The organism is Reichenbachiella sp., from assembly GCF_965233835.1.
Taxonomy (GTDB): Bacteria; Bacteroidota; Bacteroidia; order Cytophagales; family Cyclobacteriaceae; genus Reichenbachiella.
Map to the genome: position 1 here is coordinate 373,187 of NZ_OZ247585.1, position 57,671 is coordinate 430,857.

45 protein-coding genes and 2 tRNA genes (2 of these 47 running past the window's edge) are annotated in these 57,671 nt (G+C 40.4%); 11 read left to right on the top strand and 36 right to left on the bottom strand.

Annotated elements, in window-relative coordinates; genetic code table 11:
* From ACO6S2_RS01580 to ACO6S2_RS01620, 9 genes are all read right to left on the bottom strand, one after another.
* A protein-coding gene (locus ACO6S2_RS01580; RefSeq protein WP_422360763.1) for a SusC/RagA family TonB-linked outer membrane protein crosses the window boundary here: on the bottom strand, positions 1–1,636 show its 5' portion. The gene continues 1,334 nt to the left of window position 1, outside the view; 1,636 of the gene's 2,970 nt are visible here — the first part of the coding sequence; the start codon lies at positions 1,634–1,636; the stop codon falls past the left edge of the window.
* Positions 1,637–1,785: 149 nt separating this feature from the next.
* Positions 1,786–4,701 (bottom strand): TonB-dependent receptor, encoded by a 2,916-nt coding sequence (locus ACO6S2_RS01585; RefSeq protein WP_422360764.1) that lies wholly within the window; start codon positions 4,699–4,701, stop codon positions 1,786–1,788.
* Between the two features lie 10 nt (positions 4,702–4,711).
* The gene (locus ACO6S2_RS01590) at positions 4,712–5,692 is read right to left on the bottom strand and encodes a FecR family protein (RefSeq protein WP_422360765.1); all 981 of its coding nucleotides are present in this window, start codon (positions 5,690–5,692) and stop codon (positions 4,712–4,714) included.
* Between the two features lie 68 nt (positions 5,693–5,760).
* Positions 5,761–6,303: an RNA polymerase sigma factor gene (locus ACO6S2_RS01595; RefSeq protein WP_422360766.1), complete on the bottom strand. Its 543-nt coding sequence runs from the start codon at positions 6,301–6,303 to the stop codon at positions 5,761–5,763.
* 128 nt (positions 6,304–6,431) lie between these two features.
* Positions 6,432–7,316: a peptidylprolyl isomerase gene (locus ACO6S2_RS01600; protein ID WP_422360767.1), complete on the bottom strand. Its 885-nt coding sequence runs from the start codon at positions 7,314–7,316 to the stop codon at positions 6,432–6,434.
* A gap of 1 nt (position 7,317) precedes the next feature.
* A complete protein-coding gene (gene hemC / locus ACO6S2_RS01605; protein WP_422360768.1) occupies positions 7,318–8,241 on the bottom strand; it encodes a hydroxymethylbilane synthase in 924 nt (307 codons plus the stop codon).
* Positions 8,238–9,365: an ATP-binding protein gene (locus tag ACO6S2_RS01610; protein WP_422360769.1), complete on the bottom strand. Its 1,128-nt coding sequence runs from the start codon at positions 9,363–9,365 to the stop codon at positions 8,238–8,240. The genes hemC and ACO6S2_RS01610 overlap by 4 nt, the downstream gene beginning before the upstream one ends.
* Positions 9,337–10,542 (bottom strand): putative sugar nucleotidyl transferase, encoded by a 1,206-nt coding sequence (locus ACO6S2_RS01615; protein WP_422360770.1) that lies wholly within the window; start codon positions 10,540–10,542, stop codon positions 9,337–9,339. The genes ACO6S2_RS01610 and ACO6S2_RS01615 overlap by 29 nt, the downstream gene beginning before the upstream one ends.
* A 71-nt stretch (positions 10,543–10,613) precedes the next feature.
* Positions 10,614–10,859: a type B 50S ribosomal protein L31 gene (locus tag ACO6S2_RS01620; protein WP_422360771.1), complete on the bottom strand. Its 246-nt coding sequence runs from the start codon at positions 10,857–10,859 to the stop codon at positions 10,614–10,616.
* A gap of 222 nt (positions 10,860–11,081) precedes the next feature.
* Here ACO6S2_RS01620 and ACO6S2_RS01625 point away from each other — a divergent pair, with 222 nt between their 5' ends.
* Positions 11,082–12,494 carry a hypothetical protein gene (locus ACO6S2_RS01625; RefSeq protein WP_422360772.1) on the top strand — a complete coding sequence of 471 codons (1,413 nt, stop codon included), beginning with the start codon at positions 11,082–11,084 and terminating at the stop codon, positions 12,492–12,494.
* A 276-nt stretch (positions 12,495–12,770) separates the two neighbouring features.
* Here the strand turns inward: ACO6S2_RS01625 and ACO6S2_RS01630 are convergent, their stop codons facing one another.
* Complete coding sequence (locus tag ACO6S2_RS01630; RefSeq protein WP_422360773.1) at positions 12,771–13,136, bottom strand: response regulator; 366 nt, start codon at positions 13,134–13,136, stop codon at positions 12,771–12,773.
* 138 nt (positions 13,137–13,274) lie between these two features.
* Between ACO6S2_RS01630 and ACO6S2_RS01635 the strand changes: the two genes are divergently transcribed.
* Entirely contained in the window at positions 13,275–14,402 is a 1,128-nt protein-coding gene (locus ACO6S2_RS01635; RefSeq protein WP_422360774.1) for a cysteine desulfurase family protein, read from the top strand.
* Here the strand turns inward: ACO6S2_RS01635 and hemH are convergent.
* The 3 genes from hemH to ACO6S2_RS01650 all read right to left on the bottom strand — a co-directional run bounded on the left by hemH (position 14,399) and on the right by ACO6S2_RS01650 (position 16,232).
* A complete protein-coding gene (gene hemH, locus ACO6S2_RS01640) occupies positions 14,399–15,412 on the bottom strand; it encodes a ferrochelatase (protein WP_422360775.1) in 1,014 nt (337 codons plus the stop codon). The genes ACO6S2_RS01635 and hemH overlap by 4 nt on opposite strands.
* A gap of 202 nt (positions 15,413–15,614) precedes the next feature.
* On the bottom strand, positions 15,615–16,085 hold the full coding sequence (locus ACO6S2_RS01645) for a hypothetical protein (RefSeq protein ID WP_422360776.1): 471 nt from the start codon (positions 16,083–16,085) through the stop codon (positions 15,615–15,617).
* A 73-nt stretch (positions 16,086–16,158) separates the two neighbouring features.
* Positions 16,159–16,232 (bottom strand) — tRNA-Asn (locus ACO6S2_RS01650).
* A 310-nt stretch (positions 16,233–16,542) separates the two neighbouring features.
* Here ACO6S2_RS01650 and ACO6S2_RS01655 point away from each other — a divergent pair.
* The 4 genes from ACO6S2_RS01655 (at position 16,543) to ACO6S2_RS01670 (ending at position 21,357) form a co-directional block, all read left to right on the top strand.
* On the top strand, positions 16,543–16,980 hold the full coding sequence (locus tag ACO6S2_RS01655; protein ID WP_422360777.1) for an Hsp20/alpha crystallin family protein: 438 nt from the start codon (positions 16,543–16,545) through the stop codon (positions 16,978–16,980).
* A gap of 139 nt (positions 16,981–17,119) precedes the next feature.
* Positions 17,120–18,604, top strand: coding sequence for a Do family serine endopeptidase (locus tag ACO6S2_RS01660; RefSeq protein ID WP_422360778.1), 1,485 nt, complete (start codon positions 17,120–17,122; stop codon positions 18,602–18,604).
* 119 nt (positions 18,605–18,723) lie between these two features.
* Entirely contained in the window at positions 18,724–20,268 is a 1,545-nt protein-coding gene (locus ACO6S2_RS01665) for an aldehyde dehydrogenase family protein (protein ID WP_422360779.1), read from the top strand.
* A gap of 93 nt (positions 20,269–20,361) precedes the next feature.
* On the top strand, positions 20,362–21,357 hold the full coding sequence (locus tag ACO6S2_RS01670) for an acetamidase/formamidase family protein (protein ID WP_422360780.1): 996 nt from the start codon (positions 20,362–20,364) through the stop codon (positions 21,355–21,357).
* Positions 21,358–21,521: 164 nt separating this feature from the next.
* Here ACO6S2_RS01670 and ACO6S2_RS01675 read toward each other — a convergent pair whose 3' ends face one another.
* From ACO6S2_RS01675 to ACO6S2_RS01735, 13 genes are all read right to left on the bottom strand, one after another.
* Positions 21,522–22,124, bottom strand: coding sequence for a NifU family protein (locus ACO6S2_RS01675; protein ID WP_422360781.1), 603 nt, complete (start codon positions 22,122–22,124; stop codon positions 21,522–21,524).
* Between the two features lie 221 nt (positions 22,125–22,345).
* Positions 22,346–23,236, bottom strand: coding sequence for a 3-coathanger stack domain-containing protein (locus tag ACO6S2_RS01680; protein WP_422360782.1), 891 nt, complete (start codon positions 23,234–23,236; stop codon positions 22,346–22,348).
* Between the two features lie 19 nt (positions 23,237–23,255).
* A complete protein-coding gene (locus ACO6S2_RS01685; protein WP_422360783.1) occupies positions 23,256–24,143 on the bottom strand; it encodes a hypothetical protein in 888 nt (295 codons plus the stop codon).
* A gap of 44 nt (positions 24,144–24,187) precedes the next feature.
* Positions 24,188–24,937: a T9SS type A sorting domain-containing protein gene (locus tag ACO6S2_RS01690; protein WP_422360784.1), complete on the bottom strand. Its 750-nt coding sequence runs from the start codon at positions 24,935–24,937 to the stop codon at positions 24,188–24,190.
* A gap of 2 nt (positions 24,938–24,939) precedes the next feature.
* Positions 24,940–26,439: a hypothetical protein gene (locus ACO6S2_RS01695; RefSeq protein WP_422360785.1), complete on the bottom strand. Its 1,500-nt coding sequence runs from the start codon at positions 26,437–26,439 to the stop codon at positions 24,940–24,942.
* A gap of 583 nt (positions 26,440–27,022) precedes the next feature.
* Positions 27,023–28,192, bottom strand: coding sequence for a hypothetical protein (locus tag ACO6S2_RS01700; protein WP_422360786.1), 1,170 nt, complete (start codon positions 28,190–28,192; stop codon positions 27,023–27,025).
* Positions 28,193–28,194: 2 nt separating this feature from the next.
* Complete coding sequence (locus tag ACO6S2_RS01705; protein WP_422360787.1) at positions 28,195–29,400, bottom strand: hypothetical protein; 1,206 nt, start codon at positions 29,398–29,400, stop codon at positions 28,195–28,197.
* Positions 29,397–30,239, bottom strand: a complete 843-nt coding sequence (locus tag ACO6S2_RS01710) for a hypothetical protein (protein ID WP_422360788.1) — start codon at positions 30,237–30,239, stop codon at positions 29,397–29,399. The genes ACO6S2_RS01705 and ACO6S2_RS01710 overlap by 4 nt, the downstream gene beginning before the upstream one ends.
* Before the next feature lie 5 nt (positions 30,240–30,244).
* Positions 30,245–31,489: a hypothetical protein gene (locus tag ACO6S2_RS01715; RefSeq protein ID WP_422360789.1), complete on the bottom strand. Its 1,245-nt coding sequence runs from the start codon at positions 31,487–31,489 to the stop codon at positions 30,245–30,247.
* Between the two features lie 10 nt (positions 31,490–31,499).
* Positions 31,500–32,621 (bottom strand): hypothetical protein, encoded by a 1,122-nt coding sequence (locus tag ACO6S2_RS01720; protein ID WP_422360790.1) that lies wholly within the window; start codon positions 32,619–32,621, stop codon positions 31,500–31,502.
* Positions 32,622–32,896: 275 nt separating this feature from the next.
* On the bottom strand, positions 32,897–34,306 hold the full coding sequence (locus ACO6S2_RS01725) for a dicarboxylate/amino acid:cation symporter (protein WP_422360791.1): 1,410 nt from the start codon (positions 34,304–34,306) through the stop codon (positions 32,897–32,899).
* 40 nt (positions 34,307–34,346) lie between these two features.
* Positions 34,347–35,429, bottom strand: coding sequence for a chorismate synthase (gene aroC / locus ACO6S2_RS01730; protein ID WP_422360792.1), 1,083 nt, complete (start codon positions 35,427–35,429; stop codon positions 34,347–34,349).
* Between the two features lie 134 nt (positions 35,430–35,563).
* Positions 35,564–36,934: a BatD family protein gene (locus tag ACO6S2_RS01735; RefSeq protein WP_422360793.1), complete on the bottom strand. Its 1,371-nt coding sequence runs from the start codon at positions 36,932–36,934 to the stop codon at positions 35,564–35,566.
* 471 nt (positions 36,935–37,405) lie between these two features.
* Between ACO6S2_RS01735 and ACO6S2_RS01740 the strand changes: the two genes are divergently transcribed.
* Positions 37,406–38,284, top strand: a complete 879-nt coding sequence (locus tag ACO6S2_RS01740) for an alpha/beta hydrolase-fold protein (RefSeq protein ID WP_422360794.1) — start codon at positions 37,406–37,408, stop codon at positions 38,282–38,284.
* A 24-nt stretch (positions 38,285–38,308) separates the two neighbouring features.
* Positions 38,309–39,913, top strand: coding sequence for a mechanosensitive ion channel family protein (locus tag ACO6S2_RS01745; protein WP_422360795.1), 1,605 nt, complete (start codon positions 38,309–38,311; stop codon positions 39,911–39,913).
* Here ACO6S2_RS01745 and ACO6S2_RS01750 read toward each other — a convergent pair.
* Positions 39,903–40,574: a TVP38/TMEM64 family protein gene (locus ACO6S2_RS01750; protein ID WP_422360796.1), complete on the bottom strand. Its 672-nt coding sequence runs from the start codon at positions 40,572–40,574 to the stop codon at positions 39,903–39,905. The two genes, ACO6S2_RS01745 and ACO6S2_RS01750, sit on opposite strands and share 11 nt — an antisense overlap.
* A gap of 154 nt (positions 40,575–40,728) precedes the next feature.
* On the opposite strand from ACO6S2_RS01750, the gene ACO6S2_RS01755 reads away from it, so the two are divergent.
* Positions 40,729–41,868 carry a trans-sulfuration enzyme family protein gene (locus ACO6S2_RS01755; protein WP_422360797.1) on the top strand — a complete coding sequence of 380 codons (1,140 nt, stop codon included), beginning with the start codon at positions 40,729–40,731 and terminating at the stop codon, positions 41,866–41,868.
* Between the two features lie 51 nt (positions 41,869–41,919).
* Here ACO6S2_RS01755 and ACO6S2_RS01760 read toward each other — a convergent pair whose 3' ends face one another.
* From ACO6S2_RS01760 to gltB, 6 genes are all read right to left on the bottom strand, one after another.
* Positions 41,920–43,014 (bottom strand): alpha/beta hydrolase-fold protein, encoded by a 1,095-nt coding sequence (locus ACO6S2_RS01760; RefSeq protein ID WP_422360798.1) that lies wholly within the window; start codon positions 43,012–43,014, stop codon positions 41,920–41,922.
* Positions 43,015–43,125: 111 nt separating this feature from the next.
* Positions 43,126–44,649 carry a hypothetical protein gene (locus ACO6S2_RS01765; protein WP_422360799.1) on the bottom strand — a complete coding sequence of 508 codons (1,524 nt, stop codon included), beginning with the start codon at positions 44,647–44,649 and terminating at the stop codon, positions 43,126–43,128.
* Between the two features lie 34 nt (positions 44,650–44,683).
* On the bottom strand, positions 44,684–45,172 hold the full coding sequence (locus tag ACO6S2_RS01770) for a MepB family protein (protein ID WP_422360800.1): 489 nt from the start codon (positions 45,170–45,172) through the stop codon (positions 44,684–44,686).
* Positions 45,165–45,917, bottom strand: a complete 753-nt coding sequence (locus tag ACO6S2_RS01775; RefSeq protein ID WP_422360801.1) for an alpha/beta fold hydrolase — start codon at positions 45,915–45,917, stop codon at positions 45,165–45,167. The genes ACO6S2_RS01770 and ACO6S2_RS01775 overlap by 8 nt, the downstream gene beginning before the upstream one ends.
* Positions 45,918–46,141: 224 nt before the next feature.
* Positions 46,142–47,557, bottom strand: a complete 1,416-nt coding sequence (locus ACO6S2_RS01780) for a glutamate synthase subunit beta (RefSeq protein WP_422360802.1) — start codon at positions 47,555–47,557, stop codon at positions 46,142–46,144.
* A gap of 1 nt (position 47,558) precedes the next feature.
* The gene (gene gltB, locus ACO6S2_RS01785) at positions 47,559–52,046 is read right to left on the bottom strand and encodes a glutamate synthase large subunit (protein WP_422360803.1); all 4,488 of its coding nucleotides are present in this window, start codon (positions 52,044–52,046) and stop codon (positions 47,559–47,561) included.
* Between the two features lie 209 nt (positions 52,047–52,255).
* Here gltB and ACO6S2_RS01790 point away from each other — a divergent pair, with 209 nt between their 5' ends.
* Entirely contained in the window at positions 52,256–53,800 is a 1,545-nt protein-coding gene (locus ACO6S2_RS01790) for a hypothetical protein (protein WP_422360804.1), read from the top strand.
* A 501-nt stretch (positions 53,801–54,301) separates the two neighbouring features.
* Here ACO6S2_RS01790 and ACO6S2_RS01795 read toward each other — a convergent pair.
* The 3 genes from ACO6S2_RS01795 to ACO6S2_RS01805 form a co-directional block, all read right to left on the bottom strand.
* Positions 54,302–54,376: transfer RNA gene (locus ACO6S2_RS01795), tRNA-Val, on the bottom strand.
* Between the two features lie 62 nt (positions 54,377–54,438).
* Positions 54,439–55,095, bottom strand: a complete 657-nt coding sequence (locus ACO6S2_RS01800) for a DUF2461 domain-containing protein (RefSeq protein ID WP_422360805.1) — start codon at positions 55,093–55,095, stop codon at positions 54,439–54,441.
* Positions 55,086–56,366 (bottom strand): UDP-N-acetylmuramoyl-tripeptide--D-alanyl-D-alanine ligase, encoded by a 1,281-nt coding sequence (locus ACO6S2_RS01805; RefSeq protein WP_422360806.1) that lies wholly within the window; start codon positions 56,364–56,366, stop codon positions 55,086–55,088. The genes ACO6S2_RS01800 and ACO6S2_RS01805 overlap by 10 nt, the downstream gene beginning before the upstream one ends.
* Before the next feature lie 105 nt (positions 56,367–56,471).
* Between ACO6S2_RS01805 and ACO6S2_RS01810 the strand changes: the two genes are divergently transcribed.
* On the top strand, positions 56,472–57,671 hold the 5' portion of the coding sequence (locus ACO6S2_RS01810) for a T9SS type A sorting domain-containing protein (protein ID WP_422360807.1). Its footprint extends 942 nt past the window's final position; only the first 1,200 of its 2,142 coding nucleotides appear in the window; its start codon is at positions 56,472–56,474; its stop codon lies off the right edge, out of view.

Genomic DNA, 57,671 nt, shown 5'->3' on the forward strand with positions numbered 1-57,671 from the left:
TGGTAATTACCGTGTTTCTATCAAAATCCTGTATAAAACTACCTGCCTGGGTTGTGAAACTCAATCCATTATCCATATAAAAAGAGTGTACTAAAGTAGCCGTCAAGTTATAATTGGTATTAATTGTAGAACCAGAAATAGACGCCCCTCTTAAAGAACTGGGATCTGAAAAATAAGACAAAGCCTGTGGGAAAATACTTGTTGTTCTCAAGGAATACTGATCTAGACCGGCCTGCAAAACCAACTTCAATTGATTATTCTTTTGAGTCAACAACTTAATATTTGCTGTAGCTCCACCAATATATCTGTTTACCTGTTCTCTATTTGTTGTTAGTGCAATGGTTTCCAAAGCATTTGAACCAGCTCCACCGGCAGGATATTCACCATTCACAGGAGATAAATCTTCCCATGGATAAGTGAAGGCCAAGGCATAGCCAATGGTTCTGTTTTGATTACCATTGTTAAAAAACCCTCTATCCGAAGTGGAATTGATATAGTTATTAGTCAAATAAATATCCAACCAATCGTTAAATTTTTGACCAATGTTCAATCTAAAAGAACCTTTCTCATAACCCGTATTATCAACTAAACCAGGCTCATTCTTATAGGTAATGCCAGCGAAATAGTCGGTATTTCCTTGACCTCCAGAAATTGATAAACGAGTGGTATTTGAAACTCTTGTATTTCCAAAAATTTCATCTTCATAGTCTCTCAAAGTACCATTGGTAACCGCATCGGCAGCTGCTTGTCCACCAATCGCTCCAGCAGTGGCTGGTGTCCAATCTCTTAAACCTAAGAGCTGAGTAGCTTGTCTCAAACCAACCGTTTGATTTAAACTAACAACGGTTTTTCCCGCCTTTCCTCTTTTGGTAGTAATAATCACCACACCCCCAGCAGCACGAGAACCATAAATGGCTGCCGCTGATGCACCTTTTAGAATTTCGATATTCTCAATATCCTCTGGGTCAATATCGGCGATTCTGTTTGAAGCGTCATCTTGGTTTGTAGATGGGTTACCCCCACCGGCTGCTTCACTCACAATATTGTTACCCATAGAAACCGTAGAGTTATCCACATACACACCATCCACAATAAATAGTGGCTGCTGATCTCCAAAGATGGAAGTCACACCTCTAAGTCTCATTGAGATACCCCCTCCTGGAGCTCCAGAATTAGAACGGATATCAGCTCCTTTAAATTTACCATATAAGGCGCCATCCATATTGGATTGATTCGTAATTCCTGTGAGAGTTTTAGCGTTTACCGTAGCAACAGAACTAGCCAAATTCGAGCGTTTTACAGAAGTAGCTAATCCAGTGACAACCACCTCATCAAGACTAGTCACATCTTCGGTAAGCGAGATGTCAATTGTACTTGCTGTTCCAACTGTAGCCTCTGAAGTACTATATCCAACAAACGAAAACATCAATATTGATCCTTCCGTCGCTTCGAGACGATAATTACCGTCCAAGTCAGTCAATGCCCCATTGGCCGACCCCTTTACTATTACATTCACCCCTACGAGTGGCTCGCCGGATGATCCATCTGTTACCGTACCCGAAACCGTTTTTTGGGCAAAGGCAACAGTAACCGATAACATGAGCATTACGGTTAATGCTGAGTAAACTTTTTTCATAAAGTTTGGTTTTAGTGTTATACAAAAAATTAATACTAACGTCCGTTAGTGATATAAATAACAATCCTAATCGTACAATACCATTAGTCCTGTTTTAAAACCATTCATAAAACTTCTTCTATGTCGTTCAAATTACAAATTTGAAAAAATCAGAATTTGAGATTCAATTTTGCTAAAACCGTCGTTCCCAAGTATCCAAACTGATTGACTTCCCAGGCATATTTGAAGCGTCCTCCCAGATTGGTGATCGGATCACCTTTAGGGTCTACTTCGTCTGGGTAAACATTAAAAAGGTTATTTATTGAAAGCCCAAAAGAGGCCGTTTGACTTAAACGATATTTCATGTTTAAATCTGTAATTATCTTAGCAGAAAACGTCTGATCTTTTATTGGATCTTCAGCGTGTTTCCATGTGACTTCCCCAAACCTTGTGAAACGAAGCCCCATGGAAAGTCTACCAAGGCTGTAGTCCATTCCTAAAAGGAATTTGCTTGCCGGTCGGGCAGAAATAATACGCGCCTGTTCCTTTCTATTAAATATTTCATTGCCTGAACGAGCTATTGGTTCAGGTGTTCGAATGGCACTTTCTATGGCTGTAGAATTGAGATTAGCGGCAAAGTTGATATCCAAAAGCCCATTTCCGAGAAGAATTTCGCGGTAGGTAGCCACAGCATCAATTCCCTTTGTTCTTGTATCTGCTGCATTGATAAAAAACTTTAAACTAGTCACCTGATAAGAACTGAGTGTATCTTCAAGCACTGTCCTCGTACTTGGGTCGCCATCTGACCCTATTTCATTTGTAAATAAAATGCGATTATCAACTTGAATATCATAATAATCAAGTGTTATCTCTAGTTTAGAAATTGGCTGTAGAGCCATTCCCACAGAGAAGTTTAGCGAACTTTCCTGAGTCAATCTCGGTACTTCCAACTCTCGGATCACTGGGCTATGATTGCTAAAGGTTCCTTGATTAGATATGGTACCATCAGACACCAAGGTTTGCACATTACTTAGATAGATTTGGTGCAAAGAGGGTGCTCGAAAACCAGTACTTGCTGAAGCCCTAAAAGCTACTAAGTCTCCAAAAGGTTTATATCTAGAATTTATCTTCCAAGTGAAATTCTTACCAAAGTCATCATAATTTTCAAACCTAGCCGCTCCCCCAATTAAGATTACTTCATTATCGTATTCCAGGTCAGTATAAACGCCTACATTATATCGATTTTCATCCACCTCATCTGTGGGTCTAATACCAGGAAATGAAATAGACCCATTTCCTTCATAGGAGGCTTCTTCGCCTGCAAAGGCCTGAAAACGTTCTGTTCTGAATTCAGAACCAAATCCAATATTGAAATTATTTATGCGCCTAAATAGGTCTATATTATTGACAAAGTTTTGAAACTCATATCCCCCAGCTTCAAAACGTGTGGGACTTTGTCTTCCTAATGCTGGGTTCATGGTTTGACCGATATGGTAGGCAACGGTATTAGCTCCTGACACAGCGCTTATATCTACGGCCCAATCTCGAATATTGCTTCGAACACCAAATCCGAGAGTATGGTCTTTGATGTCAGTTTCAAAGGTTGGGTGGAATCCATTATAGACCTCATCATCTTTGTGAAAAATATTGTCCGGGTCCGGGACCCAATAGGGGGTTCGATACAATGCGAAACTCGTGCCTTTCCTCAATGTGATACCTCCAAAGGAATAAAGCTCAGCATTGTCATTTATGGGTAGGTCTGCATTGTAGAATACATCAAATGTAGACATGTCAGGCTGACCAACAATCATCCCTAAATCTGGGTTCTCAGCTACCCAGTCTTCAAAATTCTCATCATTCAAAAATTCATCCGTCCCTGGCTTTCCTGCTCTATTCGTATATTCTTGCTCTTTAAATGAGGTGGTAACATTCAAAAAGCCCTTACCAAACAGGTCAAAACCGGTATTCGCGCTTAATCCATAGTGCAAACCATCTCCCTGAGTTGTGATTCCCGAAAAAGCATTAATGATTGTCTCTTCTGTATCTTCTTTTAGGATTATATTGATAACTCCAGCAATGGCATCTGAACCATATTGCGCTGAGGCCCCGTCCCTTAATATTTCCACTCGTTCTACAGCTCCTATAGGAATACTCTGCATGTCTACTCCCACTTCACCTTTTCCTGGCGTATCATTGATATAAACCAGCGCACTGGGGTTTTTCCTTTTACCATTAATAAGAACAAGTGTACGCGAAGGACCCAAACCCCTCAAATCTGCCGGATTGAAATGTGCTGTGGCATCAGATATTGTCTGTTGGGAGGCATTGAAGGACTGCATTTTGAAGTTGATCATTTGGTCTAGCGTAAGCTGTCCTGTAGCTTCTAATTCCTGACCTGAAATATTATCAATAGGCACGGGTGAATCTAAAACGGATCTCGGATTGAACCTTGTACCCACTACTACTACATCATTTAGACTTTGTAGATCCGTTTTCATTCCTACTTTCAGCTTATTCATGGAAGGCTCTACGTCCACCTTGATTGTTTCAAAGCCCACATAGGATATCATTAACTTAGCTGTTTGACCCGGAATAGTTAGTTCAAAATCACCATCCAAATCTGAAATGATGCCAATATTGGAACCACTGACTCTAATAGAAACTCCGGCTAGCGGCGAACCATCTTCTTCATTTAAAATTTGACCTGCTACTTTAAAATGGTGCAATGCCCCTCTTTCGACAGCTCTATGGGTTATACTCTTGTAGACATTGATGGTATTGTTGATTTGTTTGAATTTGAGCTGACTTTTTTCCGAAATTTTTAGGAGCAGCTCGGAAAGTGGTATGTTCTTATCGGTGTTGCTAATTTTTACGGTGGGATCAATATCTCTTTGATCAAAAGCAAATCGAAAATCAGTGTTTTTTTCGATGAGCTGAAATGCTTGCTCAATAGAAACCTCCTTCAGAATTATACTGACTTTGGTGTTTTTGATATTATCATACTTGCTTTCATCGCCAGGCGCGGCAAATACAGAGTACGAAAATACCAAACCAAGAAAGACAATTCTAGTAAAGGTTTTTAGCATAGGCCAGATTTTACTTGAACATAATTTCTACCTTTTTTTGCTCCATTGTATATTCAAAATTTTTGGTCAGTTTCATCCCCTCCAAAATCATCTCTAGCGACTGGTTTTCAAATGATCCGGTATATTTCCATTCTTTCGAAGGATTTACATTGCTCACAATGCGAACACCAAACCACCTTTCCAGCCTACTTTTCACCTCGTCATAATTTGCATCATGAAACTTGATTAATCCGTTTTTCCATCCTACTATTTCATCGGAGTCAAACTTTGATTTTGAGATTCTTTTCGAATCTGAAGAATAATGTAGCTGTTCTCCCGGCGCTAAGAAAAATTCCTTTTCTAAGCCGTTTGAGGTCACTCTTACCTTTCCTTCTGTAAGCGCAATACCAAGTTTCTTCTCATTAGCGTAAGCTCGAACATTAAAAGCTGTTCCAAGTGCGGTAGTAGACAATCCCTTTGATTTAACTACAAATGGTTTTTCAGGATTTTTGGTTACCTCAAAATAGGCCTCCCCTTTCAATTCAATAGCTCTTTTATCACCTTCGAACTCGCGGACATAGCTGATGGAACTTTCAGCATTTAAAAACACCTTGCTACCATCTGGTAAGAAGTGAGTAGATTTCTGACCACTAGGATTGGTTTTTACAATTCGCTGAGGTTGGTTTAGGGTCTGCAACTCCGGAAATATCAAATAGATCAACCCTGCAAATACAACTAAAAGTGCTACAGCAGCTACTAATTTTGAGAAAAAATGGACTTTTGATTCCCGAGCCCCTTCTTCTCCAGTTTCAGCCTTGATTTGAGTAAGTATCGATTCTAGTCTGGTCTCATCAGTAGCCTCTTTGGCATCAAGATAATTCCAATCGTTTTCAATATCTCCCAAAATCTTTTCTTCCCCTTCTTTCGAATTCATCCATGCCACAAAATCCTCAGCTTCTTTCTGAGATAGTTGGCCCGCTTTAAAAGCTCGATACTTATTTAAAAAATCCAATCGCTTGATAGTTTACATATTTAATACAGACAAACACTCAACAGCACCCACTCTGTATTCGATTTTTTTTATGAAAATTTAGAAAGGTTGGTTTTTAAAGTTTTTATCGCCTTGTTCATTTGGTTTTCTACTGTGCTTTCGGCGATTCCCAATTTTTGAGCAATCTCCTTTACAGTCATGCCTGAATCTCTTCTCAGTAGAAAAATTTGTTTTCTTTTTGGTGGAAGGTCTTCAATTTTACTTTTAGCTATTTGCTCTAGGTCTGCAAAAATGACCTTGCTTTCAGTTTCATTTGTTACAAGCTCAGAATGTTCGATTTGATTTCGGTATTGCTTTCGGCTGGCTTCTTTTTTTATTCTATTAAAGATGTGATTTTTGGCGATAGTTATCAAAAAAGCATTAAACGAAAGCTTAGGATTGATCGTGTCTCGCTTATTCCAAATTTTAAGGAAAACCTCCTGTACAATCTCTTCAGATTCGGCATGAGCCTGGGTGTATTTGTATGAAAAGTTATACAGCTTTTTAGCATACAAATGGAAGAGTGTAGTAAAGGATTGGTGACAACCTCCCTTTAGTTTTTTTACCAGTTTTTGTTCTCCTAAGATGGGCACAGCCTATCAATTTTTTTGGGTTAGCTCCACAAAATAGAGAATTTTCTGTAAACCAAGGTGGTTTATAAGTGAAATCACCTCAGTAACCACCGCTCAGCAGTTGCCCGAATCTGGCAAAATATCTATCCTTACTTTTCAGGGTAGCTGATGTCGTACCGCTTACTAAGCTTCTTTTTGGGAACTTCTTCTACCTCAATAGATAAGTAGAGGCTCTCAATAGGTTTCTCCCTAATAGTCTTTGTTGCAGCAATTTTATCTATCACATCATAACCCTCGACCACCTGACCAAAAACAGTATAGGCATCGTCCAGGTGCGGAGCGCCGCCGATGGTGGTATAGGCATCTATTCGATCTTGGCTTACGTCTTTTCTTACTGAGATCCCCAATTCCGACTCTACCAGAGAAGCTTTGCTCATTACCAGTCTGTTCATGCCATCAAAGTCTCTCTTCTCCTGCATAGCAATGAGTTCTTCTCTCAACGCTAGATGTTTATCGTTTTGCAATAGCTTTCCAATGCCTGCATTCAACTTTTGCTGATCTAGGGTAAGCTCATCCTTTGTCCACGTTTTCCCTTGTACAATATAGAACTGACACCAACTAGACGCTTTTTCAGGATTTACTCTATCCCCTTGCCGGGCTGCCGCTAAAGCACCTTTTACATGAAATAACCTGGGATCAAACTCTGCTGGGATTCTATCTGCCTTCTTAGGTGCATTCGGCTTCATGTCGATTCCTCCTCCTTGAATCATAAACTCCTTAATCACGCGGTGCCATATGGTACTGTCATACGCACCCTCTTTGATTAGCTTGAGAAAATTGTCTCTGTGCAAAGGCGTCTCATCATAAAGCACTGCTTTCATGTCTCCAAGAGACGTATGAATGGTTACTAAAAAGTCATTCTTGTCCTCAGTTTTTGTGTACTTCTTGACAGAAAAAGCAGGTTGGTCCTGGGCACATGCACCAAGTACCATTGAAAAAGTAAGTACTAATATTAAGTGTCTCCTTAAAGTCATTCTATTCTGCTTGATGTTTTCTAATTTCCTCTAATATCTCTCGACCGCCGTTGTCCAAAATGTACTCGCCCAAAGTCTCTCCAACTTTTTGCGCTGCGTTTGTCGTTGAGCAACACGATTTTTCAACAGTTATTTTACCGTCCAAACTGATTATACCACCGCAAAGCGTGAGTACGTCATTTTTAATCGTCGCTAAACCGAAGACAGGAATACTACAACCACCATCCATTTTCTTAAGAAATGATCGTTCTGCAATCAAACATTTTTCACTCGCTTCGTGATTCACAGCCTGACGAACAGCTTCTTTTTTTTCCTGGTCCAATGAGGTATTTACTTCAATAGCGATACTGCCTTGGCCAACCGCAGGAACAAACTTCTCTGGATCGAATTCATGAACGATCATATCATCGAATTCCATCCTATGTGCACCTGCATAAGCAAGCCACAAAGCGTCGCAAGCACCATCCTTCATTTTTTGAATTCTCGTTTGAAGGTTTCCACGAACGGGTACGGTTTGAATATGTGGATAATATTTTTGCAAAAACGCCAATCGTCGCGTGGAAGAAGTTCCCAATACCAGATCTTTTTGCTCCAAATCTATAGATTGGTGACTTACCAATACATCGTGAGATTTTTCACGTTCTCCAAAAGCTATTAATTCAAACCCGTCTGGTAGGGTAGACTGCATATCCTTAGCACTATGAACAGCAATATCGATTCGGCCGTCTCCAAGTTGTTCTTCAATCTCTTCTGTAAAAACTCCTTTACTTCCAATTTTTGCTATGGTAACATCCAGGATCTTATCTCCTTTAGTTTCGATAGTAATTATCTCTGAGTCAACTCCTTGCTTCTTCAACAAGTCCTGAACATGATAGGCCTGCCACAACGCCAACTTACTTCCCCTCGTTCCGATCTTTATTTTCATGCTGCTGTCATGATTCTGCCGACTGTTAACGACAGGTCCAAAAATAATATTTTCACATTAGCGTTGCGCTCCAGATGATAATGCGCTTTGCTAAATTCTTCACTAATCTTCTCAAGTTTTTGGGTGGTGAGCGCCTTACCAAACTTTACCGCAAAGTCTTTTTCCGAATCGTTCAGTTTTTCCTTTTCATCTACCAAGTACTCAGACACAACTGCCTGGCGCATCATATTCAGTGCGTACTGTAAAAAAAGCTTTTGGGCTGTTTTGCTTAGCTTATTGAAAGAATCATTCGTGCTGTTTAAAGAGGTAAAATCTTTCACCCAGCACTGACGCATCCAATCCCGAAACATCACATGAGCGTCATCTTCTGTACTATCAATGTTTTCTACCGCCGCTTGCAAACTTCCTTCTGCTAATGCTGCAATTTTCTTTGCCTTTCCAGCCTCTACCCCTTTCTTATTAATCAGATATTGCTCAAGTTCTTCATCACTAAAGGCAGGTACCTTAAACAACTGACACCTTGATAGAATGGTGGTGAGTAATCTTTCATACTCGCAGGTCACCAAAAGAAAAAGTGTCTTTTCGGCCGGCTCTTCCAAAATTTTGAGAATCCCATTAGCCGCAGATACATTCATATACTCCGGCAACCAGATGATCATTACCTTATACTCGGCCTCAAAGGACTTAAGTGTCAAGGATTTTATGATGTTTCTACTTTCTTCTTTGGAGATGTTGGCCTGCTTGTTTTCTGCACCGTAGTGCTCGCTCCAATCCACCAGACTCCCATACTTATTAGCACTCAAAAATGCTCGCCATTCTTTTAGGTAACTTGAACTAACGACGTTCTTGCCTGTTACACTTTTGGTAGAACTCACTGGATATACAAATTGCAAATCAGGGTGAACAAGTTTGTCCATTTTGGTACATGAATCACAAGTACCACACGAATCAGTATCAGATGGGTTTTTGCAATTGATATACGTGGCATAGGCCAATGCCAGTGCCAAATTCGCCGAACCTTCCTGCCCATAAAAGAGCTGAGCATGGGCCACATGATTGCCTTTGATGGCATGAATCAGTTGTTGTTTGGCTTCGCTAAGTCCGGGGATATCTGCAAATCTCATGACTATTTTTTGGTCGAGCGGTCAAAGATAGTTTTAAAATCTTTTCGTCCTCGTTGGTCTCTTTGATATTCTTTCTGGCCCAAACTTTTCTAGCCGTTTCTATCGCTTTTTCAAACTTATGGGTAATCAATTTCTCTCCTCCACCCCATGAAAAAGAAGGAATGTATGTCGGCGGGAATCCACTTCCGAATACATTCGAACACACTCCAATGGTGGTGCCAGTATTTAGTGCCGTATTAATCGCAGTCTTTGAATGATCACCTATGAACAGGCCACAAAACTGTAGGCCTGTCTTGATAAATTCATTGGTTTCAAAATCAAATGCTTTAACCTCATTATAGTTGTTTTTGAGATTGGAATTATTCGTGTCTGCGCCGAGGTTACACCATTCGCCTACAACCGCATTCCCTAAATAGCCATCATGCGCCTTGTTGGAATTTCCATAAACAATAGAATTTGACACCTCACCCCCAATTTTGCAATTTGGTCCAATCGTTACCCCCTCACGAATCTTAGCATTCATGTTTATTCTGGAGTTTTCACCCAGGCCAAATGGTCCTCTTATAGTAGCCCCCTCTTGCACAATACTATTTTTGGCCAAATAGATAGGACCTTCCTCCGCGTTCAAAATAGCAGCCTTGATATCTACCCCTTCTTCCAAGAATACCTTATCACCATACACTATGGTATGTGGATCATTTATTTTTTGTGATACCCTATCCTTGGTGAGCAATTCATAGTCCGCTCGGAGTTGTTGCTTATTGTTAGAAAATATATCCCAACTGCGATTGATTGCTGTACAAGCATTTTGGTATTCAATCGGTTGATATCCTTTTAAATTTATTGATGGGTCATACGGATTAAAAACACCTTTGGCTGCTATGAAAAGTTCGCCACTTTTAAGCAGCTCGTTTTTCTTGAGTGAACGAATGGCATCCATCAAGGCAAGGTCTGGACAAACAGCTCCATTAATAATCAATTGAATTTCTTCTGACAGCTTTGGGTACTTCCCTTGCAATTCTGGGACAGCAAGGAATGCTACGGGTTGATCAAAATGCTTTTCCCACTTTTCACGGATCGTTAAGATACCGACACGTAAATCCGCGACGGGACGCGTAAGCGTAAATGGAAACAGCTTAGTCCTATGCTCGGATAGGTCTGCTAAGGCAATGTTCATGGGCTAGAAATAAAAAAGTCTTCAGGAACAAATATCCTGAAGACTTCAATCTTTTTACCCGAAAGGGAAGATTATTTTTTCTTGTATCTTTTGTTGAATTTCTCAACTCTACCAGCAGTATCCACAAATAGTTTCTTACCTGTGTAGAATGGGTGCGAAGCAGAACTTACTTCAATCTTGACAACAGGGTACTCATTTCCATCTTCCCACTTGATTGTCTCATCAGAAGTCATCGTAGACTTAGTCATGAATTTAAAATCACTTGACGTGTCCCAGAAGATTACTTCTTTATACTCTGGATGAATATCTTTTTTCATGTTTTTATCTTTTGTGCGCCATGGTTTTTGCCATAGTGCTTTTCTGTTAAAATTTTCGCCTATTAACGAAAAGGATTGCAAAAGTACTTAAACCTCAATGAATTGCAAAACTATTAAATAAAAATGCTTTAAGCTGATTTTAGTGTAGATAAACAATATTTTAGCAGTTGCGCCACTTCTTATAGTAAATACTACATTTTTGGATTGCAAGTAAGCGTACCGATGAATAAATATATATTGCTTTTCACGCTGATGATTTCAGCCTCATATCTCTCTGCTCAGAGTATATATGCACCACTAAATGCCGACTACTATCATTTAGTAGACCGAGCTGATGTTTTGAACAAAGATTTTAGCGAAAGTGTACATACCAGCTATAAACCTTATCGCGCTGTGGATGTGGTTGCAACCATGGACTCAGCTCATTTTTTGACTTCGAATCAGGATCAGTTCAATGCGCAGTACATCAAAACAGACCATTGGGAATATTGGAGTAAAGATTCTGTACAAAGCAAAAAACCATTCTTAAAGAAAATCTATAGATCAAAGGCTGACTTTCTACATGTCAACACAAAAGACTTTAAACTTAGAGTTAACCCTATATTATATCTCAGTGGTGGCCGAGATAGCAACAGTGCTTCAACTCCTTTTATCAATACCAGAGGTGCACAGATCCGAGGGTCCATAGATGATAAAATCGGCTTCTACTCTTCCATCGAAGAGTCTCAGGCTATTTTCCCTAAATACGTTCAGGACTACACAGCAGATCGAGGTGTAGTTCCCAATGAAGCCTTTTGGAAGCAATACAACGAACATGGAGTGGATTTTTTCACCGCCAGAGGTTATTTCACCTTCAATGCGAGTAAACACATAGGTTTGCAGTTTGGCTATGACAAAAATTTTGTGGGTAATGGTTATCGCTCGATACTACTCTCGGACTTCAGTGCACCTAGCACATTTTTAAAAATTCAGACGAAAGTCTGGCGCATTCAATATACCAATTTGTATACCGAAATGATTGCTGATGCTCCTTACAGCACTTTTGGATCCAACGGCACCAAAGAATTTCCAAAGAAATTTTTGACTTCTCACCATTTAAGTATCAACATTACTGACAACTTCAACGTGGGCATATTCGAAGCCATCATATTCAATCGTGGAGATAGTACGGGTTCTGCTTTTGAATGGAATTATCTGAACCCAATTATTTTTTACCGATCCATTGAGCAATATACTGGCAGCCCAGACAATGCCTTATTTGGTATAGACTGGAAATGGAATATTACTAAAGGGATTCAGTTTTATGGACAAGGGCTCCTAGACGAAATGGTGGTGAGCGAACTTAAGGCTGGCAACGGCTGGTGGGGAAACAAATTTTCCGTACAGCTCGGAGGAAAATACTACAATGCCTTTGGTATCAACAACCTTGACCTTCAGGCGGAATACAATGTGTCCAGACCCTTTACCTACTCTCATGAATCCATTTTTACCAACTACGCTCATTATCGCCAACCACTAGCTCATCCTTTGGGAGCAAATTTCAAGAAGCTATTTTCATTGGCCGATATCAACCCATCCCACAATTATTCCTCAGTGGTAAATTCATTTGGAGTCAATATGGTACGGATCCAATAAATGAAAACTACGGAGGAGATGTATTGAAAGACTACAACACAAGAATCCAAGAATATGGAAATGATATTGGTCAGGGCATTTCGAATGATCAACTATATATTGACCTAACTGCAAGCTACATGCTAAAGCATAATTTATTTATTGACCTCAAACACATTTATAGAAACAGAGATAGTGTTGACCCGCTCATATCCTCTATAACCAACTTTAGTTCTCTTGCCATTCGACTAAACGTCGCTGCAAGAGATCAAAGCTTCTAGTTTAAAAACCACAGTGTTAGGCTTCTTTCTCCTCAAGAACACTTTTAACAATATTTGCTAAGTGGTCTGGACTGACTATAGGCTTAGTCACAAATTTGGAAGCGCCGGCTTGGATCAATTCCCTTTCATGTTCGTAGTGCGAAGAAACCATGATGATGATTGGTTTGTGCTCTAGTGCATCAATAGTAGTGAAACCGCTAATCTCAGGCATGTCTACATCTAAAAAGAGAATATCGGGTTTCAGTTTGTCAATAGCCATCACTCCTTCAATAGGATTGCTGAATGCTCCTGCGAATTCAAGAAAGTCCACACGCTTGATGTATTGTTCAAGAATTTCATTGAACATCTTATCATCATCAATACAAATGCAGCTGTATTTCATCTTTACCCTTTTCAATTATTTCCTAAAGTTAAACCCAATTGCTGAAACTTGTAAACCAAGATTTGATCTTAATAGAAAAATAACAATGATTCTTATTGTCTGATAAAATGATCACTTTTGCCCAAAGTCAAAAAATTGATGAAGGTATATCTAGACAATTCAGCTACCACCCCAGTGGACCCAGAAGTTTTTGAAGCCATGAAACCCTATTTCATGGAGAACTTTGGCAACCCCTCTTCAATTCATTCTCATGGAAGACAAGCCCGCTCAACGATTGAGAAATGTCGAAAGCAGATAGCCGACTTGCTCAACACTTCGCCAGCGGAAATATTTTTTACCTCGGGTGGTACCGAGGCAGACAATACAGCCATTTGTAGTTCGATAGAAAGTCTCGGTGTAACAACGGCGATTACCTCCAAGCTGGAGCATCACGCAGTTTTACATACGTTGGAATATTTGGCCAAAGAAAAAAGCGTGGATCTAAAATTTGTCGATGTGGACGCCGATGGTCGAATTGATATGAATCACCTGGAATCCTTGCTTCAAAATACCCAATCATTCGTCAGTCTTATGCACGCCAATAATGAAATTGGGAATTTGAACGACATCAAAGCCATCAGCGAATTAGTAAAAGCCAACAATGGTTACTTTCATTCTGACACCGTGCAGGCCATGGGCAAATATGTACATGACCTCAACGATATCAAAGCAGACTTCATCGTGGGGGCAGCCCATAAAATCTATGGTCCAAAAGGCTGTGGTTTTCTCTACATCAATCACGAGACCAAGATAGAGCCCTTCATCCATGGCGGAGCACAAGAACGAAACATGCGTGGAGGTACCGAAAACGTGGCAGGGATTGTCGGACTAGCCAAGGCCTTAGAGATATCCTATCGTGACATGGATAAGAATCGCAAACATATCTCTTCTTTGAAAGAAAGGATGATAACTGGTATTAAGGGTAAAATATCAGGTGCTACCTTCAATGGTCTATCTGGCAACATGGACGAAAGTCTATATTCTGTCATCAATGTTGGTCTGCCCGCCACGGATGAAAACGATATGCTGCTGTTCAATCTGGATATAAAAGGAGTTTCTGCAAGTGGAGGCAGCGCGTGTGCTAGTGGATCGAATATCGGTTCGCATGTATTGACAGCGCTCGGCATAGACCCAGATCGAGGAGCCATCCGGTTTTCTTTCTCCAAATACACCAAACCAGAGGAGGTAGATTATGCTGTTGATGCTCTGGCTGAATTGATGAACTAGTTTTTGGCTAAATCACATACACAATCAACCCAGGTAGGATGAACGTTCAAGCTTTCTACCAGATCCCAGCGTTCTCCTCCGAGCTCAATAAACTCCTCCTTATAGGTTTCACCGACTTCAAGAGTCGTTTCCAAGCAGTCGGCCACAAAAGCAGGAGAAAAAGCCAACACCTTTTTGATTCCCTGTTCGGCCAACTCTTTTAAGGTATCCTCTGTGTAGGGCTGAATCCAAGGATCCTTGCCCAAACGAGATTGAAACGTGGTGGACACTTTTTCTTCAGGAAGGCTCAGTTCTTTCATGAGCAGACGAGTGGTCTCAAAGCACTGTGCACGATAGCAGTAGTGATTTTTCGCATCACAGGTATTGCAGCAGTCGCCTAGTTCGCAAGCATCGATCTTGGCTTTATATATTTGTCTTTCCGGCAGACCATGGTAGCTAAATAGAAAATGGTCATAATCATGGTATTTCATCCAAATCTTTGCATTCTTTACAAATGTCTGAAGGAGTTTTGGGTGATTGTAAAAGGGCCCTTCAAAATCAATCTTTGGAATCACCTGATCTCCCTTAACAATATTCATCACTTTTTCAATCACAGATCCGCTGGTAGCAGAAGCATATTGTGGGAATAAAGGAATGACCTTAATCTCGGTTACTCCTTTGGTTTGTAAGTTTCTCAGGCCAGTCTCAATGGATGGACTTTGGTATCTCATACCAAGCTCCACTTCATAGTCGTTGCCTAGTTTTTTTTGAACTTCGGCAGTTAGGTCTTCACTATAAAACTTCAAAGGAGATCCCCGATCTTCCCAAAGTTTTTGATATTCTTTGGCAGACTTAGGCCCTCGAAAAGTAGTGATAATCAAATTCACCAAAAGCCATCGCGAGACAAATGGTATGTCGATGACTCGCCCATCCATCAAGAATTCTCTCAAATATTTTCTAACATCTTTTACAGAAGGGCTGTCGGGTGTACCCAGGTTGACAAGAAGAATTCCTTTTTTCGCCATGTTCATTTTTTGATTGACGCAAAGAAAGAGGAGAATGCGGATACAGCCAAATAATAAAAAAGCTCCAGATGGAGAACATCTGGAGCCAGCAGCATTTTGAGAAAAATTAATTATTATGTACTGGCTAAAGTAGTAGGAGGTGATTTACAGATCTTGCCAGATGTTTTAAACATCCTGCCAAAAGCTGAAATTTCGGCTTGAATAGGCTTTAGGACATTTCTTTAATTGGAATATTAAGCTGGCTTGCTATACTTTTTGATTTGCTCAAAATTGATTCAAATCTTCTACTAGATCCGATATAAGCGCGCTCATCTTGTGCATTGAATTTTATAAAAGCCTTGAATTGCTTTTCAGACCCGAATCTTCTAAATGCAAATTCTCCATATTCAAAACCAATTCTGGCTTCATTAAAGTAAATGTATTCTGGAGAGCTAAACTTAAAAGAGTTGCCATACTTAAAACCAAAGAACCAAACATATTCACGAAACTCTTTTTGCCCCAAATCGATTTTTATCCGGTAATGAGTTGTCACCATCAAAAGGCCGATAATAAGAAAAAAGGGAGATGCTTCAGGTTTGTTCGATACGGCGATTAAGCCACCTACAATAAACCCATAGCCCACTATTATAAAATTGAAAGGCAAATAATTTGAAACTTTTACATCAATTGATTTCGGCATAAGTTAAGATAGTCAACCATACTAGCCATAAAACAAAAAAGGCAGCTTTTTTTCAAAAACTGCCTTTTACTTGCTCCTCTTGTTGGACTCGAACCAACGACCCTCTGATTAACAGTCAGATGCTCTAACCAACTGAGCTAAAGAGGAATTTTATGTGTTAGTCACCCACTTTTGGATAACTCCCTGATTTTGGGACTGCAATATTAGTGGCTTCTTTTTAATTCTACAATACAAGTATTCAAAAAAGTTTTAACAATTATTTTCTAGTTGCAAAGAACCCTCCCGTTTCAAGAGTGATGCCAGCTCTTTTTGACAAAAACAGACAATATGTCTGAATATTTTCAACTAAACGGAAATATTCAGACATATTGACATTAAAATCGAAAGAAAAAGCTAATGGCACACAAATAGCAATAAGGCTTTGTGAATTTATTGTTCAACAAAAAACTAAAATAAAATGTCATTGATTAAGTATAACCCAAGAACCCTAAGAACATTCACTACAAACAATCTGTTTGATGACTTGTTCAACGATCGTTTTTTCAATAACGATGTAACTGTTGGAAAATCATTTACCCCACAGGTAGATATTTCCGAAACAGAAAAAGCATTCGAATTGAGTTTTGCCATTCCAGGTATCAAGAAGAATGAAGTAAGTATCGACGTAAACGAAGGTCAGTTGATCGTAAGCGGAGAAAGAAAGTTTGAAGAGAAGAAAGAAGATAAAAACTTCCATTCAGTAGAAACCAGATATGGTTCATTCAGCAGATCTTTTCACTTGCCAGACAATATTGATGCAAACAAAGTCGAAGCAAAATATGAAGATGGTCTTTTGAATATCACCATTCCTAAGGATGAGAAGAAGATTCAAAAGAAGACGATTGCTATCAAGTAACAAGTTAGTAAGTTGAGGTTGGTTTTAACCCCGGCAACTGGCCTCCAGCCTGTTCGTCGGGGTTTTTTGTTAAATGTTGTTAACATTTTTATCCATTAATTTTATATAACGTTAATTGGTCGGAAGAAAAATAAGAAAAATGAATAATAGACAGTTTTTTATCAGAATGGTATTCGCTTCTATGCTAGGCGGTGGAATCGCACTCGGCGGATATCAGTTAGTTAAAGACGAGCCCGTCAAAATAATCCAGGCAGAAAGTCAGCCAGTAAGATTTTCCAACTACGACTTGGATTCTTCGGCGATGATTGTTCCCGAGGGACTCAACTTCATTTATGCAGCAAAAGTTGTGACCCCGGGCGTGGTGCATATTAGAAGTACGTTCGAAGGATCAAGCCGAGCTGGACAAGGCTCAAATCAATTTGATGAATACTTCAGACAATTTTTTGGAGACCCGCAGGGCGGACAACCGCAGCAGCGCCAATCCATGGGATCCGGTAGCGGAGTAATCATCAGCGAAGACGGGTATATCGCTACGAATAACCATGTAATTGAAAATGCTACGGAAATCGAAGTGTTGCTCAACGACAACAGAACCTACAAAGCAGAAATCGTGGGGACAGATCCAACGACAGATCTTGCGCTATTAAAAATAGAAGCAGCCGGTCTTCCATTTGTAAAAGTCGGCAATTCTGATCAAGTCCAGATTGGCGAGTGGGTATTGGCAGTAGGTAATCCTTTTGAGTTTAGATCAACAGTTACGGCAGGAATCATCAGTGCCAAAGGAAGAAATATTAACATCCTCAGAAACAGGAACAATCTGCAAATTGAATCATTTCTACAAACCGATGCTGCGGTGAATCCTGGTAACTCAGGGGGTGCCTTGGTAAATTTGAGAGGAGAGTTAGTTGGGATTAACACAGCCATCGCGACACCTACTGGAACTTATGCGGGCTACTCTTTTGCGGTCCCTGCGAATTTGGTAGACAAGGTTTTAGCTGACTTAAAAGAATTTGGTGTGGTGCAGAGAGCTTTGCTCGGCATTAATATCAGAGATGTAAACGCTCAGCTGGCCGAAGACGAAGACCTGAATGTGCTAGAGGGCGTATATGTAATCAATGTAAACCCTAACAGTGGTGCAGACGAAGCTGGCATTGAAAATGGTGATGTGATCATCGCTGTGCAAGGAGAAAAGGTAACTAAAACTTCAGAGCTTCAAGAAAAAGTAGCACTCAACCGTCCTGGTGACAAAGTAAAGGTGACTTTAATCAGAAATGGCAAAGAAAAAACTGTAACGGCAACATTGAAGAACACATTGGGCACAACAACGACCATTGCCTCGTCCAATAACATGACGATACAGGGCGGTACGTTTGCGGACCTTTCCAAGGAAGAAAAAGAAGAGCTGAAAGTAGAGGGAGGAGCCAAACTGCTCAAAGTAGAAGAGGGCAAGTTTAGAGAGGCAGGCATAAAAGAAGGTTTTATTGTGACAGCCATAGACAAAAGACCTATCCTATCCGTAGAAGATCTGTCTCGTGCACTTTCCAGAACCAACGGTGGGTCAGGACTCTTAATCGAAGGCATGTATGAAGATGGAGAGAAAGCTTATTACGGTATTGGTTGGTAAACAACCGCTCCTCTGATACGATATTAACATAATCCCCGCTCGTTCGGGGATTTTTTATGTATCAATCCTATTAATCAGCAGGATCATCTATTTTTGCGCAAACTCTAATTAACACAGAAATGGCAGACAAATTCGGCATAGAGCAAGCACTAAAAAACCTCGGTATTGAGGAACTAAACATGGGATCAAGCACTGGTTCTAATTGGATCCAATCCAACGGTGCTGTAATCGAATCTCATTCTCCGGCAGACGGAAAATTGATTGGTAAAGTGACTTCTGGAACAGAAGAAACTTATGAAGAAATTATTAAGACAGCTTCTGAAGCTTTCAAATCATGGAGATTGGTACCAGGCCCAAAAAGAGGTGAAATCGTACGTCAGGTAGGCGAGGCTTTGCGCGAGCATAAAGAAGACCTCGGTAAATTGGTTTCTTATGAAATGGGTAAGTCTTACCAGGAAGGCCTCGGTGAAGTACAAGAGATGATCGACATCTGTGACTTTGCCGTAGGATTGTCTCGTCAGATGTATGGATTGACCATGCACTCTGAAAGACCTAGCCACAGAATGTATGAGCAGTATCATCCATTAGGGATTGTGGGTATCATTTCTGCATTCAACTTTCCGGTAGCCGTTTGGGCATGGAACAGTGCTTTGGCTTGGGTTTGTGGAGACGTTTGTCTTTGGAAACCAAGTGAAAAAACACCAATTACAGCGATAGCATGTCAGCACATTACCGACAAGGTATTCAGAGCCAATGGCGTAGCAGAAGGTGTAAACAACTTGATTATCGGTGATGCTAAAATTGGACAATTGATGTCTAATGATAAGCGTGTACCTCTGGTATCAGCCACAGGATCTACCAGAATGGGTAAGGCTGTAGGAGAAGCTGTCGGCGCAAGATTGGGTAGAGCGTTATTAGAATTAGGAGGAAACAACGCCATTATCATTTCAAAGCATGCAGACTTAGATATGTCTTTGATTGGTGCCGTATTCGGCGCTGTAGGCACTTGTGGCCAGCGTTGTACGTCTACTAGAAGACTTATCATTCATGAAGATATCTATGAGGATGTAAAGAAGAAATTACAAAGCGCTTATGGTCAGTTGAAAATTGGTAATCCTCTGGATGAATCCAATCACGTAGGGCCATTAATTGATACTTTGGCAGTAGATATGTATAGCGAAGCAATCAAGAAAGGAAAAGCTGAAGGTGCCAAAACTGTAGTAGATGGTGAAGTGCTTTCAGGTGAAGGTTATGAGTCTGGCTGTTATGTAAAGCCGGCGATTTTTGAAGTAGAAAATCATTTTGAAATTGTTCAGCATGAGACTTTCGCACCGATTTTGTATTTGATCAAATACAGTAACATCGAAGATGCTATTGCTATTCAGAACGATGTGCCTCAGGGCTTGTCTTCTGCGATCATGACACAAAACATGAGAGAGTCGGAAATGTTCTTGTCACACGGTGGATCCGATTGTGGAATCGCCAACGTCAACATCGGAACTTCTGGTGCTGAGATTGGCGGCGCTTTCGGCGGTGAAAAAGAAACTGGAGGAGGACGCGAGTCTGGATCAGATGCCTGGAAAGTCTATATGAGACGTCAAACAAACACAATCAACTTCGGTACTGACTTGCCTTTGGCTCAGGGTATCAAGTTTGAGTTTTAATTAATAAAGATAGAATTGAAAAATAGCTCAGGGTTTTAACTCTGAGCTATTTTTTTGTCCAATCGGGTTTTCATAATTCACTATATTTAGATTATGAAAACATTAACCTCAATCTTAGCTTTATCCATTCTCATTAGTTGTCAGCCAAACCACAATAATACCAAGCCTGAAGTAGTTCCCCAGTATACTCTACCTTCCACTCACAAACACAATAAATGGAGCCGAACCATTGCTCCTGTTTTGTCTGTACCTAGTGGAGCCATCGTAGAAGCATTTACCGAAGAAGCCACGGATGCACAACTCAATGTAAACTCTACAATTGAGGATATGGCAAATGTGTCTTTCGATCCTATTCATCCTTTGACCGGACCTATCTATGTAGAAGAAGCCCAACCTGGTGATGTATTAGCCGTCACCATGCACAAAATTGACGTAGGTAACTGGGGCTGGTCGGCCATTTTTCCTGGGTTTGGTTTTTTGGCAGATGCTTTTACTGAACCCAAATTGAAAACATTTGAGATTGATAGCACCGACAAAATCATCCACTTTTCTGACAAGATCAAAATCCCAGCGAGACCCTTTGCCGGAGTAATGGGCGTGGCACCTGACACCGATTCTTTACTGTCTACTATTCCTCCACGCGCCAACGGTGGCAACATGGACGACCCTAATATGGTAGAAGGGACTACCGTTTATTTTCCTGTTTTCGTAGAGGGTGCACTATTCTCCATTGGTGACGCACATGCCGTACAAGGTTTAGGTGAAGTATCCGGCACTGCTGTGGAGTCACCGATGCGATTTGTGTTTGAACTAAAACTGCTCAAGGGCCAAAAGCCATATTTGACTGAGCCGCAGTACGAAACTGACGACTATTACGCCGTCACTGCGTTTGGAACTACCATCGACGCGGCTACCAAAAAAGCCGTTCAGTTCATGATTGAATATTTAGTCAGTGAGCACGGCCTGACCGAAGAAGACGCCTACATCCTTTGTTCCCTCGCAGGAGATCTGAAAATCGCAGAAGTGGTAGATGTTCCAAATATGCTGGTGATAATGCATATTTCGAAGGAGGTGTTGGGGATGAAATGAGTTTTTATAAGTAAAAATCCTTAAGCAAAACATCATTACCCGACGTCAGTTCGGGTAATTCACATCGGCTAGCAGAATGGTCCGAAATAGCAGCTCATACCGCAGACAGATTACCCGAATGTTTTTTCCTTCGTCAAACCCATCGAGTAATGACGTGCTAAAAACTACCCATTAATCGCCTCGACCTCTTGCACCTCGGGCACCATTCTTTTCAGAAGATTTTCAATACCTGCTTTTAGGGTAAGCGTAGAAGAAGGACAACCGCTACAAGCGCCTTGAAGCACCACTTTCACTTTCCCATCTTCGAAGGAGTGAAAGTCGATCGCTCCACCGTCTTGCTCCACGGCCGGACGGATGTATTCGTCCAAGATGCCTTTGATGTTTTCGTCTAGGTCTGAAACTGGGGCCTTAGGCGCTGCATTTTCTTGCTTCGGTTCAGCATAAGGCTGAGAAAGGTTCACAGCCAATTTGCCAGACTCCAAGTAGCCCTTGATGTGTTCTTTGATGCCATCACGAACTTCTTCCCATTCCGTAGCTTCGTCTTTCGATACGGTGATGAAATTGCTCATCACAAATACACCTTTCACAAACGGGAAAGTGAATAGTTCTTGCGCCAATTCTGAGTTTGTTGCTCTTTCTGGAGAAGGGTAGTCGAAGTTCGTACCTTCTGGTACCAACATGAAATTGACCACGAACTTCAATGTGTTTGGATTCGGATTCGACTCGAAATATATATTTACCGGGGTATTTGCTACTGCTTCAGACATCTTCTTTTCTTCTTATATGAGATTACAAAGATACGAAACATGAGACTTCTTTGTTTGGTTCGGTAGAGACTCTTTCAAATTGAGCCCAGTTTGAGCTCACCCCTGTTTTCCGACGGGCAGGTGTGATGTGCTCTTAATCCAGTTCAGGAATTTATTGTTCAAGAAAATTTTGTCGTGAATTTGTTGAGACCAAATAGGAACATCGGCATATTTTAGATCGATTAAAAATCATAAGGCACGATTGATGCTTTAAATACCGCACCAGATTTTACCTGAAACCCGTCCTTCAATTTTATAGTACTTCCGGCAATAATATTTGAATTTTGTGCTGAAGAAGGCACCGTGATCTCACCTAACTCTATCTCATAGGCAGCCTCGGCCGAGTAGCTTTCATTTAATTCAGTTTCCTTGAAAGGGATAGTTTCAAACGTAAGAGAAAGTTCATTTGTCGTGGTTGTGATAGTTGGAGTTCCCTGTTTAAAATAACTGGTTAGTGCGTTTGGAAGAATAGAGGTTCCAATATTGATGTCTGTTTCCCACTCATACGGCGATTCTAAAAACCCTATTGGTAAAATCCATTCTGAACCACAAGCTGTGCCGTCGTCAGCTTCACCGAATACTTTGAGATCTATATCATCAAGGTCGAGAATCAGTTTATTATTTTCATACTTAAACGATCCATTGATAGTCCCATATGTTGTAATTCTTAGTTCTACTGTGTGCTCTCTAACCAAGGGAATAGATGGGGCCTTTATAGTACCTCCTCCTCTCAGAAACACATCATGCGCAACTCCATTGCTGTCAGTATATTTATCTGTTGAGCTTAAACTGAATCTGTTATTGTTTTTTAAATCCAGACTCACTGTATTTGCTATTGAGGCATGAAAAAAAACTTGTTTTTTGATTTCTATTTCCAAATTGTCACAATCAGCTATTACTTCAGTAGTTCCTTTATCCAATAGCGTATAGCTAAGCAATTGGGAAAGGCTAGCCAATTCGATAAACTCATTCAACTTATCTTCAGACAATTTTATGGTGACACCATCCGCCCCCAATAGATTCTGAGAGAAACAAATTAAGGTAATGCACAGAGTTAGAAAGTTATTTTTCATAATAGTAGAAGATTAAGTTTTAATTAAATCTATGTGGCTGAATCCATACATTTGGGGTTAAGGATTCAATATCAAAATATGCTTTGTACGCATTTTTACTATTTTCAACCAAAATGATACACCTCTCTCTATCTCTAGTTTTGTTATATAACTGACCATCATATGTATATTCATAGCCATAATTTGCCCAGGGGACTTCAATTAATGGGCTCAAATCGCCATAATTAAATATTGCATACAAGAATTCTGCTTTGAAGTTTGTTCTACACCTTATCTCATCATCATCTGTAAGCATCAATTCCATTTTTGGGGCTTCTGCACTAAATCGTAATGTTAAGGTAAGATCAAGTTTACTTTCTGATACCTCCCAGCTAACTTGAACTGGAGATAAAAGCTCTATTGGGTGCTCTTCAAGCAAAATATCGTCATTTATATTATCCATTAAAGATTGTGGATAAGCCTTGAGTTCTAAATTATCGTACGCACTTAGAAGAAAATTCTTAACTGCATCTGGCAGATTTTCATTGCTTTGAATCCCAGATCTAACACCTTCAATTATTATTTCGGCATTGGCTTCTCCGTTACTGACAGCAAATGATATGTAATGTGAAAAAGATACACTGGTACTATTCTCCCCCCAAGTCACGCCTAGTTGAAACCTTAGATGGGTTGCAGCTGCATCATTTTTCAAGTCTATGATAATCGGCAATAATTCAGCTTGATACGTCACACCTTCGTAGTTGTAGGTAGTGAATCTTGAATTGCCTAAATCCTTGTATTGCTTTAGCAAAAAGAGATTAATGGCATCTTCTGTAATTTCGAATTCTAACGGCAATTCAAAATTATCTCCATAACTAGGGCGTGGAATAATTAGGATAAAAATTGCGTAGATCACTATTTTTTTCATATCAAAAAGGAGTTTTCGAATTTTAAATATTAGCTCTAATACTTTTATTCAACTAGCATTTTTCTTGGTGAAGTATCAAACTCATCATCAACTACCAAGTAATAGAAATAGATGCCTCTAGGTATATTTCTTTTACTTATTTTGACTTCATTGCTACCTGGAATCAATGAATCAATAGTAAAAACCTCCTGTCCGTTTATATCCGAAATAACAATCTTTGCTGTGTTGAAACTAGCAGGAAGACTATATCTAATCTTGGATTCCACGTCAAATGGGTTTGGGTAGTTTTGCTCAAGGGCAGTAGAAACAAATTCGTAAGAGTTTGGTTTAAGTTCTGTCTTATCAGACTGTAGCCTTTGGTTTTCAGAACTTTGGTAGTTGTTTTTTAATGACTCGATCTCATGCGACCTCTCATTAAAAGGGAATTTTCCAATGAGAAAAGATTTCATCATGTCAATACTTTGATTTTCTTCATCAGAAATAGTTCTGCAATAAAATCTCAAAAAAAGTTTTTCATACGTTTTAGTTCTTCTAACTTCAATTGATTTTTTAAGTAAAATAATATTTTCTGTTTCCGAATCAGCATTTATCGAATGCTCCAACTCGTCAATTTGATTCAGCACTTCATCTGGCAAATTAAATCGAGTTAATACCTCTTTCAGTTCAAGGTTTTTGTTGCTTGTGGAACTCCAAAGATGTTCATGAGCCAAAGTTTTTTTTGTTTGCGCTTCTAGTTCACCTATTGATAGTGTTGTAGCTAAAAAACTACATATTAAGTAAAGTTTATTTCTCATAACTATTTATAGCTTTTTAATAGCATTTGAATTTTTTCTTCTTGCTTGACATTGACAGTTTCTGCATTGTCAAGAGCCTCTTTCATCTCAATCAAATGCAAAGTCAATTCTTCGATTTTCTTTAGCAACAAAGCATTCATTTCGCCTAAGGCTATGCCATTCGCTTCTACCTCAGCAGCTGAGGGAATTTCGGGTAGATGCTGATTATCTTTGATGTAGGCAGCCGTTTCTTCTAGTGATTTTAACTTATAGTTCTCCTCAAATACATAGTCAGGCCATGGAAAAGATTGCACTTTTATTTCCGTGGCACGAATGGCGCCATTTACCTCCAACCTATGTGTTGGATTTTGATCTCCTAACCCGATTCCAACTTTTCCAGCTGAGGTTACACGTATTCTTTCTTGATTGTTGGTGCCAATAGTAAATCTATTTCCTCCAATTGTACCAAGATTCATTTTGCTATTTGTGTATATTGAATTCCCATCAACATAAAGACTAGCATTTTTGTCTTCTACTTTTAGTACGGCTTGTGTTTGATCTATATCTCCCCACCCTAACGTTGTTGTATTTCTATAAATATGCAAATTGGATTCAGTAGGATTAGTTGTACCTATACCCATTCTACCGTTGTGTTTAATAACTGTACTAATCTCGGGCGTTGGGTTCCCTGCCATAAACACGATATCCTTATTATAAGTGGATTCGGGTTGAATAATTAGGTTACCTGCCTCATTAAAAGGATAAGGTAATCCTGAATTTGTAGATTCATAAATTGCTGGATGCGTACTACCTGTAATTGGGGCTGTAACGCCCTTATTAAATAGCAAAGCCCCGTTAATTTTTGTGTCCCCTTGCAAATAACTATCTCCTACTAAATGAAAATCATAGCTTGGAGAAGAAGTGCCAATGCCAATTTCGCCATTGTCAGATATTATCATCCTAAGTTCATTCGCATTGCTTCCAAAAGTTTTTGCAGAGCCTGTATTTCCTGTGAAAAATCTTAAATCTCCATTATTGCTCTTGGTACCAATATAAAGGTCGTTGGTACTGCCATTATGTGAGTTATGTTCAATGCTGGGTAAATACAGCTCAGAGGTAGCAGTTGTTTTATCAAAAACAATTGCACCTTTAACTCTTAGTATTTCATTTCCCCCCTGCGAATCGAATGTGGAGGTTCCAATTCCAAATTTGCCACCTTTCAAATAGGAGTTACCATCCGTATGTAATAGAACTTTGTTTAAGCCATCAAGATTTTGAAGTTTCCAGTAGCCTCCAGATGTAAGAGATTTAAAGTTTACGCTTTCTCCGGCAAAATGAAATTGCATTACACCAGCAGACCCTGTGCCACGATAAATTACAGAGCCGTCACTACCTTCGCTGCTATTGTGATTAAAATTCAATGCATAACCAACGGGTATATTAATATGGTTTCCAGACTGAGACCAACTTGCTTGGAGCGTAGCGGCTAAAACAATAGTAAGTACTAAAAATTTTATTTTCATTTTGGATTTGATAATAGATTAGGAAGCCCCAAGCGGTGCTAAAAAAATACGAGGCTTGATATAGAGTGAGCACACTCCGTTTGGAAATGAGATAGGTTGGTTCATTTATTCTTCGTTCAAATTACTGTTCGGTTTGATCAACTTAAGGATATCACATACCCTCAGACTTGATTCAGTAATTCTTAAATTGCTTTCACAAGTATAGTTAAATATTGTTAGATTGTTTTCAGATACCTCGTTTTGATTTTAGTTCGAAAATTTCATCATCAGTAAGGACGTCAGCATCCCAACTTATCTGAGAACGACAGTACTTGCTTTAATCAAATTGTGTCATGTCTGATCTCATTCTTTATCTTATATACTATTGTAGACAACCTATTTTCGCGCGCTCTTCTTAGATAAAAGGTTAAAACCAACACGTTTTGTCCAAGGTTAGCCGCGTCGGTTGAGAAGGCCGGGTCAAGCCTCTGCAATACCTTGTGCTCTTAAAGTGCCAGAGAAAATTAAGACCCCTGAAACTAAACTGAGAGCAAACTTGCGCATAAATAAGTTGTGCATTTTGGTAAATATTATCAACTGGTTTTTACTTATTGTTCTTTTCAATTCTATTGATTCGGTGTTCTAATTCAGTATTTTTTCCCTTCATCTCAATCAAGTGCAAAGTCAGTTCTTCGATTTTCTTTAGCAAAAGCAGGTTAATCTCACCTACATTCATGCCATTGGCTTCCATTTCTTTTGCCGAAGGAATCTCAGGTAGATGGTGATTTTCTTCGATGTAGCTTGCCGTTTCTTCAAGTGAGGAAAGACTGTAGTCATCTGCGAATACGTAGTCCGGAGTGACTCCTGCTTCTACTTCAACTTTGATTTCTCGGGCATCCATGGTACCTGCTACCGAAAGAAGGGCAGTTGGCGTGGTAGTACCTATGCCAACATTGCCATTGGCTAGAACGGCTAATCGAGAAGGGAAAGAAAATCTAGACCCATCCGTCAGACCATTGGCTGCCTTCAGATAAATATTCCCATTCTTAAACTCTACACCAGAAGCGGCATTAGAACGAGCTGTATAAGTACCTAAATCATGATATACGCCTGCTGTTATACCACCCCAATCATTATCTTTTATATATCCTCCACCTGTCAAATACAGTCCTCTTCCCAATTCGTCTTGCATTCCCTTTCTTCTTATGGCAATTCCTCCGGCTTGTCCATGTCTAATATCCAATTTTGTGGCTGGCGAGCTAGTCCCAATACCCACTCGACTAGTGAAGAAGGCTTGCCCGTTTTTAGAAATCAAATCTAATTTTTGGCCTCCAGACTGGAACTCAGACGGATCTATCTTCTGAAAAGTTGGATTGCTACCTCGAGAAGGAGATAGTTCATGCACTGTCACTCGATGCCAATCATTTTCGGGTCCATGATATCGGATTTCAAGGTTTAATGCTGTAGAAGTATTCTCTACTACATTGACATCATTTGAATTGGTTTGGCCAGATATTCTTTCAAGGTGAAAATTGTAAATATTGTTATACTCCGAATTGACCCTCAGATGATATAATTCCCCTCCATTTCTAGAACTAAAATTAATCAGATAGTCTCCCAAGTGAGTATGCCCTGCCGCTGAAGAGCTGCTGGTTACTCTCAGACCAAAACTTGTTCCCTCCTCGTTAAAATCGCCTTCATATGAATATGCAACTTGGGCATGTGTAAAGGGAATAAAACAGTTGAATAAGGCTAGGATAAATATTATTCGCATAATTAATTGTTCTTTGGTTTTAATGCATCTAATTCATCTTGCATTTTTTTTATCAAAATCGTTTTCTCTTTATCTTTTTCCGCAAGATCTATTAAATGCAGCGTCAACTCCTCAACCTTCCTTAGCAAAAGCAGGTTCATCTCGCCTACATTCATGCCGTTGGCTTCCATTTCTTTTGCAGAAGGGACTTCTGGCAAGTGATGGTTTTCATTAATGAAGGAGGCAGTTTCTTCGAGCGTGGAGAGTTCGTAGTCATCGGCAAAGACGTAGTCTGGAGTGGCTCCTGCTTCTACCTCTACTTTGATCTCTCGAGCATCCATTTTGCCCGCTACGGAAAATTTAGCGGTCGGTGTCCGAGTACCGATACCTACTCTTCCATTACCCAATACTACCATCCTGACATCTGGGGTTCCATTGCCTGTCATCATTACAATGTCTTTAGAATAAGTGGTTTCTGGTTGTATAACCAAATGGCCAGAGGTGTTGAATGGATAATCGCCGTCCATATCATGCGTTTCATATATCGCTGGATTCGTGCTATTTGCCAAGACGGATTCCATTCCTTTAGCAAATAGTAAAGGGCCAGTGATTTTGGTTTCTCCTTTGAACAATGTAGATCCCACCACGTGCAAATCATGAGCAGGTTCGGTGGTTCCCACTCCAACATGTCCATCAGCATCTATTCTCACATGTTCACTATTATTTGTACCGAAGGTCAGCCTCTTCTCACCTACGGTGCCAAGATTCATATTGCCATCTGTAAAAAGAGAGTTTCCGTCTATAAAAAGATTTGCACTGGCATCTTCAACTTTAAGTACTGCCTTAGTTGGATCAATTGATCCCCACCCCCCAGTTGTAGTATTTCGGTAAATATGCAAGTTTGAATAAGTTGGATTATCTGTCCCAATTCCAACACGGCCGTTAGAAAGTAAAGTCATAACATTTTTATCATTAGACTCCCCGTTCCAATGGTCAAAATGAAAATACAATTTATCCTCCAAGTTATCTCCCCATGTTATCTTAGAGTAGTCTTCCAAATTGTTAACCTTGAAGGTTAATTTATCATTCCCATCATTAACTCTTAACTGGTTATCTATGATCACCTTGTTTGCGGTCGATATTTCACTTGTGCCGTAGTCCCATGTAGCCTGCCCATAAGAAAGCGAAGAGGTTAACAATAGAATTAAGAATGCGATTATAGTTTTCATAGTTTGGTTAATTTAAGTTCCTCTATTTCTTTTTTCATTTCCTTATTTTCCTCCATCATCTTGATTAAATGCAGAGTTATCTCTTCAATTTTCTTTAGCAAAAGCAGGTTCATTTCGCCGACATTCATGCCGTTGGCCTCCATTTCTGTAGCGGAAGGAATTTCTGGTAGGTGGTGGTTTTCTTCGATGTAGTTTGCCGTTTCTTCAAGCGTGGAGAGTTCGTAGTCATCAGCGAAAACGTAGTCAGGAACATCCATAACTTCTACCATTATCTCTTCACTCTTTAGCTTCCCGTCGATTATTGCATCACCATTTGGTACAACAATATCTCCATTGCTCTCAATGCGAAAAAGGTCTCGCTTACCATTACTTGATCCCCTAGAAAATATGTAAGAGCCACCCCAATTTTGAATATACCAATCCACAATAGGAGAGCCACTATTGGTTCTTATTGCTAGGTTTACGTCTGCACCGTTATTTGTTGTCGATTGATCGAATGAAATATTCAGTCCCGCATGATTAGGGGCAGATGAGTTCAGATAGAGTGTCCCATTGTTTCGCAGCTTCATTAAATCTGAGTTATTTGATCGCCAATGATAATAGTGCGAAGTACTACTGTTAATGTTAAAAATGAAATTATGAAAATCAGTTGTTTCGTCCTGATTGTATTCGATTTTTCCGATTCGATCATCCACACTAATTTTAAAAGACTCTGCAGGGTTTGTGGTTCTCAAAATGTAAAGAGGGTCGGCACCTGAGTTAGTATCTGTAATCTCATTTTGTGCAAATGAAAATATGGAGGTGAACAGGAGAGCCGTGATTATGATTATAATTTTCATATTTCTTATTGTTTTTCAAGTTTTTGTAGTCTTTTGATTACATCATCCAATTGCCTGTCCTTTTCAATTAGGTGAAGCGTCAGCTCCTCAATCTTCTTAAGTAGCAACAAATTCATCTCACCTACATTCATACCGTTTGCCTCCATTTCTTTAGCGGAAGAGATTTCTGGTAGATGGTGATTTTCTTCAATGTAGCTTGCCGTTTCTTCGAGAGTTGAGAGTTTGTAGTCATCGGCGAAGACATAGTCGGGGGTGGCTCCCGCTTCTACCTCTACTTTGATCTCTCGAGCATCCATTTTGCCCGCTACCGAAAGGAGAGCAGTGGGGTTGGTAGTACCAATACCTACACTTCCATCATGCATAATTCTCATTCTTTCAATTTGTTGACCTGAAGAATGAGTAGTGAAGGATAGTCCCACGTATTCAGCCCAATTTCCTGTCAAAATTCCTCGCATTTCTGCCCTATAGTTATGATTATCATCACGATTACTAAATTTTATGGTACCCAAAACTGTTCCTGCTGCATTTCCTCCCCCTCCATGATAGTTGGAGTTTGAAATTCTTATGACTGGATTTTCAGACCTAATATGAACCAGGTCTTCTGGAATAGGTTGACCAATGCCAATTTTTCCACCACTGGTAATTACCATACTTCTTCCCCAATCAGTATAAAACTGATGACGACCATTCCCTGTCACGGAATAATTAATGTTTCTGTTTGCGGAGGTATGTGCAATAAAACCAGATAAAGCATCATCGTTGTTTGGGTTTACTCCAAAAATCAGTCCTGCTCCTGACGTCTCAGCAAATCGTGCCAACCACCCCGAACTTTCTGACAATCTAACATCCAAAGTATTGTCCGGAGCAACAACACCTATCCCTACGCGATTGTTGCGGGTTATGCGCATCACTTCCTGATTAACATTGGTAATCATTCGTATGGAGCCGTAGTAACTCTTTAAACCAATATAGTCGGTGGGTGGTGTTGATGAGGAGTATCCGATTAGGCCACTTCTCCAGCTTTTGTCATGAGGTCGAAATACAACGCTATATTCCTGATTGGTAATGTTTCCTATATTAATGTTTCCACCCTTTACTGTGAATAAATCTTTTAGATCTCCACTTGCTGTTCCAACTCCTACTTTACCAGCATTGTAGTGGATGTCATTATTCCCATCTGGGTTGCTAAATTGTGCCAAACCTATATGGCCTAGACACATAACCACAGCGGTCAGTATAGTTTTGTACATAGCTTGTATCTCATCTTTGTTTTAACAATTCTATTTCTTTTTGCTGGGACTCTAATCGTTCATTTTGATTGATCAAATGCAGCGTCAACTCCTCAATCTTCTTTAGCAAGAGCAAATTCATCTCACCTACATTCATGCCGTAGGCCTCCATTTCAGTAGCGGAAGGAATTTCTGGTAGGTGGTGGTTTTCTTCGATGTAGTTTGCCGTTTCTTCAAGAGTGGTGAGATTGTAATCGCTAGCGAAAACATAATCAGGTACTACTCCAGCATCCACCTCAACTTTAATTTCCTGAGCGTCCATTTTTCCTGCTACTGAAAGCATTGCGGAAGGTGTAGAAGTTCCAATTCCAACGTTACCATCTGCTTTTAAGAATAGTATATTATTTGTCCATTTAGATCTGAACTTGATGGCATTATTTCCACTAGTACCTTCAAACATGCCTGTCATAGTAAATTCATTCGAATCAGCTACACTTGAACCTTCATTGATTTTAATTATATCGACATTATTAGAATTATTGCCAATATTATAAAATTGCAATGCTCCCCCATTAATTTGAAGTTTTTCAACGGGTTCTTCTGTTCCAATACCCACATTTCCTCCATCATCAATATGCATGCGTACTGAACCCAGCGTCAAAAATTGCATACCTACCAGTTGCGCAGAACTCCCAGTGAGTAGACCTCTTATTTCAGAACTATAGTCTAAAGATGTATTTCCAGTATTGTGGTTGTTGAATTTTATTCTGCTAATAACGGTTCCTTCTGATTGATGGTACTGACCTGAAGATAGTTTGATCGTGGCATTGTTTCTTTTTAAGTGTAAAAGTTCCTCTGGAGATTTAGTACCAAGTCCTATGTTTCCATCATCAAAATAGCTGTCTCCATTGGGGTTCAGTTTGATTGAAATTTTATTCGCATTTCTAATTTTAATATAACCACCATTTAGAGACTTGAAATCAAAATGATTGAAGAATTCAAACCTCATATGACTACCCGAATTTCTATATAATGTAGTTCCATCTAAGGCGCCGGCAGAGTTTTTGAAGTTCATCTTTGCCCCATTTTCTATATTCTGTGCTTGTGCACTAATTGATAGAGCTAAAGCGAATAAAAAGGTTAATTTTTTCATGTTAATTGATATTTGATTCGTGCTAATTGGTTTGGTTTAGTCAACTTAAAGCATAATTCCTTACCCTACCCAAGGATGATAAAAATTGATGATGTTAAATAGTTTGATGGTGATGCATAGAAATAGCATCCAAATAGAGGTCGGTTAGTTGGTTCATTATTCTTATATCAAATTACTCTCTCATAGAATTAGTATGGAGACACACATCTCCTCTAGACCAATTCAGTAATTCTCAAAGTGCTGGCGCAAGTATAATACAAAAAGAGAACTAAACTTCAATACTTACTCAACTCCCCTTCGCTCTTGGCAATCAAGGTAGAGACAGTCGCATCACCAGTTACATTAACCACGGTACGACACATATCTAGGATACGATCTACCGGGAAGATGATGGCGACCCAAGCAGGGTTGAGTCCTACAGACTGAAGCACGATGATCATCATCACCAAACCAGCACTTGGTGTAGCGGCTGCTCCGATAGAAGCTAAGGTCGCAGTTAGTACAATCGTCAACTGCTGGGCTACGGTGAGGTCTACCATGTGAAGCTGAGCCAAGAAAACTACGGCTACGGCTTGATATAAACTGGTGCCATCCATATTCACGGTGGCACCCACTGGCAATACAAAACTTGCAATGTTGTTGGATACGCCCATGTTGTCTTCCACACATTCCATAGTCACCGGAAGTGTAGCCGCACTAGAACTAGTAGAAAAAGCCAAGAACTGTGCAGGACTAATATTTTTAAAGAACTCTTTGTAGCTAAGCTTAGGCACAAAGATTTTCATGATTAAAGGATAGAATACAAACACCAAAAAGAACAGCCCTGCTACTAAAGTCAGCGAGTAAGAGCCTAATCCCAAGAAAATTTCAAATACCTCAGCAGGGGTATCAGCCATCTTCGCGATAACGCCGGCCAGTAAGGCAAACACAAAGAATGGAGCCGCCCCCATCACCATATTTACCATTTTTAGGAAAACCTCATTCATACTATGAATAAAGTCTACCACCGGCTTCTTCTTATCATCAGGCACCATGACCAATGTAATCCCAAAGAATATGGAGAAAAATATCACTTGAAGCATCAACCCATTATTGGAAATGGAGAAAATAACATTCTCGGGTACCATCTCCACGATAAACATCAACGGGCTTCCTTCTTTTTGTTTTTTGGCAGCAGCCATTCGGGCAGCCACTTTCTTTTGATCAGCTTCTGAGAGTTGGCCTTCTTTCTGAGCATCGGTGATTAGATGTTGAAACTCAGGCTTGTTGAGATAAGATTCACCATCATGCGGCAAACCCATTTTTTCATCTTGTAGCCAAAGTTCAAAAGAGATTCTATTTTTAATTCTTTGGTCTTCTTCTACAAAACCTCCCGGCTTCACCAGATTTACCAAAAGCAGCCCAATCCCAACTGCTGCTACGGTAGTTACCATATAGGCTCCTAAAGTTTTACCACCCAGGCGACCCAGCTTGGACACATCACTCAAGCCAGAAACTCCACTGATAATAGAAAAAAGTACCAAAGGCACCGCAATAAATTTGAGCAGTCTAATAAAAATGATCCCGAAAGGGTCTATCCAGGTGATAGTGAAATCATTCCATCCCAAGGCACTAGAAACAAACGCCCAAATTACTCCTAGGACAAGTCCTATGACGATTTTGACATGCAGCGGTAAATTTTTCATTCTTCGAATTAAATGTTGTGTTATTTAATTCGCCAAGATACTAAGCTTTTAATACTGTTGACTGGTTGAGCAAATAAAAATCAAGGATAGTCAATGCCGACATAGCTTCTACGATAGGCACTGCTCTTGGCACCACACATGGATCGTGACGTCCTTTTCCGGAAACGGTAATTTCGTTTCCGTCTTGATCTATAGAATTCTGGTCGCGCATAATGGTGGCTACTGGCTTAAACGCCACACTGAAATAAATGTCCTCGCCATTTGAGATTCCACCCTGAATACCTCCTGACAGATTAGTACGAGTTTTTACTTGATCTCCATCTTTTTCGATGATGTCATTATGCTCAGAACCTTTCATTTTGGCTCCTTCAAATCCACTACCGTATTCGAAGCCTTTCACGGCATTAATGCCCAGCATAGCAGCCCCTAATCGAGCATGAAGCTTGTCAAAGACTGGCTCGCCCAGCCCTACAGGAGTTCCTGTAATTACTCCCGTGACAACTCCACCAACGGTGTCTCCATTTTTGCGAACCCCATCGATGTAAGTGATCATTTCTTCGGCAATAGATTCATCCGGACACCGGACAATGGTGTTTTCTGTTTTAGAGAGGTCGAGTTCTAAGTATGACTTCTCAGTTTTTAAATCTCCAACCTGAGACACGTAAGCACTAACTTCAATCCCCAACTGACGTAGCGCCAACTTAGCCAAAGCGCCTGCTGCTACACGTGCTGCTGTTTCTCGAGCTGAGCTTCTTCCTCCACCTCTATAGTCTCTAACTCCATACTTTTCCTGATAGGTGAAATCGGCATGAGAGGGCCTATAGGACTTAGCAATGTGTGCATAATCCTTACTCTTCTGGTCCGTATTATGAATGACCATGGCTATTGGAGTGCCAGTGGTTTGACCTTCGAATACGCCAGATAGAATTTCAAAACTATCTGGCTCTTTTCTTTGGGTAGTAATCTTAGATTGTCCTGGCTTTCTTCTTTCTAACTCAGACTGAATAAAGGCCTCATCTACTTCGATTCCTGCTGGGCAGCCATCAATAGTAACGCCTATCGCTTTGCCATGTGATTCTCCAAATGTGGTGATCTTGAATAAAGATCCGAATGAATTACTCATATTAGATTACTCGAATAATAAAGAGATTGCTTCGCTAGCCGCTCGCAATGAGGGATAGTATCGAAGGCAATTGAACTAAATATCAAAATTAACTGAAATTCGCTTCTGAAGTGCGATTTTATTAACAGGAAGTCCTATTTTTTGAACATCACCAAAGCAACAAGGCCAATCAATACAAAAATGGCAATGTTTGCCATGCTGCGCATGCGATCCTGAGCATCTAGTGCCATCAGTTCATTGCTCTGAATGTCCATAGCATCATAAAACGTACCCATATCATTCGACAAGATGTACTCATTCTTTTTACTCTCACCAGTCACGCTCACAATCATATCGGATCGAAGGGTGTCATAGCTATCAGTTTTCACATTGAAGTAAATAAACTGCAGGTAATCCCCAAGAGCATACTCGCCAGGCTCATTGGGTATCCCGTAATAACTGAAAGACTTGGTTCCTCTCACTTTGCCGTGTCCTCTGCTGATATCCTGACGAATATTGGGAGAGTAGATATCAAAATTTTCATCCTCATATAGTCGTGGCTCGCTAATTGCCGAAATATTGCCTTCACCTATGACATCAAAGGAATAGTTAAAGCTTTCTCCAGTTTTTAAAGATTGACTAGATATTTTTTCTTTGAGTCTATAGTTGCCTACTGTCACACTTTCTTTTAATGGATGTGGAGGCAATTCTTTGATGGTCACTTTTTTGGGTTTGGTACTGAATGTTATGATCTCTTCCTGTCTATTTCTTCCAAAGAATGTTCGATTTTTAGCCACCTTGTATTTAATTAAGTCCAAACTAACCTTTGGGAAATAAATGTCCTTGTTGTTTAAAGGATAATACACAGCTTGATGAATTTTAAATTGCGTGTAATTCTCTCCATTAATTTCAACCACCTCTCCTGATATATTCTTTATTTCAAAATTTTCCTCCCAACAATTAGCAGGTTTGATTTTTTTCACAATTTCTGCCAATTGCCTACTTAATTCATGAAATGTCATCTCAGCCTGATTTTTTGAAGAAACATACAAACCCAAAGTCAGGGAAAACCCTTCGCCTGGATAAACCGAGGATTTGTCTGTAGTCAGAGCCAAAAAAGCATCTGCTTTTACATCCACAAATTCTTGGGGGGCATTCTGCCTTCCAAAAAAATCTTGAAAAGGATCACTCCCAAATGGATCGTTGCGCTGCCTACGCTGGACTGGAGGTCCTACCTTTATTTTTTTGCCTTTTACTCGATAAGTCTGTTTATTCACTTTCATTACAAATGAATTGAGCATGTACTCGCCTTCGGCAGTGGCCACATAATTTTGAATGACACTTTGCGAAGAACTCCTTCTGCCATTGATAAAATTGGTAGAAGAGGAAGACGATGTGCCCCTTTTCACGAAGCCTGGAATTTCAGGAAAAGAAGAATAATCTTCTAACCTTTCGTTGTGAATGGTAAGCGTAATGGTGAAGGCCTGATTGCTTGCAATTTCGTCTGGGCCTAAGTCAATACTCACTTGCTGCCCGTATGATTTAACACCCGTTAACAATAAAATTATTATGAATAAAAACCCTACTTTCCGCATGACCGTTTAGAAGAATAAAATTGCTAATCTAAATGATATTTCTTATTTTCAGGTGCAATTTGATGGGTGGCAAACGTGTCACCAGGTTTATTTAATAAATTTTAACAAACCACTTAATCCATGCTGGAATATTCTAAAACAATTCTGTCAAAAGTTAGTTTTGATAAAAATTTGTTTGACAAAGAACTAGCAAAAGCAATCAGGCTAGTTGGAAGGGAGCTAGAAGCTCTAAAAAAATGGTGTTACGACAAATTCGGCCATTTGTACCTCAGTATTCTAAATAAACATTTTAAATTGAATTAATATTTAGCTCCGAATTTCGGAGCTTTTCTTTTTTAGGCGATTATCCTTTTTTATTCTTCTCAGATGCTTTCAAATAAATATTTCCAGATTGTTCTTGTGATGATCTTACTTCTCAATGCCTCATTGCTCAGAGCTCAAACCAACGCCAGTTTAGAAAGGATTCCATACACTAGTAAAGTTGATAAATCCGATAGGAAGTTCCTTTTGTATTTGCCGAAAGGCTATGGTGATGACCCCAACAAAAAATGGCCGGTAATGATGTTTTTGCACGGTAATGGAGAAAGGGGGAATGGAACGACTGAATTGGACTTTGTAATGGTCCATGGCCCGTTGTATGAGGCTTGGATTCAAAAACGTGACTTACCATTTATTATCATTGGCCCTCAGCTCCATATGTTTGGGATGGACAAACAGGCTGAGTACATAGCGAACCGTACCCTAGATCAGCTGCCCAAAAGACTTGAAAATGGCACGCCTTCTCGAGAAGCTAAATGGAAGATTGATACACTTATGCAAGGTAGCCCATCTGCCACCGTTTATCCTTATCAAAACTTTGGTCCTCCCATGGGATGGGAGCAGGTAGAACAAGACTTACTAAACATGCTCGACCATGTTTCTTCCAATTATCAAACGGATCAGTCCAAGGTCTACTTGACAGGATTAAGTTACGGTGGGTTTGGCACATGGTATATGGGTAGCAAACACCCTGAACTTTTTGCTGCCATCAGTCCCGTAGTAGGTTGGGGTCACAAAGACTTGATGCAGCCTTTGGCGATCAATAAAATACCGATCTGGTGTTTCGCTGGTGGTAGAGATTTGGTCATTCAAGAGCAGTACTTTTATCCCGGTCTTAATGAGCTAGAGCAACTGGGTCATGAAGTGAGGTTTACAATAGAATCAGACATGGGTCATGATACCTGGAAGCGTGTATATGGGGGTGAGGATCTTTACACTTGGTTTTTGAGCCAACAGAAATAACTTTGCCCCTCAAATAAGTTTGTTATGCGAAATATTTTCATCTGTCTTTTCATCGTTTGCTCTCAGTCTATACTGGCAAATCCCAATGACACCATTACCAGTAGACTTGAAACACCCTATCTGGCGCTGAATACTTTTGTAACCAACATTACTCCTGAAAATAAAAATTTAACGGCTGCTTCCATATTGTTCAACAATCCGCAAATGAACGTTGAGCAAAAAGTGAAATATGTAAAGAAACTAGAGCAAGTCTTAGACGGGGCTGGCATCTTTATTTTCTTCGACAAGGTACCCACTTATCCAGATTATTTTGATTCGCTACACAACGAACATGTATACGTGATCAATAGCAGATACCCAGAAATCTACCTACAAAAAAAACGGGGACGCTGGCAATTTCAGCCCGAGGTGATGAAATCTATCGATCAGGTTCATGAAGAGTTATTCAAATTCGACCCAAAAAACTTGATCGGATTAGAAATAGAAAAGACCAGTCTAAACACCTATTTCCTAGGATTGAAGCTTTGGCAATGGATAGGTATTGCCATCCTTTTTGGACTGTGCTTTCTCATTCGATATATCTTCTCTATCATCTTCGAACGCATATTTATTAGAATGCTGGACAGGATAGGTCAACGACATATTGGTAGTAGATACATCCTGCCAGTCGCAAGGCCAGCTGGGATGCTGATGGTGTTCTTTTTTATAGGTGCGCTTTACCCAAGTCTGGAATTACCACGGTTGGTTGGCTACTATGTAGTACTTGCATTGAAAGGCATGATTCCTCTCTATGGAATGATTGCTCTCTATCAACTAACCAGTGTAATTGATGTTTATCTGACCCGTTTGGTCAACCGCACAGAAAGCACCTTGGACGATCAGCTTATTCCTATTATCAGGAAAGTGCTGAGAGTTGGCGTCGTGGTTATTGGAGGTCTGGTTATTCTAGATAGTTTGGATGTACCGATCCTACCCCTCCTGACGGGTCTCTCTATTGGTGGTTTGGCTTTTGCGTTGGCTGCTCAGGATACCATCAAGAATTTTTTCGGTTCGTTCATGATATTCGTGGACAAGCCTTTTCAAATCGGAGACTGGATTGTTTCAGGAGATATAGACGGCATGGTGGAAGAAGTAGGGTTTAGATCTACAAGAATTCGTACTTTCCGCAACTCTGTAGTTTCCGTCCCCAATGGTCAATTGGCTGATCGCACCATTGACAACAACGGGTTGAGACGAATGAGACGTTTTAAAACAACCATTCAAATCAAATACGACACGCCACCAAGTCTCATCGAGGTTTTTGTCAAAGGGCTTAATCGTATCGTCAAAGACCACCCAAAAACGAATGACGAAAAGTACGAAATTCACTTTAACGACCTAGGGGCTCACTCTTTGGACATCTTGTTTTACATATTCTTTGAAGCTGCCTCATGGACAGATGAGTTAAAATTCAGACAAGAAATACTTTTGGATGTATTAAAACTTGCAGAGCATTTGGGTGTCGAATTTGCTTATCCGACACAGACCTTGCATGTTGAAAACATGCCGGGTCATGAATTTTTTGACCCTAAATATATCAAGGATCAAAAAATGCTCAACGGCAAATTGGATGAGTTTTTCAAGGCTTAGGTCTCAGAATGTAAAACAACCCAAAAATACCTGCTACACTCAGCACAATAAATAGTCCAAAGTAATCATTAGTCTGCACGGCTTCGACGAGTATGGGGGCTTGAGCACCCAACCAAATAAAGAAAAGTGTGCGGGGCAACATACCTAGGAGGCCTCCCAAAAAGAAAGGTCCAAACCTGACCCCAGAAACTGACAAGACTACATTCATTAACCCAAATGGCAAAGCAGGAGAAACCCGAGCAAGAAATGTCGTGAGCCATTGTCTACTTTCAACATTGGCAAAAATCGGAGCAGCTTTTGGGAATTTTTTCTCTACCCAATCAATGGTCTGATTGTCCATTTTTTGTGCTAAAACATACCCAACTAAAGAAGCCAACTGATAACTAACTACCACGGGAATCACAGCATAATAGCCTAAAAAATAACCACAGACTAAAGAGATAAAGGTAGTAGGAGTAATGGCTAAGCCCATACTAAACACACTCAAGGCAAAGAAATACATCCAATGTAGTGATGTAAAAGACCTGATCAATTCTTCATATTGAAGGGCCAGGTATGTAAGTGTAAATGTTGAAAACCAAGGCATCAAAGTCATCCAGCTCATAAGCATAAATATGCCTATGGGGTTATTGAAAAATGAAGAATATCTATGGTTATTCAAGTATGTAAATAGTCTATGCGAAAAAACATGGCGAATATGCGATATTGATTACATTTGTCGCTCAAAATCACAAGAGAATTACTTAAATTAAAGTGGTGCAAAGCGAAGTTACTAGCTTTCCGAACAAAGCATCACTGCATTAAAATAAGAAATTATGAAATTTGGTACCAAGGCCATTCATGCTGGAGTAGAACCGGATCCGAGTACAGGAGCCATTATGACTCCAATCTATCAAACTTCTACCTATGTGCAACCATCACCTGGTCAGCATAAAGGCTATGAATACTCAAGAACCCAAAACCCAACAAGAGACGCACTTCAAAATAATTTGGCAGCCCTAGAAAATGCGCACCACGGATTGTGTTTTGCATCTGGACTAGCTGCTACCGATGCCATCTTAAAACTACTAAAGCCAGGCGACGAGGTTTTGGCTTCTAATGATTTGTACGGAGGTACCTATAGAATCTTTACGAAGATCTATCAGGATTTTGGGATTAAGTTCAAGTTCATTGATATGAGAGATTTGAATAGAATCTCCGAGCATTTTTCAAACAAAATCAAAATGGTTTGGGCTGAGACTCCTTCAAACCCAATGATGAACATCATTGACATCAAGGGGCTTTCTGGTGTTTGTAAAAAATTTGGAGCTATGTTTTGTGTGGACAACACTTTTGCAACTCCATACTTGCAAAACCCTCTGGATCAAGGTGCTGATGTTGTATTGCATTCGGTAACCAAATATCTGGCAGGTCACTCTGATGTAGTGATGGGTTGTTTGATGACCAATCATGATGTGCTGAAAGAAAAATTAGCATTCATCCAGAACTCGAGTGGAGCAGTTACCGGTCCACAGGATTGTTTCTTGGCCTTGCGAGGAATTAAAACTTTGCATATCAGAATGCAGCGTCACTGTGAAAATGGTCGACGCGTAGCGCACTTTCTAAAATCTCATCCAAAAGTAGGCGAAGTGTACTGGCCTGGATTTGAGGAGCACAAGAATCATGATATCGCTAAAAAACAAATGCGAGATTTTGGAGGTATGATTTCATTTGTCTTAAAAAATGACAAGATCGATGATGCAATAAAGGTCATGGAAAATCTAAAGCTTTTTGCTTTGGCCGAATCTCTTGGAGGAGTAGAGTCACTTTGTGGTCATCCCGCGAGTATGACACATGCTGCTATTCCGCGAGAAGAGCGAATCAAAGCTGGCTTGAAAGATTCACTCATTAGATTGAGTGTTGGCATCGAAGATGTTGAAGATTTAATTGCCGACTTAGAAAAGGCGTTGGTTTAAAAACAGCCGTCAAAATAAAAAAGCCTGATTGCCTAGCGTTGTCAGGCTTTTTTATTTTCCTACTTCAAATTTATTAGACAAGTATCTGTATTTCATAGCCATTGCGCTTTCCGGAATAGATCTTTCAAATGCCAGGTTATAATATTGGGCAGCCATCTCTTTCTGATCTAGGTATTCATAAACCTCACCCAAAGCCCCGTGCAGGTCTGCTGAAGCAGGATATATGGTAAGCCCATACTTTAACAGCTTTACCGCTTCTTCTGGTTTGCTTTGAAACAAAATGCCGGCCGATTCTCCAAAAGCTCCAACTGGGATTTTAACTGGAAAATCATAGGCTTCGTTTAAGGTAGCGTAGTAGCCTTTGATTGCTTCGACACCTTTCAAAACGACAGAATCAGGAATATAAAAATCGTTGAACACAAACTTTAATCCGCTATAAATTCCTTCACCGAGAACATCCACATGAGAAGAGGAATGCATCAATTCAAATTTCCATCTTAAATTTTTTGGATTCAAACTATCTACCAGACTCTTATACTTTACGAGTCCGGCCGCTCTTGGGCCTGCACCTTCAGTGCCGGCATATAGATAACGGTTTTCATAATTATGCTTGCTCAATTCTTTGGAGAGGAAAGCTGCTGTTTTTGGTCCAACACCCGTTCCTGATTGGATATGCGCATCAAACAAACCAGGCTTGGTAACCAAAAACTGCATGCTTATGTCCGAAGCTGATGACCAACCATAGATAATATCAAATCCATTGGTGCGATAATTTGAATCAATAAAAGGCTTCAATTCGGACTCAACAAATTCTAGGAATTTGGAATAAGAATCTTGCTTATTGTGCATTACATGTACATCTCGAAGCCTGTCGATATTTGGAATACCCACAACAATAAGGGCAGGCATATGACCAAAAGCATTAGATAAAAAACTCACAGCTCCAACTGCGTAATCATAAGCATATTCTCCGTCCAACACATAAAGCACTCCATAACTTTCATCAGCCTTATCGTACCCCTGGGGAAGCTGAATGTTGACTAGCCTGTCTTCAGCGAGAGCCTTAGATTGAATCAAATGTGTGGTTTGAGCATTGACTGTTAGACAAGCGAAAGAAAAACTGAGAATGGTGAAAAGTCGCCTCATGGTTTTGGAGATTAATAATGACAACTCAATCTAATCGACACTTATAACCTCTACAACCATGTCCTAATAGATGGGCAATTACACAGACCAAACTGCTCAAACTTGGCTTTTTTATTTACCTCGATGATCAGAGAGCACCTCATTCATATCGATGATTACCTCATCAATTTCTCTGGCTGACTGTCGTATGTATTCCGCTATTTCCTCTCGCTCAGATGAAATTTCGGTATTCAGGATGTCTACTAAACCCAGAAGCCTGGCCACTGGGGCACGGGTTCGGTGCGAATTGTGATAAGCCGCTGCCTTTATCTTTTCACTTTGCTCTACGACTTCTTTGGTTCGCCGTTCGATCTCACTTTCTAAGCTCTGATTCATTTGTTCGAGTTTGTCTCTGAACTTCTTCTGAGTGCGGTGCAGTCGATAAAAATTGAAGGCAAGCAAGCCAATGCTGAATAGCAGTGAGCCCAACAGCCAATTGATCGTTATGTTTTGTCGATTTTTATAATCCAATAATTGAATCCGTTCTTCCGCCTGTGAGAGGTCATTTTCTGCTTTAGATAAATCAAAATTGATCTGGGCAATGGACTTATGAATTTCATTTATGGCCTCATACTGCTCGTTTAAAGATTCAAAAGCAGCGTCTAAATTTCCAGTAGATTCATAATATCTCTGCGCCACACCTATGAAAATTTTATGGATATATTTATTCTTTAAATACTTTGAATAATGTTCCGCTTTTTTGATGTGATAGGATGCACTGTCCTTCATTCCTAACTGAAGATAGGAGTCTGCCAAAACGGTATGTAGTCCACCAGCACTTTCTACACTATTCTTTGCTATCGAATAAGACAGGTCCTCCAGAGCAAGAGGTATCATCTTTTTATATTCTTGATTTAGATAAAATAGATAGGATAGATTTCCCGTGGTATTGTAGTAGGCATGCTCATCTCCCTTTTCTTTAGCTAAATTTATGACATGTTGCAATACTTCCTGCGCGGGCTTGATACTATCTCGATGTAAATTTGAAACACTGGTCCACAACGTTGCCTTATGATTCCAAAGCGCCATTTCAAACTTTTCGAATTGACTCTTGCTAGTAAAGGCATTGGGGTCTAAAGAATCGAACAAGTAATTAATCTCATCAAAACCCTCCTCATATCGGCCCCAAGGTATATAATTTCTAACCTTATACATTCGAGAAATCAGCGCCATAGTCTCATTTTTACTTTCTTCAAACTTTTCGATTGATCGATTGGTCAATAAATCGGCCTTATCATACTTCCCCAAATGCTGATAAAGACTGGCTTCAGTCAGGCCCAAATAGTGTTTATATTTCTTCAGATCTTCTTCCTTCGAAAACCAGGTTTTGGCACCAATCAGTTCTTTAGTTGCTCTTGGGACGTCGCTGATGGAAAGACGAAGGGATTTAGCCAAATGAATAAAAAATACTGTTTCGGGCATATCATTGACGTCCAGGAGGGAGTCGTAATAGGCTACGGTATAAATGTTGTTTGAATCTTCTGCCGTATTCAAGAAGATGTTTATGATTTCATCTTTCTCTATTGAAGAGTGCTTACCAAACCCGTTATACAAGGTCAAGAAGAAAAAAAGCAAGATTAGGAAAGAGGTTTTCATAAATGGTTGTACCTCTAAAAATAGTAAAATATGATCAATTAATTTGATACGCCTGCTGCACTACCTGAAGTGGGTCTTCTGATTTAAGAAAGTGGCGTACCTGCCATTTCTGACTCGTAATGGCTTGTTTACTGATTGGTTGATCCCAAGGAGGATAAACACGAAAGCCTCTCTTACCTTCTTTTTTATCTGAAGTTATAATTCCTTTCTCCAAAAGAATTGATTTTGGAAAGACGAATTGCCCTAGTTGACTCTCATATCTTACGTTGATAACCAACAGGTCGAAGTTATCAGACTCTTGAAGAGGCTGAGTTATGCCTTCTGGTGACCTCTTCCAAACAGTCACAAATTGGCCTACTTTTTTAGGGGTGATTTTAGCATTTCGGCTTATGACCTTCTTTCCATTAATTTCAAATCGACAGGCGCCATACTCCTGACTTTCGCGTTCCTCTTGAAGGTTCTTTATTTTCAGGTTACCAACTCTATAAAATGCCAAATCCATAATGGGCAAAACCTTATTCATTTTTCTGAGCAAGAAATTTTTTGGAGATTCTAATGAATTCTTCTCGATTGTCTCCCTGGTGCGCATAGTGGCCTGTATTTGGCATAATCCAGAGTGCTGAATTATCAATTTTTTTGCTCAAGCTAACCACAGATTCCACCGAAATTTGTTCGCGATCACCAAGAATAAGAAGTGTATTGGCTTTTATTCTAGCGAGCTCATCAGCTGACATTTTTATGTTATAATTCGCCAATTGCTCTATGACAGATTGGACTTGCTCTTCGCCTCCTGCATGAAAATCTCTAATCCAGGCAAACTGCTCTATATTTTCATAAGTAAAAGCCTCGAGCATATCAGGATAATTCTGAGCGTCCCAATCGGCATTAGATCCAATGACTACCATGGACTCTACTGTTTCTGGGCTCATACTACTCAATTGCAGCAATACATCACCTCCAAAACTAAAACCAATGCCCTTTATTTTTTCCAGCTTTAGTGTTTGTATAAGTGCTAGTATATCCTTGGTGGCATCTTCGACTTTGAAGGTTTCAGTAAACGGACTGGATTTGCCATGTCCTCGTAGATCAATAAGATACACTTTGTAATCTTGAGCATAATACTCCACAAAATCCTTCCATGATTTAGAGGACTGGGTATATCCATGGAGCAGTAATAGAGGCTCTCCCTGCCCGTAAGTTTCATAGTATATAGATACATCATTTAACTCTAACCCTGCGGTTTGTGTTGGAGTTTGGGCCTGTGACATGAGAGTAATAATTGAGACAAGCAAAAGGCTAATTGTACTTTTCATTTTGAGTTTTCAGAGTTTAACAGGACGAAACTAGTGGATTAGTTCCAAATCAAAAAAACCCCAATACCTAAACCACTGGTACCGGGGTTTTATCCAACAAATGACTTCCGACTAGGTTGAAGCCCTTACCAACTTCTATATGAGAAAACTACTTAGCATTCTATCTAGATTTACCATTTTTACTTGGTTAAGAACTTGTTAACTGAATACGCCGCCTTACGACCTTCGCTGATGGCCCATACTACTAGAGACTGACCTCTGCGACAATCGCCGGCTGCAAATACATTTTCTTTATTGGTGCGATACATTTCGTCTTGAATGTTGCCTCGCTGGTTTGTTTCTATGCCTAGCTCTTCAAGCAAACCTTCTTTCTGAGGGTGCATAAATCCAATGGCAAGATACGCTCTCTCGCATGGCAGCACACGCTCCGTTCCTTCCACCTCTTCGAATTTAAAGGCGGCTTTGTCGGTCCATTCTACATCGACAACTCTAAGTCCTGTTACCTCACCTTTCTCGTTGCCAATAAACTCTTTGGTCAGCACGGACCAATTTCTTTCACAACCCTCTTTTTGAGAAGTAGACGTTCTCAATACCATGGGCCACTCTGGCCATGGATTGGATTCAGTTCGACCTTCTGAAGGTTTGTCAAGTAACTCGATCTGAGTAACACTCTCCGCACCTTGACGAATGGATGTACCCACACAATCAGATCCCGTGTCTCCTCCGCCGATCACTATGACGTTTTTGCCTTTAGCGTCCATTTCGGAAACGATCTCAGCATCTTCACCAGACACTACTTTATTCGAATTTTTCAAGAATTTCATCGCTAGGTGAATTCCATTCAACTCTCTTCCAGGGATAGGCAAGTCTCTGGCCACGGTACTACCTGTACAGATCGCAATGGCGTCGAACTTAGATTCGATTTCTTTGGCAGAAATATCTTTACCAATCTCTACTCCACATTCAAACTTCACACCTGACTCCTTCATCAAGTTCACTCGTCTTTCGACTACAGTTTTCTCTAATTTGAAATCAGGAATCCCAAACCTCAAAAGCCCACCAGCCTGCGTGTCTCTCTCGAATACCGTAACATCATGCCCTTGCTTGCACAACTGATCAGCAGCTGCCAATCCAGCAGGTCCCGAACCAATTACGGCTACAGATTTATCTGACTTGATGCTTACCGAATGTGAAGTTTCCCAACCTTGAGCAAATGCTTCTTCAGCGATGGTTTTTTCGATATGCTCTATACTTACCGGATCATTATTGAGGCCCAGTACACACGAGCCCTCACAAGGGGCTGGACATATTCTACCAGTGAACTCTGGGAAGTTGTTGGTGCTTTTGAGAATGCCCCAAGCTTCTTTGAATTCGTTGCGATAAACGGCATCGTTGAAGTCAGGAATCTTATTGCCTAGCGGACAGCCGCTGTGGCAAAAAGGTATTCCACAATCCATACATCGAGCCGCCTGCTCATTGGTTGCTTTTGGCGAAACAGGCTTTACAAATTCTTTGTAATGCTGCGTTCTTTTTTCCACCTCCTCATAGTCGAGGCTGTGTCTTTTATAAGTCAAAAATCCATCTACCTGTCCCATATTATGCGATCTTTTCTTGTTCTAACTTTTTCTTTTCTAATATCTGTTTGTACTCGGTTGGTATCACCTTTACAAACTTGTTTTTAGCAGTATCCCATTGATCCAGGATGTTGAATGCTTTGTTACTCTTGGTATATCTAGAGTGCTTGTTTATTTGATTTTGGATATACTCAAAATCTTCAGTACTTGGAGACTCCAGTTCTACTAGCTCCATGTTGCATTTCGATGCAAAATCAAAGTCTTCCACGTAGATGTAAGCGATACCTCCACTCATTCCGGCAGCGAAATTTTTGCCGGTTTCGCCCAGCACGATCACTCGACCACCAGTCATGTATTCACATCCGTGATCTCCAAGACCTTCAGTGACAGCTTGAGCTCCTGAGTTTCTTACAGCGAATCTTTCTCCAGCTTTACCATTTACATATAGTTCACCAGATGTAGCACCGTATAGACAAACATTGCCTACCAAGATATTGTCCTCTGGCACAATGTCAGATTTGGCATGAGGATAACAAACTACCTTTCCACCCGACAGGCCTTTGCCTACATAGTCATTGGCTTCGCCTTCGAGATTGAAGGTGATTCCCTTGGCCAGGAAGGCTGCAAAACTTTGTCCTGCCGATCCGGTGAATTTCACTTTGATTGTATTTCTGTCCAATCCTTCTGGGCCATGAGCTTGCGCCAATTCGCCTGAAAGCATAGCACCTACTGTTCTGTTCTGGCTATTGATCGGAACGTCTATTCTTACTTTTTCCTTCTTGCCTAATGCAGGCTGAGATTCTTCGATCAATTGTCTATCCAATACCTGGGTCAATTCATGATCCTGATCTACCAATTTACAAGACAAGTGATCTTTTGGCTTGAATGGATTCTGAAGCAAAGCTTCCAAATCTATGTTCCCAGCATGATTCTTAGCCTTCTTTCTATCGAAGGTCAAAAGGTCTGTTCTACCTACCAGCTCAGCTACTGTCTTCACGCCTAACTCAGCCATGATTTCTCTCATTTCCTCAGCCAAGAAATTGAAGAAGTTTACAATGTGCTCCACCTTTCCAGAGAAGAGTTTTCTCAACTCAGGATTTTGAGTAGCTACCCCGACCGGGCAAGTATTCAGATGACATTTTCTCATCATGATGCAGCCTTCTACTACAAGCACTGCTGTAGATACTCCCCACTCTTCTGCTCCAAGGATGGCCGCAATAGCCAAATCTCTACCCGTACGCATCTGACCATCTGCCTGAAGTTTCACCTTCTTTCTCAAGTCATTTTTCTCTAGAGTTTGGTGAGTTTCCGCCAATCCGATTTCCCAAGGAATACCGGCATGATGTACTGAACTAATAGGAGACGCTCCAGTTCCACCATCATGGCCCGCTATCAGGATATTATCGGCTTTAGCTTTAGCTACCCCAGCTGCAATCGTTCCTACACCTGCTTCTGCCACCAACTTCACATTGATGTCAGCTTTTTCGTTGGTGTTTTTCAGGTCATAAATCAATTGCGCCAAGTCCTCAATAGAATAAATGTCGTGGTGAGGAGGAGGGGAGATCAGTGACACACCTGGTGTGGAGTGTCTGATTCGACCAATAGTTTCATCAACCTTTTTCCCGGGTAACTGACCACCTTCTCCTGGCTTTGCTCCTTGCGCAATTTTTATTTGAATTTCATCTGCATTCACTAAGTAGTGAGCTGTCACACCAAACCTTCCAGAAGCTACTTGCTTGATCGCTGACCTTGACAAAGTGCCATCGGCATTTGGTGTATATCTGATGGCATCTTCGCCGCCCTCGCCACTGTTGGATTTACCTCCGATCAGGTTCATCGCTTTGGCGATGGTAGTATGTGCTTCCTCAGAAATTGACCCGAAAGACATCGCACCAGTAGCGAATCTTTTCATGATCTCAGACGCTGGCTCGACTTGTTCTAAAGGAATGGGTTTTTTGCCATTGAATTCGAACATACTCCGAAGGGTAATGTTCTTTTCAGCTTGATCGTTAATAGCCTGGCTATAAGTTTTGAACAACTCATAGTTGCCACTTCTGGTAGACTTCTGTAGCGAATGAATCACCTCTGGCGTAAACAAGTGACGCACACCGTCTCTTTTCCACTGGTACAAACCACCTGTTTCTAAATCAGCTTTTTCATTAGTTGGGACAAAAGCAGCGTGATGGTTTTCCAGGATTTCTTTTTCGATTTGCTCAAACCCTTTTCCGGAAATTCTTGAAGGCGTTCCTCTGAAACAAAGATCTGTTACTTCCAAATCCAAACCTATGATTTCAAAAATCTGAGCAGATTCGTAAGACTGTATGGTTGAGATTCCCATTTTAGAAAGGATTTTTCTCAACCCATAGCCTATTGATTTTCTATACTGCTCAAATAGTTCATTACCTGATTGGCTCAAGGAAGCACCTTGATGAAGGATAGTTTCTACCGTTAAGTAAGGATACACTGCTGTAGCACCGAACCCTACCAATGTAGCAATGTGATGCGTTTCTACAACATCTCCGCCTTCTACGACTAAGCTGGTTTTAGCTCTTAGTTTTTTCTTTAATAGATATTGGTGAACCGCCCCCGTAGCCAACAAACTTGGAATGCGAACGCGATCAACAGAAACATCTTTATTCGAAAGAATCAAGATGTTTGCTCCATCTTCAACCACTTTGGCAGCTTTCTTTGACAATGCCTTAAGAGCACTTTGCAAATCATTGTCTTTTGGATCGTAGGTAGCGTCGATTACTTCAGATGCGAATCCACTAAACTTTACATTTCTGATGAATTCAAACTCGTGAGCTGAAAGCAACGGATTTTCTATTCTAATTTTCTGCGCGTGCTCAGACTTATGCTCCAGAATGTTTTCACTGTTTCCTAAGTAATTGATCAATGACATTACAGAACGTTCTCTGATCGGATCAATAGGCGGGTTACTTACCTGTGCAAATATTTGTTTTACATATTGAGCTAGGTGCGTAGGGTTCTCTCTAAATACAGCTAGCGCAGTATCGTTACCCATAGAACCCAAGGGCTCCGTACCATTCTTCATCATAGGCTCCAAGATGAATTTGATATCCTCTTGGGTAAAGCCATTGGCAATTTGCTTTTGTAGCAGGTCGTCTGCTTGAAGCGCTTGATCTAATGGTTTGTCTTTTATAAAATCAGACAGGTGAATTAGATTCTCTTCAACCCACTTTTGGTAAGGCTGATCATTAGCTAGCTTGCTCTTTATTTCTTTGTTAAATGAAATGGTAGAGGTAGTAAGGTCAACCATGATCATTTGACCTGGCCCGAGTCTTTCGTTTTTCTTGATAAGCTCTGGTGCTATTTCTACCGCTCCTACCTCTGAACTCAGGATTAAACGATCATCTTTCGTAGCAATTATCCTAGAGGGTCTCAATCCATTTCTATCCAAACTAGCACCAATGGTGTATCCATCTGTATAGACCAAGGAAGCAGGTCCATCCCACGGTTCGAATATGGTAGAATGAAATTCGTAAAAGGCTCTCTTTTCTGGACTGATGTCAGTCTCTTCTTGCCACGCTTCCGGTACCAACATCGCCATGGTATGTTGTAAGCTTCTGCCGCCCATAATCAACAATTCCAAGATGCCATCCAAATTGGCTGAATCTGAGAATTGCATGTTACAGATCGGAGTTAATACCGCAATTTCTTCTTCGGTAAAGTCTGTAGAGGCCAATAAAGCCTCTCTCGATACCATTTTGTTGATATTACCTTTAATGGTATTGATTTCACCATTGTGAGCCAAGAATCGGAACGGCTGTGCCAACCTCCACTCTGGGAAGGTGTTGGTAGAGAATCTTGAGTGAACCATCGCTGTTGCCGAGGTGTATCTCTCATCATTCAAATCCAGGTAATACTGATTCACTTGCCAGGTTCTCAACTCACCTTTATAAGTAATGGTAGAACATGAAAAAGAAGCAATATAAAAGTCAGACACTGGGTAGACCTCTCTTACTTTATGCTCGATGTATTTTCTTAATACATACAGTTTTCTGTTCAGCTCTTTGCCTTCATACTCACCTTTCTTTACAAATAGGTGATAAATAGATGGCTCCGACTGCTTGGCTATTCTTCCAATCTTTTTAGAATCAACCGGCACTCTTCTAAGCCATAGTTTATCAAAACTCAAAGCCTCAATTGATTCCTCTACTATTTCTAATATTCCTTTTTTGTCGTGTCCTTTGGGTACAAACAAAGTTCCAACCCCATATTTTCCTTTGGCTGGAAGTGTGATGCTATTTTCTTTCGCTACTTCATTGAAGAAGTCGTAAGGCAATTGGGTCAGAACTCCTGCTCCATCTCCTGTTTCTCCATCTGCTGCTACTCCACCTCGATGCTCCATTTTTTCGAGCATGGTCAATCCGTCTTGTACAATTTGGTGAGAAGGCTGGTTTTTTATCTGGGCGATAAATCCTATCCCACAAGAGTCGCGCTCAAAGTCCGGAGAGTATAATCCCGTTGTTTTCTGGTAATTTTCCATATAGATCAAATGCTTACAAGGATAACCTCTCTCATTTTGGGGAAATTGTTGCTTGGGTTGCTAACAAGAGGTTTTCCGATATTGAGGAGTAAAACTATATTTTTTATATATTGCAAAAACTAAGTATCCAGAAATGATATGAAGTTCAACATTAACCCAATAATGTATAATGAATTGATTGTCAAACTATTACATACTTAGAAAATACAATGGCCAAAACTTCACACGCACAGCCACTTTTTCAATTGATCCATGCTTTGACCAAATCGGAGAAGCGAAGTTTCAAATTATACGCAGGTAAAGTTAGCGACCCTTCTGAAGCAAAATTTGTAAAACTGTTCGATGTCCTAGAGGGCATGGAGGCTTATGATGAAGATCAAATCTTCAAAAAAATGCCTGATCTCAAACGTTCACAGTTGGCAAACATGAAGTCGCACCTTTTTAAGCAGGTGCTCATGGTGCTACGTCAGAGTCAGATCAAAACTGATGTAGATATCATGCTACGTGAGAATCTGGATTATGTCCGATTGCTTTTCAAAAAGGGACTTTATGAACAGAGCATGAAGATGCTGCAGAAAACCAAAGCAACTGCTAATAACTACAAGAAGAATATATTCAAACTGGCTTTGCTCAATTACGAGAAGAATATTGAGAACCAGCAGATGTTGTCTTTGGATCAGACCACTTGCTTGAAGCTCGACAAAGATACCAAGAGCCTATTACGTAAAATCAACGTCGCGCAGGCTTTCTTCTCTTTGGCACTTCGCATGAAGGCGCACTTCCTGAGAAGCGGTATGGCACGAAATGAAGATGAACTCGAAAAAATCAATAAGATCTTTTACGGCAACCTTCCAGAGCATGACAAAACGCACTTGTCTTTCAGCGAGCAGTATAATATGTGTCGAGCCTATTATTGGTTTTCCTATCTGACTCAAGATTTTACGTCGTGTGTGAAATACACAGAGATTTGGGTAAGCATATTTAAAGAAAGTAACCTCACCCATCTTCGTCATGCAGAGTTCTTGAGAGGGCTGAACCGTTTACTTCAATCGCTTTTTAGAATCAATGACGTAGATAGATTTAGCATCTATTACGAAGAGCTCCTGGAGTTTGAAAAGCTTTATGCCAAGGCCATTGATGGCAATAGTAAGCAGTTGTTGGTCAGATGTCTGACGATTCAGACGCTCAACAAATGTTTCCTTGAAGGTGACTTCAAACAATATGGACCAAAACTCGAACGCTACCTTGGCAAGCTAGAGGAGTCGCTCGAATATGTAGATAGTAACAACCAGTTGGTGGTATTCTACAAAGCGGCTATTCTTTATTTCGGACTAGGCAAGTACGAAAAGAGTCTGGCCTATCTGGATCGAGTGATCGACAATAAGAATGATCAGCTGCGTGAAGATTTGAAAAGTTTCGCCTACATTCTCTATCTGATTGTATTATACGACATGCGCGATCTGGACAACTTGAAAACCATGAGAAATCGAGCATTCGTCTATTTACGTCAAAGGAATATTCTTGGGCAGTTTCATCACATCATCCTACAGTTCTTGAAAAAGACAGAGGACATCATGCCATTGGATCTAAAAGGAGAGTTGATCACATTAAGAACAAGTCTGCAAGGATTGCTTGAAGATAAATTTGAAGCGAAGCCGTTGCTGTATTTCGACATTATGAGTTGGTTGGAAAGTAAAATTACCAGTCGCCCATTTCATGAAGTAGTAAAGGAACTGGCAGAGAGTAAGCATTGAGTTTTCTAATGGTCAGACGAATGGCAAACTATTCGTCTGATCACTAAGAGGCAATTATTGAATGTCGAGCATTATTTCTAGCACGAAGATTCCTCTGGTCGTCCCTCCCGACGAAATGACTTGAGTAACGGGCTTGAGAAGCAAAAGGATGAGTCATTCCATGGCTGTAGGAGGATCTTCGAAGCTTTTTGCACAATCGTGCATCATTCAAAGTACTCACTGGTTCGCTTTGGAAAAGCGCGCAAGTGTAGCCACTGGAATAGCATGAAAACAGAAAATCTGTGGGCATAAAAAAAGCCATTTCGAGTATTCGAAATGGCTTTTTTGGTAGTGGGCGCTGAGGGATTATTTCATGATCCCCATTAGCTAAATGGGTGATCAATCTTCAAGCCTTATTCGCTCCGCTCATCCGTCTTTTATTTTTTTCAATCAAGTATTTACAAGTACAACTTTCTGAAAAAAATAAAAGCCGCAAATCGATTGATTTGCGGCTTTTGATTGTGGGCGCTGAGGGATTCGAACCCCCGACCCCCTCGGTGTAAACGAGGTGCTCTGAACCAGCTGAGCTAAGCGCCCTTTATTTGGGTGTGCAAAAATAGATTATGATTTTATATTACCAAATCTTTTCAGAATTATTTTTAACTAATTGCTTCTTTTAAATATTTGTTGAACTCATGGGCCTTTTTGTAGGTCGAAATCAGTTCTTCAAAAAAGCCCTCTGACGTTAGCTCTCTCTCTGTAAATTCCTTTATCACATAGAAGCTTTTAAGCCTCAGTAGTTCAATGTTTGGATGATCCTTAGGATATCCTTTTGGGGCTGTCTTTAGCTTGTCTCCTTTGATGTCTACAAAGGTTTCTTTGAAGTCCTTGGAGGCCAAAAGTTTTTTCAAACCCTCAGGGTTGTAGTCAATTTCTTGCCGGATGGCAGCCAATGTTTCTGGCGGTGGCATATAAATGCCTCCTCCTGCAAAATTTTGCCCTGGTGCCAGATGCATATAAAAACCAGTGCCTTCGGTTTTCTTTCCATTAGCTCCCATCAAGGCTCCAAAGTTAGTTTTGTAAGGTGTTTTGTCCTTACTGAACCTAATGTCTCTATTGATTCTGAAAACGCATTTTTTAGGATCAACACCCGTCAGCTCAGGATCAAATTTGGCAATCTCTCCTATGATGTTTTCTACCAGACCTAAAAACTGCTTGCGACAAGCTTCATAGGTTTTTCTATTGGTGTCAAACCATTCCTTATTGTTGTTTACTGAAAGGTCTTTTAGGAATTTAACAGTGGGTTTTAAGTCCATAGGTCAGTACGTTCTGTGAGCTGCTCCATTCTCATTCCTCTCGAACCTTTGATAAGCACAGTAGCTGCTGAAAGCGGGTTCTTTTGAAGCAATGAAATCAACTCGTCTATTTTTTCAAAAACTTTTGAATTCGAATAATTATGAGCTTTCTTAAAATCATTCCCTACCAGATACACTTCATTGAGGGCTAAGGTTTCAGCATACTCAATTATTTTTCGGTGCTCCTCAATGGAATACTCTCCCAACTCCTTCATATCTCCCAAGATAGCCACCTTTTGATCACTATCAATGACGGCCAAATTGTCGAGTGCCACACGAATAGAATCCGGATTGGCATTGTAAGCATCTAGCACCACAGTGTTTGAGTTTAACTCAATCAGCTGCGAACGATTATTGTCGGGCATATAGCCATCGATAGCACGATATGGTTCTTCCACTTCAAAATAATTCCCCACAGTAACCGCCGCAGCTATATTTGAAAAGTTATAGGCTCCTATCATTTCAGTAGCATGGGTTTCGCCATGCTCATCCATATAATGAACAAAAGGAGTGGCAGACTTCAGCGAACACAAGTTATTGGGATAGGTAATAGCATCTGGGAACCGCTTAGACATATTTTTCAACACCCTATCGTCTATATTGATGAAAGGAGTTCCCTCCGTCTTTCTTAGGTAATCAAATAATTCGCTTTTAGCCCGAATAATAGCTTCTTGCCCACCAAACTCTCCAATATGCGCTGTGCCAATATTAGTAATCAAACCATGGGTCGGCTTTGCCATTTCACACAAAGCAGCAATTTCACCAATGTGATTGGCGCCCATTTCAATAATAGCAAATTCAGTATCTGGTTTGATGCTCAGCAAAGTCAGCGGCACACCGATATGATTATTTAGATTGCCTTTTGTGTATTGAACTTTGCGATCCGATGCCATGACCCGCGCGGTCAGTTCCTTAGTCGATGTTTTTCCGTTAGAACCTGTGATTCCTAAAAAAGGTATGTCAAATTGATCCCTATGGTGATTCGCCAATTGCTGCAGACTCTCAAGAACATTTTCTACTAGGACGAACTTGTCATTCACAACATCCTGGGGTTCATCAATTACGGCTAGTAATGCTCCATCTTCCACAGCTTTAGCTGCATAGGCATTGCCGTTGAAATTATCTCCTTTAAGCGCAAAGAAGATTTGATTCTTTTGAAGTGAACGTGTGTCTGTGCAGACTCCGTCGCTTTCTAAAAATTTTTCGTAAAGGAAAGAAATGGTTTGATCCAAATTTGTTGTTATTTGTATGGCAACGCACAAATATATTGAGCAGCACCCAATAATTCTGATTATTGTCTGTTTGATTGTTGGCATATGCTATGGTACCCAATGACTATGATCCGAATATCCCTCTTTTTCTTGATTCAACTGACCTTGCTCGAGACGGTTCTGGCACAAATCGAACTTGAGTTCATTCAACCCATTGTTACCCAAAACGGAAATGAGCTTGAGTTGGCCTTTGCTGGTGGTGTCAACAGTGCCCAATACCAAACCATAGACTTAGACGGAGATGAAGATCTAGATTTAATTATATTCGACCGTTCTTCAGATAAAATAAACGGATTTGAAAATACTGGTGAGAGCTATGTTTATCAGCCTCACTTTGAGTTTCTATTCCCAGAAAACATTCAACATTGGGTGGTGCTTGCAGACTTTGACTGCGATGGCCGCAAAGATCTTTTCACCTATACAGGACAAGGTATCCGAGTCTTTAGAAATCTACCTTCAGAAAACACTGTTAGCTGGGAAGAAGTCGCCAACCCATTAAAGACCCAAGGTTCCAGCTCGTTGATCAATTTGCTCTTCAACCCTACTGACATTCCATCCATCGCCGATCTGGATGGCGACGGGGATTTAGACATTCTAGTTTTTGACTTTGCTTCCAGTAGTCAAATAGAATTTCACAAAAATCAGGCTGTAGAAAATACTGGGTTTTGTGGGTTGGATTTCGTTCGGGCCACGCGAACTTATGGGAATATTTTGGACTGTGGCTGCGATGCCTTCACCGTTGATGAACCTTGTGCAGCTTCAGGCAGAATTCTGCATGCCGGTGGCAAGGCTTTGCTATCTCTGGACTTTGATTCGGACGGTCTGATGGATTTGGTGCTCAGTCAAGAAGGCTGTCAAAACCTTAACTACACAAATAACACGGGGACTCCATCCAATGCTTCATTCACACCTTTCCACAACACATTTCCTTCCTTCATTGCCAACGTTGGCTTTACTTCTTTCCCTTCTGCCTTTTTCGAGGATGTGACATTTGATGGGAAAAAAGATATCCTAATTTCCAGCAATCAACGATCTAACACCGTTCAAAACATAGACTTCAAGTCATCCAGTTTCTTATATGAAAATGTAGGAGCGTCCGCTGAAAATGAATTCGGAAATTCTCAGGCCTTTCTTCAGGACCAGATGATCGATGTGGGTGAGTTTGCCTATCCGGCCATTGTCGACATAAATGGTGATGGATTAAATGATTTGGTCATTGGCAATGCTGGTAGTTTGATATCTGGTCAGTATGTCTCGACTATCACC

What these genes read in the sequence shown, in the direction of transcription:
- ACO6S2_RS01585 (WP_422360764.1), bottom strand. Translation starts at nt 4,701, where the DNA reads ATGCTAAAAACCTTTACTAGAATTGTCTTTCTTGGTTTGGTATTTTCG.
- ACO6S2_RS01600 (WP_422360767.1), bottom strand. Translation starts at nt 7,316, where the DNA reads ATGACTTTAAGGAGACACTTAATATTAGTACTTACTTTTTCAATGGTA.
- hemC (WP_422360768.1), bottom strand. Translation starts at nt 8,241, where the DNA reads ATGAAAATAAAGATCGGAACGAGGGGAAGTAAGTTGGCGTTGTGGCAG.
- ACO6S2_RS01610 (WP_422360769.1), bottom strand. Translation starts at nt 9,365, where the DNA reads ATGAGATTTGCAGATATCCCCGGACTTAGCGAAGCCAAACAACAACTG.
- ACO6S2_RS01615 (WP_422360770.1), bottom strand. Translation starts at nt 10,542, where the DNA reads ATGAACATTGCCTTAGCAGACCTATCCGAGCATAGGACTAAGCTGTTT.
- ACO6S2_RS01620 (WP_422360771.1), bottom strand. Translation starts at nt 10,859, where the DNA reads ATGAAAAAAGATATTCATCCAGAGTATAAAGAAGTAATCTTCTGGGAC.
- ACO6S2_RS01625 (WP_422360772.1), top strand. Translation starts at nt 11,082, where the DNA reads ATGAATAAATATATATTGCTTTTCACGCTGATGATTTCAGCCTCATAT.
- ACO6S2_RS01630 (WP_422360773.1), bottom strand. Translation starts at nt 13,136, where the DNA reads ATGAAATACAGCTGCATTTGTATTGATGATGATAAGATGTTCAATGAA.
- ACO6S2_RS01635 (WP_422360774.1), top strand. Translation starts at nt 13,275, where the DNA reads ATGAAGGTATATCTAGACAATTCAGCTACCACCCCAGTGGACCCAGAA.
- hemH (WP_422360775.1), bottom strand. Translation starts at nt 15,412, where the DNA reads ATGAACATGGCGAAAAAAGGAATTCTTCTTGTCAACCTGGGTACACCC.
- ACO6S2_RS01645 (WP_422360776.1), bottom strand. Translation starts at nt 16,085, where the DNA reads ATGCCGAAATCAATTGATGTAAAAGTTTCAAATTATTTGCCTTTCAAT.
- ACO6S2_RS01655 (WP_422360777.1), top strand. Translation starts at nt 16,543, where the DNA reads ATGTCATTGATTAAGTATAACCCAAGAACCCTAAGAACATTCACTACA.
- ACO6S2_RS01660 (WP_422360778.1), top strand. Translation starts at nt 17,120, where the DNA reads ATGAATAATAGACAGTTTTTTATCAGAATGGTATTCGCTTCTATGCTA.
- ACO6S2_RS01665 (WP_422360779.1), top strand. Translation starts at nt 18,724, where the DNA reads ATGGCAGACAAATTCGGCATAGAGCAAGCACTAAAAAACCTCGGTATT.
- ACO6S2_RS01670 (WP_422360780.1), top strand. Translation starts at nt 20,362, where the DNA reads ATGAAAACATTAACCTCAATCTTAGCTTTATCCATTCTCATTAGTTGT.
- ACO6S2_RS01675 (WP_422360781.1), bottom strand. Translation starts at nt 22,124, where the DNA reads ATGTCTGAAGCAGTAGCAAATACCCCGGTAAATATATATTTCGAGTCG.
- ACO6S2_RS01680 (WP_422360782.1), bottom strand. Translation starts at nt 23,236, where the DNA reads ATGAAAAATAACTTTCTAACTCTGTGCATTACCTTAATTTGTTTCTCT.
- ACO6S2_RS01685 (WP_422360783.1), bottom strand. Translation starts at nt 24,143, where the DNA reads ATGAAAAAAATAGTGATCTACGCAATTTTTATCCTAATTATTCCACGC.
- ACO6S2_RS01690 (WP_422360784.1), bottom strand. Translation starts at nt 24,937, where the DNA reads ATGAGAAATAAACTTTACTTAATATGTAGTTTTTTAGCTACAACACTA.
- ACO6S2_RS01695 (WP_422360785.1), bottom strand. Translation starts at nt 26,439, where the DNA reads ATGAAAATAAAATTTTTAGTACTTACTATTGTTTTAGCCGCTACGCTC.
- ACO6S2_RS01700 (WP_422360786.1), bottom strand. Translation starts at nt 28,192, where the DNA reads ATGCGAATAATATTTATCCTAGCCTTATTCAACTGTTTTATTCCCTTT.
- ACO6S2_RS01705 (WP_422360787.1), bottom strand. Translation starts at nt 29,400, where the DNA reads ATGAAAACTATAATCGCATTCTTAATTCTATTGTTAACCTCTTCGCTT.
- ACO6S2_RS01710 (WP_422360788.1), bottom strand. Translation starts at nt 30,239, where the DNA reads ATGAAAATTATAATCATAATCACGGCTCTCCTGTTCACCTCCATATTT.
- ACO6S2_RS01715 (WP_422360789.1), bottom strand. Translation starts at nt 31,489, where the DNA reads ATGTACAAAACTATACTGACCGCTGTGGTTATGTGTCTAGGCCATATA.
- ACO6S2_RS01720 (WP_422360790.1), bottom strand. Translation starts at nt 32,621, where the DNA reads ATGAAAAAATTAACCTTTTTATTCGCTTTAGCTCTATCAATTAGTGCA.
- ACO6S2_RS01725 (WP_422360791.1), bottom strand. Translation starts at nt 34,306, where the DNA reads ATGAAAAATTTACCGCTGCATGTCAAAATCGTCATAGGACTTGTCCTA.
- aroC (WP_422360792.1), bottom strand. Translation starts at nt 35,429, where the DNA reads ATGAGTAATTCATTCGGATCTTTATTCAAGATCACCACATTTGGAGAA.
- ACO6S2_RS01740 (WP_422360794.1), top strand. Translation starts at nt 37,406, where the DNA reads ATGATCTTACTTCTCAATGCCTCATTGCTCAGAGCTCAAACCAACGCC.
- ACO6S2_RS01745 (WP_422360795.1), top strand. Translation starts at nt 38,309, where the DNA reads ATGCGAAATATTTTCATCTGTCTTTTCATCGTTTGCTCTCAGTCTATA.
- ACO6S2_RS01755 (WP_422360797.1), top strand. Translation starts at nt 40,729, where the DNA reads ATGAAATTTGGTACCAAGGCCATTCATGCTGGAGTAGAACCGGATCCG.
- ACO6S2_RS01760 (WP_422360798.1), bottom strand. Translation starts at nt 43,014, where the DNA reads ATGAGGCGACTTTTCACCATTCTCAGTTTTTCTTTCGCTTGTCTAACA.
- ACO6S2_RS01765 (WP_422360799.1), bottom strand. Translation starts at nt 44,649, where the DNA reads ATGAAAACCTCTTTCCTAATCTTGCTTTTTTTCTTCTTGACCTTGTAT.
- ACO6S2_RS01770 (WP_422360800.1), bottom strand. Translation starts at nt 45,172, where the DNA reads ATGAATAAGGTTTTGCCCATTATGGATTTGGCATTTTATAGAGTTGGT.
- ACO6S2_RS01775 (WP_422360801.1), bottom strand. Translation starts at nt 45,917, where the DNA reads ATGTCACAGGCCCAAACTCCAACACAAACCGCAGGGTTAGAGTTAAAT.
- ACO6S2_RS01780 (WP_422360802.1), bottom strand. Translation starts at nt 47,557, where the DNA reads ATGGGACAGGTAGATGGATTTTTGACTTATAAAAGACACAGCCTCGAC.
- gltB (WP_422360803.1), bottom strand. Translation starts at nt 52,046, where the DNA reads ATGGAAAATTACCAGAAAACAACGGGATTATACTCTCCGGACTTTGAG.
- ACO6S2_RS01790 (WP_422360804.1), top strand. Translation starts at nt 52,256, where the DNA reads ATGGCCAAAACTTCACACGCACAGCCACTTTTTCAATTGATCCATGCT.
- ACO6S2_RS01800 (WP_422360805.1), bottom strand. Translation starts at nt 55,095, where the DNA reads ATGGACTTAAAACCCACTGTTAAATTCCTAAAAGACCTTTCAGTAAAC.